At 60.2% G+C, this 42,714-nt stretch carries 38 protein-coding genes; 16 read left to right on the top strand and 22 right to left on the bottom strand.

Going from position 1 to position 42,714, the window contains the following annotated elements; translation table 11 throughout:
- Positions 1–35 precede the first annotated feature (35 nt).
- From secA to RAE09_RS09985, 8 genes are all read right to left on the bottom strand, one after another.
- On the bottom strand, positions 36–2,621 hold the full coding sequence (secA, locus tag RAE09_RS10020; RefSeq protein WP_005322400.1) for a preprotein translocase subunit SecA: 2,586 nt from the start codon (positions 2,619–2,621) through the stop codon (positions 36–38).
- Between the two features lie 225 nt (positions 2,622–2,846).
- Positions 2,847–3,491 carry a ribosome hibernation-promoting factor, HPF/YfiA family gene (gene hpf / locus RAE09_RS10015; protein WP_005322401.1) on the bottom strand — a complete coding sequence of 215 codons (645 nt, stop codon included), beginning with the start codon at positions 3,489–3,491 and terminating at the stop codon, positions 2,847–2,849.
- 144 nt (positions 3,492–3,635) lie between these two features.
- The gene (locus tag RAE09_RS10010) at positions 3,636–4,157 is read right to left on the bottom strand and encodes a ComF family protein (protein WP_316981605.1); all 522 of its coding nucleotides are present in this window, start codon (positions 4,155–4,157) and stop codon (positions 3,636–3,638) included.
- Positions 4,158–4,298: 141 nt separating this feature from the next.
- Entirely contained in the window at positions 4,299–6,032 is a 1,734-nt protein-coding gene (gene lpqB, locus RAE09_RS10005; protein ID WP_316981604.1) for an MtrAB system accessory lipoprotein LpqB, read from the bottom strand.
- A 2-nt stretch (positions 6,033–6,034) separates the two neighbouring features.
- Complete coding sequence (gene mtrB / locus RAE09_RS10000; RefSeq protein WP_394372007.1) at positions 6,035–7,792, bottom strand: MtrAB system histidine kinase MtrB; 1,758 nt, start codon at positions 7,790–7,792, stop codon at positions 6,035–6,037.
- 89 nt (positions 7,793–7,881) lie between these two features.
- Positions 7,882–8,574: an MtrAB system response regulator MtrA gene (mtrA, locus tag RAE09_RS09995; protein ID WP_005322406.1), complete on the bottom strand. Its 693-nt coding sequence runs from the start codon at positions 8,572–8,574 to the stop codon at positions 7,882–7,884.
- A 3-nt stretch (positions 8,575–8,577) separates the two neighbouring features.
- Positions 8,578–9,192, bottom strand: a complete 615-nt coding sequence (locus RAE09_RS09990) for a dTMP kinase (RefSeq protein ID WP_316981602.1) — start codon at positions 9,190–9,192, stop codon at positions 8,578–8,580.
- An 81-nt stretch (positions 9,193–9,273) separates the two neighbouring features.
- Entirely contained in the window at positions 9,274–9,657 is a 384-nt protein-coding gene (locus RAE09_RS09985) for a DUF4259 domain-containing protein (RefSeq protein WP_005326586.1), read from the bottom strand.
- A gap of 216 nt (positions 9,658–9,873) precedes the next feature.
- Between RAE09_RS09985 and RAE09_RS09980 the strand changes: the two genes are divergently transcribed.
- Positions 9,874–10,662: a hypothetical protein gene (locus tag RAE09_RS09980; RefSeq protein WP_316981601.1), complete on the top strand. Its 789-nt coding sequence runs from the start codon at positions 9,874–9,876 to the stop codon at positions 10,660–10,662.
- A 243-nt stretch (positions 10,663–10,905) separates the two neighbouring features.
- Here RAE09_RS09980 and manA read toward each other — a convergent pair whose 3' ends face one another.
- The gene (gene manA / locus RAE09_RS09975) at positions 10,906–12,135 is read right to left on the bottom strand and encodes a mannose-6-phosphate isomerase, class I (RefSeq protein WP_316981600.1); all 1,230 of its coding nucleotides are present in this window, start codon (positions 12,133–12,135) and stop codon (positions 10,906–10,908) included.
- A gap of 6 nt (positions 12,136–12,141) precedes the next feature.
- On the bottom strand, positions 12,142–13,164 hold the full coding sequence (locus RAE09_RS09970; RefSeq protein WP_316981599.1) for a MurR/RpiR family transcriptional regulator: 1,023 nt from the start codon (positions 13,162–13,164) through the stop codon (positions 12,142–12,144).
- 41 nt (positions 13,165–13,205) lie between these two features.
- Between RAE09_RS09970 and cobA the strand changes: the two genes are divergently transcribed.
- Positions 13,206–13,943 (top strand): uroporphyrinogen-III C-methyltransferase, encoded by a 738-nt coding sequence (cobA, locus tag RAE09_RS09965; RefSeq protein ID WP_302259366.1) that lies wholly within the window; start codon positions 13,206–13,208, stop codon positions 13,941–13,943.
- A 106-nt stretch (positions 13,944–14,049) separates the two neighbouring features.
- Here the strand turns inward: cobA and RAE09_RS09960 are convergent, their stop codons facing one another.
- Genes RAE09_RS09960 through RAE09_RS09945 form a run of 4 tightly spaced genes read right to left on the bottom strand, consistent with a single transcriptional unit; the run spans position 14,050 to position 17,715 of the window.
- The gene (locus tag RAE09_RS09960) at positions 14,050–15,099 is read right to left on the bottom strand and encodes a sulfite exporter TauE/SafE family protein (protein WP_302259365.1); all 1,050 of its coding nucleotides are present in this window, start codon (positions 15,097–15,099) and stop codon (positions 14,050–14,052) included.
- Complete coding sequence (locus tag RAE09_RS09955; RefSeq protein ID WP_316981598.1) at positions 15,093–15,779, bottom strand: sirohydrochlorin chelatase; 687 nt, start codon at positions 15,777–15,779, stop codon at positions 15,093–15,095. Before RAE09_RS09955 ends, RAE09_RS09960 begins: the two co-directional genes overlap by 7 nt.
- 11 nt (positions 15,780–15,790) lie before the next feature.
- On the bottom strand, positions 15,791–16,042 hold the full coding sequence (locus RAE09_RS09950; protein WP_316981597.1) for a hypothetical protein: 252 nt from the start codon (positions 16,040–16,042) through the stop codon (positions 15,791–15,793).
- Positions 16,039–17,715, bottom strand: coding sequence for a nitrite/sulfite reductase (locus tag RAE09_RS09945; protein WP_239278735.1), 1,677 nt, complete (start codon positions 17,713–17,715; stop codon positions 16,039–16,041). The genes RAE09_RS09950 and RAE09_RS09945 overlap by 4 nt, the downstream gene beginning before the upstream one ends.
- A 252-nt stretch (positions 17,716–17,967) precedes the next feature.
- Here RAE09_RS09945 and RAE09_RS09940 point away from each other — a divergent pair, with 252 nt between their 5' ends.
- Entirely contained in the window at positions 17,968–19,323 is a 1,356-nt protein-coding gene (locus tag RAE09_RS09940) for an FAD-dependent oxidoreductase (protein ID WP_316981596.1), read from the top strand.
- On the opposite strand, the gene RAE09_RS09935 is transcribed toward RAE09_RS09940, so the two are convergent.
- A complete protein-coding gene (locus RAE09_RS09935; protein ID WP_005326604.1) occupies positions 19,320–20,687 on the bottom strand; it encodes a phosphomannomutase/phosphoglucomutase in 1,368 nt (455 codons plus the stop codon). The two genes, RAE09_RS09940 and RAE09_RS09935, sit on opposite strands and share 4 nt — an antisense overlap.
- Positions 20,688–20,741: 54 nt before the next feature.
- Entirely contained in the window at positions 20,742–21,209 is a 468-nt protein-coding gene (locus tag RAE09_RS09930) for a DUF3499 domain-containing protein (RefSeq protein ID WP_150850639.1), read from the bottom strand.
- Positions 21,210–21,305: 96 nt separating this feature from the next.
- Here RAE09_RS09930 and RAE09_RS09925 point away from each other — a divergent pair, with 96 nt between their 5' ends.
- Positions 21,306–21,776: a metallopeptidase family protein gene (locus RAE09_RS09925; RefSeq protein WP_005322429.1), complete on the top strand. Its 471-nt coding sequence runs from the start codon at positions 21,306–21,308 to the stop codon at positions 21,774–21,776.
- Positions 21,777–21,857: 81 nt separating this feature from the next.
- On the opposite strand, the gene RAE09_RS09920 is transcribed toward RAE09_RS09925, so the two are convergent.
- The 3 genes from RAE09_RS09920 to RAE09_RS09910 all read right to left on the bottom strand — a co-directional run bounded on the left by RAE09_RS09920 (position 21,858) and on the right by RAE09_RS09910 (position 24,767).
- Positions 21,858–22,106, bottom strand: coding sequence for a WhiB family transcriptional regulator (locus tag RAE09_RS09920; RefSeq protein ID WP_005528147.1), 249 nt, complete (start codon positions 22,104–22,106; stop codon positions 21,858–21,860).
- A gap of 565 nt (positions 22,107–22,671) precedes the next feature.
- Complete coding sequence (manB, locus tag RAE09_RS09915) at positions 22,672–23,766, bottom strand: mannose-1-phosphate guanylyltransferase (protein ID WP_250412656.1); 1,095 nt, start codon at positions 23,764–23,766, stop codon at positions 22,672–22,674.
- Positions 23,767–23,867: 101 nt separating this feature from the next.
- On the bottom strand, positions 23,868–24,767 hold the full coding sequence (locus RAE09_RS09910) for a glycosyltransferase family 2 protein (protein WP_316981595.1): 900 nt from the start codon (positions 24,765–24,767) through the stop codon (positions 23,868–23,870).
- A gap of 124 nt (positions 24,768–24,891) precedes the next feature.
- Between RAE09_RS09910 and RAE09_RS09905 the strand changes: the two genes are divergently transcribed.
- The 7 genes from RAE09_RS09905 (at position 24,892) to RAE09_RS09875 (ending at position 32,026) form a co-directional block, all read left to right on the top strand.
- Positions 24,892–26,523: an LCP family protein gene (locus RAE09_RS09905; RefSeq protein WP_316981594.1), complete on the top strand. Its 1,632-nt coding sequence runs from the start codon at positions 24,892–24,894 to the stop codon at positions 26,521–26,523.
- Between the two features lie 25 nt (positions 26,524–26,548).
- Entirely contained in the window at positions 26,549–27,211 is a 663-nt protein-coding gene (locus tag RAE09_RS09900) for a TIGR03089 family protein (protein WP_316981593.1), read from the top strand.
- 45 nt (positions 27,212–27,256) lie between these two features.
- A complete protein-coding gene (locus RAE09_RS09895) occupies positions 27,257–27,994 on the top strand; it encodes a sulfite exporter TauE/SafE family protein (protein WP_150850642.1) in 738 nt (245 codons plus the stop codon).
- 502 nt (positions 27,995–28,496) lie between these two features.
- Positions 28,497–29,888, top strand: coding sequence for a hypothetical protein (locus RAE09_RS09890; RefSeq protein WP_040424833.1), 1,392 nt, complete (start codon positions 28,497–28,499; stop codon positions 29,886–29,888).
- Positions 29,889–30,035: 147 nt separating this feature from the next.
- On the top strand, positions 30,036–30,197 hold the full coding sequence (locus RAE09_RS09885) for a glycine betaine ABC transporter substrate-binding protein (RefSeq protein ID WP_083798048.1): 162 nt from the start codon (positions 30,036–30,038) through the stop codon (positions 30,195–30,197).
- Positions 30,198–30,358: 161 nt separating this feature from the next.
- Positions 30,359–31,678, top strand: a complete 1,320-nt coding sequence (locus RAE09_RS09880) for an amino acid permease (RefSeq protein WP_200436107.1) — start codon at positions 30,359–30,361, stop codon at positions 31,676–31,678.
- A 57-nt stretch (positions 31,679–31,735) separates the two neighbouring features.
- A complete protein-coding gene (locus RAE09_RS09875; RefSeq protein ID WP_234447434.1) occupies positions 31,736–32,026 on the top strand; it encodes a YrhK family protein in 291 nt (96 codons plus the stop codon).
- Between the two features lie 264 nt (positions 32,027–32,290).
- Here RAE09_RS09875 and RAE09_RS09870 read toward each other — a convergent pair whose 3' ends face one another.
- The 3 genes from RAE09_RS09870 to RAE09_RS09860 all read right to left on the bottom strand — a co-directional run bounded on the left by RAE09_RS09870 (position 32,291) and on the right by RAE09_RS09860 (position 37,048).
- Positions 32,291–33,610 carry an MFS transporter gene (locus RAE09_RS09870; protein WP_316981592.1) on the bottom strand — a complete coding sequence of 440 codons (1,320 nt, stop codon included), beginning with the start codon at positions 33,608–33,610 and terminating at the stop codon, positions 32,291–32,293.
- 398 nt (positions 33,611–34,008) lie between these two features.
- On the bottom strand, positions 34,009–35,319 hold the full coding sequence (locus tag RAE09_RS09865; RefSeq protein ID WP_302259336.1) for a threonine/serine exporter family protein: 1,311 nt from the start codon (positions 35,317–35,319) through the stop codon (positions 34,009–34,011).
- A gap of 511 nt (positions 35,320–35,830) precedes the next feature.
- Positions 35,831–37,048 (bottom strand): amidohydrolase, encoded by a 1,218-nt coding sequence (locus RAE09_RS09860; protein WP_316981591.1) that lies wholly within the window; start codon positions 37,046–37,048, stop codon positions 35,831–35,833.
- A gap of 259 nt (positions 37,049–37,307) precedes the next feature.
- Between RAE09_RS09860 and RAE09_RS09855 the strand changes: the two genes are divergently transcribed.
- The 5 genes from RAE09_RS09855 to RAE09_RS09835 all read left to right on the top strand — a co-directional run bounded on the left by RAE09_RS09855 (position 37,308) and on the right by RAE09_RS09835 (position 42,527).
- The gene (locus tag RAE09_RS09855; protein WP_316981590.1) at positions 37,308–38,288 is read left to right on the top strand and encodes a carbohydrate ABC transporter permease; all 981 of its coding nucleotides are present in this window, start codon (positions 37,308–37,310) and stop codon (positions 38,286–38,288) included.
- A gap of 27 nt (positions 38,289–38,315) precedes the next feature.
- Complete coding sequence (locus tag RAE09_RS09850) at positions 38,316–39,161, top strand: carbohydrate ABC transporter permease (protein WP_050776571.1); 846 nt, start codon at positions 38,316–38,318, stop codon at positions 39,159–39,161.
- An 81-nt stretch (positions 39,162–39,242) separates the two neighbouring features.
- Entirely contained in the window at positions 39,243–40,565 is a 1,323-nt protein-coding gene (locus RAE09_RS09845) for an ABC transporter substrate-binding protein (protein WP_005322457.1), read from the top strand.
- Positions 40,566–40,611: 46 nt separating this feature from the next.
- Positions 40,612–41,733 carry an ABC transporter ATP-binding protein gene (locus RAE09_RS09840; RefSeq protein WP_005322458.1) on the top strand — a complete coding sequence of 374 codons (1,122 nt, stop codon included), beginning with the start codon at positions 40,612–40,614 and terminating at the stop codon, positions 41,731–41,733.
- Positions 41,734–41,909: 176 nt separating this feature from the next.
- Complete coding sequence (locus RAE09_RS09835) at positions 41,910–42,527, top strand: zinc metalloprotease (RefSeq protein WP_316981589.1); 618 nt, start codon at positions 41,910–41,912, stop codon at positions 42,525–42,527.
- Positions 42,528–42,714: the final 187 nt, after the last annotated feature.

The raw sequence follows: 42,714 nt of genomic DNA, 5'->3' as shown, positions 1-42,714 counted from the left end.
GGGTTGGGGCGGGATTGGACGAAGGGCGCCGAGGCCTAGGCCTCTACGGTGCCCTCACCGTTGCCGGAAGCGGTAGCAGCGGATTCGCCGGCCTGCTCCTCTTCCTGCTGCTTGAACTGCTTGCGCAGCATAAACAGCTGGCGGACGGTCTCTTCCTTCACGCCATCGTTCATGGCGTTGAACATCTCGCCGCCCTCCTTCTGGTACTCCACCAGCGGATCGCGCTGCGCCATCGCGCGCAGGCCGATGCCCTCCTTGAGGTAGTCCATCTCATAGAGATGCTCGCGCCACTTCTGGTCGATGATAGGCAGGATGACCATGCGCTCGGTATTGCGCATCTGCTGCTCGCCGCCGATGGCGGTCACAGACTCTTCGAGCTTGTCGTACTCATTATTGGCGTCCTGCACCAGGGCGTCGCGAAGCTGCTCAGCAGAGAGCTCGCCTGGGGAACCATACTCGGAGCCTTCCACCAGCTCCTCATGGGAAATGGTGGGGCCGTAGAGGGAATCCAGCGCATTCCACAGCGCGTCCAAATCCCAGTCCTCCACGTAACCGGTGGCGGTAGCGCCAGCGACATACGCGGACACGGTGTCATCGATCATGCCGCGGATATTGTCCTGAATATCTCCGGCATCAAGGATGTCGTGACGGGTAGCGTAGACCACCTTGCGCTGCTCGTTGAGCACCTCGTCGTACTTGAGGACGTTTTTGCGCATCTCAAAGTTCTGGTTCTCCACCTGCGCCTGGGCACCCTTGATGGAGTTGGAAACCATCTTGGCCTCGATGGGGACATCGTCCGGCACGTTGAGGCGGTTCATCATGTTTTCCATGGACTGGCCCACAAAGCGCACCATCAACTCATCGCGCATGGACAGGTAGAAGCGGGTCTCACCCGGGTCACCCTGGCGGCCGGTACGACCACGCAGCTGGTTATCAATGCGGCGGGACTCGTGACGCTCAGTGCCCAGCACGTAGAGGCCACCGGCCTCGCGCACCTGGTCACCCAGCTTCTTGGAGCGCTCCCTCTCGGAATCGATTTCTGCTTCCCAGGCCTCCTGGTACTTCTCTTCATCCTCGAATGGGTCTAGGCCGCGCTCGCGCAGCTTCTCATCGAGGATGACCTCGGGGTTGCCACCGAGCACGATATCGGTACCACGGCCGGCCATGTTGGTAGCCACGGTGACGGTGCCGGGGCGTCCCGCACGGGCGATGATCTGGCCCTCTTCCTCGTGGTGCTTAGCGTTAAGCACGTTGTGCTTGATGCCGCGCTTAGACAGCAGCTGGGACAGGTACTCGGAGCGCTCCACGGAGGTGGTACCGACCAGAACCGGCTGGCCGGACTCGACGTGCTCGGCAATATCGTCCACTACGGCAGCGAACTTAGCTTCCTGCGTCTTGTAGATGCGGTCAGAGTGGTCGGCACGCTGATTCGGCTTATTGGTAGGAATCGGCACCACATCCAAGTCATAGATGGAGTGCAGCTCGGCGGCCTCGGTTTCTGCCGTACCGGTCATGCCGGAGATCTTCTCGTACAGGCGGAAGTAGTTCTGCAGGGTAACGGTAGCCAGGGTCTGGTTCTCGTTCTTGATCTCCACCTGCTCCTTGGCCTCAATGGCCTGGTGCATGCCCTCGTTGTAGCGGCGGCCGGCCAGCACGCGGCCTGTGAAGCCGTCCACGATCATGACTTCACCATTGCGGACGATGTAGTCCTTATCGCGGGTGAAAAGCTCCTTAGCCTTCAAGGCATTGTTCAGGTAGGACACCAGCTGGGAGTGCTCGGGGGCGTAGAGGTTATCGATGCCGAGCTGATCCTCGACGTATTCCACGCCCTCTTCCAGCACGCCGATGGTGCGCTTCTTGTGGTCCACCTCGTAGTGGATACCCTCGCGCATGCGCGGGGCCAGCTGCGCGAAGACGCTGTAGAACTGGGAGGAACCATCTACCGGGCCGGAGATGATGAGCGGGGTACGGGCTTCATCGATAAGAATCGAGTCGACCTCGTCCACGATGCAGAAGTTGTGGCCGCGCTGCACCACATCATTGAGGGAGCGGACCATGTTATCGCGCAGGTAGTCAAAGCCCAGCTCGTTATTGGTGCCGTAGGTAATGTCGCAATCGTAGGCGGCCTTGCGCTCTGGCGGGCGCATCTCGGACAGGATGACGCCCACGGACAGGCCGAGCCAGCGGTGGACACGGCCCATCATCTCGGCGTCGCGCTTTGCCAGGTAATCGTTAACGGTCACGATGTGGACGCCCTTGCCGTCAAGGGCATTGAGGTAGGCCGGCAGCAGCGAGGTCAGGGTCTTGCCCTCACCGGTGCGCATCTCGGCGACGTTGCCGAAGTGCAGGGCCGCACCGCCCATGATCTGCACGCGGTAGTGCTTCTGATCGAGGACGCGCCAGGCAGCCTCACGGACGGTGGCAAAGGCCTCGAGCAAGATGTCATTCATCTCTTCGCCGTCTCGCAGGCGAGTCTTGAACTCGTCGGTCTTCGCCTTAAGCTCGTCGTCCGAAAGCTCCGCGTACTTATCCTCAAGGGCAATTACATCGTCTGCCATTTTGCCCAGGCGCTTGACCGTACGGCCCTCGCCCGCGCGCAGCAGCTTGGAAAGTCCAAACACGGTTAGTTAGTCCTTCTAGTCGCGACAATAAAGTTAACTCGTCGCTATTGTACTCACTCGCTTTCACAAAGCATCTCCCGCCTAGCACAAAGGGCAGGCGGACAGCCTCCGTTCAGCCTGTATATCCCCCGCAACCTGCTTGCCGACGCCCCCTCCCCTAACCACACATTCGACCCCGCTGCATACTCGCAGCAGGGTCGTTAGCTAAGAGATGTATGAGCTCCTTTAAGCTTCAGCGTCTTCCGACAGGGAGATAATGCCGTAGTCGTAGGCGTGGCGGCGGTAGACCACGGACGGCTTATTGTTCTCCTCGTTGACAAAGAGGAAGAAGTCGTGGCCCACCAGCTCCATCTCGCTCAAGGCATCATCCACGCTCATCGGGGTAGCCGGGTGCTCCTTGGTACGCACGATCTGGCCGGGGCGAACGTCCTCCACGGTCTCAGCATAGGGGTCAACGTAGCGCTCTTCCTTGGCGCGCTCCGCTTCAGCTTGGGCCACCATCTCAGCGGCAATCTCGCCGGTACCCTTTTGTGCACGGTGACCGCCCTTGACGTTTTCGCGGCGCACCTTCACCTTGCGCAGGGAACGCTCCATCTTGCCCAAGGCGGTTTCGAGCGCTGCGTAGAAGGAATCTTCCTTGGCTTCAGCGCGGGCGATATGTCCCTTGCCCGTAGCGGTGATCTGAAGACGCTCCGCTTCGGAGTCACGGCGCGGGTTTGGTTCGTGCTGCAGCTCCACGTGGAAGAAGGTCAGGGTGGGGTCAAGGCGTTCAATCTTGGCCAGCTTGTCATTAACTCGCTCTTGGAAGTGCTCGGGGACCTCGACGTTGCGGCCCGTAATCGTTACCTGAGCTTTGTTTGGCTGGGACATTGAGATGCCTCCCTTGAGTAGTGGGGACTAGAATCAATCACAGTAACTATCTCTCTGTGACACTCCTCATGGTAGCACTGGTTATGACCTTTGCGGGAAATTTTTAAGCAACTCCCCTACCTCGAGGGTGGGCGCCACCCCTATCTAGGCATCCGCAAAGACCAATGCCCCGCAGACTTCCACACCCGCGGCCTGCAGGGCGGCGATGCTCGCGGCGAGGGTGGCACCGGTGGTAATGACGTCGTCGGCAAGCAATGCAGGGCTCTGCGCAATTGGGGCGCGCACGCGGACTCGGCCCTGCAGGTTTGCCCACCTATCCTGGGCATTGAGCTCGGACTGGTCCGCGGTGGACTGGCCCATTGTGAGCGCCGCGCACACGCCCACGCGCTGGTGCTGCGCCGCGGCGTGACACACAGCGGACACCGGATCGCCGCCGCGTGCCCGCGCCGAACGCGGCCGAGTAGGCGCGGGAACGAGGGTGTACTCGCGCGGGATATCGCCGCGGGCGCTCAAATGAGCCAGCCCGGCCGCGAAGACGGCCCCCACATACTCGCGCACCGGCCGATTGCCACGCTCCTTCATGCCAATGATGATGCGGCGGCGAATATCGGAATAGGGGCCGAGAGCATAGACAGGCGCGCCCAGCAGCCGGGGCCGTGCCACCATGTAGGGCGGCTGCCGCAGGTGATCGCGGCACGGTGGGCACAAGACCTCACCCGGCGCGCCGCACCCAGCGCACGCACGCGGAAAAATAAGCTCCCCCAAGCCCATAATCGCCTCTCCCCAGCCGCGCAGGCCCTCTGGCGGCTAATTAGAAACGATAGGGGAAGAACGCCGACCCTGCAGGCCGGAGACCTCGCGCCAGTTGGTTTCGTCCATCACGGTGGAAGGAAGCTCCAGCATGGCGTGCGAATCAGTAATAAAGAGCTTGGTAGGCGAGGTTGCCACGGCCACCACGGGGGCGGTGATATTGCCGGTGGGCATGGTCGAGGCTGAGGAACCATCCTGCTCGATGCGCCATACGGGCGACTGGCTCGAGGAAGTACCCACGATAAGCGAGCCATCCGCATTCCAGTCCAGCGATAGTGCCGAGCCAGATACTTCGGGGCCTACCTCGCGGGCATTGACGATGCGCTTATCGCCGCTGCTGGATTGGGCAACGGCCGCAATGTACACGTGGCCATCAATAATCATGGCCACGCGCGCACCGCTATGGGACAAGCGGATAACGGAGATTTCGCCCTCAATATCGTCGATGCTGCGGGCATCCACCTCGGATTCGGAGATGCGGCCCGTGGTCTTGGAGCGCACCACGCGCACGATGCGATCGCCATCGACCACGGTCCAGGCGGCTTGCCCGTTGTACTCGAAGGTCGGCCGTGCCAGCGTGGGTCCGTCCACCGAATCCTGCAGCTGGCCGTCAAGCTCGCCTATCTGCAGCGAGAAGTCATTATTGGATTTGCGGCGCACTGCCGCAACGAGGCCGCTATCGGCAACATCGACGGATTGCACGTCACCGCTGCTGCCCAGCGTGGATTTCACGTGCTCGGCCACACCATCGTCTACCTCGAGCAGGTTGCCCTCATTGAGGGCGTAGAGCTTAGACAAAGAGGTGCTGCTTTCCTCCGGGTTATAGTCCGCGAAGTCATCCACGCTCAGGCTATCCATACCCTCCACCAGGTCACCGCCATCGGCCTTGACCTTAAAGGGGCCGGTATGGCCGGCTTCCGTGAGCGTCCACACTAGCTGGGCTGCAAAGAGGGTGCGATCTTGGGCGTCTAGGTCAGCAAGGCCCTCGAATTGGTAGCCCTGTTCGCGGTCATAGCCGGCGAAAGTGACATTCTCCCCCGCTGCCCGCCGGGTAGCGGGCGCAATGCTAGCTGAAGGTCCCTCCATCAACAGCGTAAGGAGCGTCGACTCCGATTGTTCGCCGCCCTTATACAGCCAGCGGCGGTCTGGAACCAGCACATCGTTGCTCTGCTTAAAGAAGTACAGCGATTGCGGGGTGTAGTGATTGCGCATTTCATTGCGCTCCATTACTACCCCTGCCGGCAAGCCATCGACGCGCCACCTATCGTCTTGCATCTTCATGTAGATGACGGCCTCGTAGCCCTCATTTTCCGGCACGTACGCACCGCCGGATTTCAGGCGGCCGATGATGGTGCCGCGCACCGTGAAGGCGCGCTCATTATCCCTCGAGCTTTGCTTACTAGCGGGCGCGGTAACGATGTCCAAGCTATCGACCACCATCACATCGCCGCTGGCGTCCCAGGCTTCCCGGGCGTTATCCGTCAAAAAGCCGCGCGCGACCTCATGGTCGTTTCCCGGCACGGCGGAAGCCTGGTAGAAATCGCGCAACGTCAAGTCCGGGTCATCGCCGGGTTGCGGTGCAATGACTTCTTCCGGGCCATCCGGTTGCTGCTGGTAGGTACCGACTACTTGCGGACCGGTGTTATTCGGCAGGGTGGAACAGCCGCTGACAAAAAGCACGGCCGCTGCGGTGCCGACAACTGCGGTCTTGCGATACTTCGCTCTCAACACGCTTATTTCCTCCTACCCTCAAAGTCCGGGGCCTTATAGGCGCGCCTGTCCGGGGTGGCCGCGCCGCGGTTAAGCTCACGTTCCGAAGGCCAGAGGATGCCATCGCCCTCCGTCTCGCCATCGGTGCCTTTTTCGCTCTTGTCGACGTGCGGTGAGCTCATGCCCGAGGAAATGGCCGGCGTTGCAGCGGCAGGCCCTGCATCCGGTGCGGCGGCGCCAGTATCCTGTGCTTCTGAAGTTTCAACTTCGGGTTCTGCCAGCTCACTACCATCCGCAGTGCTGGTGACGGGTGCGCCGGGAATCTCCACAGCGATGGGAGCCTCACCCACCTCGGTATTCGGGGTGCGCGGAATAATGAGGCGGAAGCGAGAACCAAATCCCTCGTAGCCGGTGGCATCTAGCGTGCCGCCGTGCAAGACGGCATCCTCGCGGGCGATAGCCAAGCCCAAACCGGTGCCGCCAGAATGGCGTTTGCGGGAAGAATCCGCACGCCAGAAGCGGTTGAATACCAGCTCTTCCTGGCCAGGTTTTAAGCCCACGCCGTGGTCCGTAACGGTAACGCCCACCGCAGTGTCTGTGGCTGCGACGTCAACCGCCACCAGATTGCCCTCCGAGTGATCAATGGCATTGGCCAGAAGGTTGCGCAAGATGCGCTCAAGGCGGCGGGAATCGGCCTCGACTCCGATGCGCTCCTCCGGCAGGTTGAGCTGGACCTCCACGTCGAGCTCGCGGGCTAAATGCTCCACCTGTCCGTAGGCCGCCTCCACACACGAGCGCAGATCAATGGCTGCCGTAGACAAATCCGCCACACCAGCATCGTGGCGAGAAATCTCCAGCAAGTCCGCGAGCAATTCCTCGAAGCGGTCGAGCTCGCTCGACATGAGGCGGGAAGCGCGCTGGGCACCGTGCGGCAGGCTATCGCTTTCCGCCTCAATCATGTCCGCGGCCATGCGCACGGTGGTCAATGGGGTGCGCAGCTCATGGGAGACGTCAGAAGTAAACTGCCGCTGCAAATCGCCGTACTCCTCCAGCTGTGCAATTTGGGAGGAAAGCTTATCGGCCATGTTATTGAAGGACGCGGCCAAGCGACCCATCTCATCATCGCTATCGACGGCCATGCGCTCCTTCAAATGACCCGCCGCCAAGCGCTGCGCAATGCGCGAGGCCGAGCGAATTGGCGTAATTACCTGCTGGGTAGCTAGCCAGGCAATGCCCACCAGCAGCACCACGACGACCACACCGGCCGCCGAAAGCAGACCGCGCATCAACGCCATGGTGGATTCTTCCGATTCCATGGACAACGCCAGGTAGACCTGCGTACGGGGAATATCGGTATCGGTAGGCGTGCCTACGAGCAAGGCGTTGTAGTGATCACCATTTTCGCGTGGAGCCGGGAAATACTGCTGCGCAATCTGGCCTTGATCCACCATCTCCCGCAGCTGATCCGGCACGGGGAAGTCCTCGGGCGAAGTGGTAACAGAGCCATCCTGGTTTTCCACCACGATGACTGGTTCATAGACCGCCTGGGCATCGCCCTGTTGGGCGGAGAGCTGGCCCAACGCAGCACGCGCAGAGTTGATGCGTACCTGGACGGAGTTAGCGGAACTGGTGGCATCGATCTGCTGTTCCACGGCCGTGCGGGCGCGCTCCAGCTCCTGCTGGGCTACGTCCTCTTTTTGGCTGACCAGGCGCTGGGTAAGCACGGACACCAGCGCGTAGGCCAAGATGATCATGACCACCGAGGAGGCGACCAAGATCATGCCAATGACGCGCGCCTGCAAAGAGGTGCGCCACGTTGTAATGAAGGCGTCTCGAATGCGCCTTAGACGCTCAATGATGCCGATGGTCCTTACTCCCCGGCGCCGGCCTTGCCGGTCTTATACCCCACGCCGCGCACGGTCAGCACGATCTGCGGGTCTTCCGGATCGTGCTCGATCTTGGCGCGCAGGCGCTGGACGTGCACATTTACCAAGCGGGTATCAGAAGCATTGCGATAGCCCCACACGGATTCCAACAGCGATTCACGCGTGTGTACCTGGCCGGGGCGGCGCGCCATCTCCAGCAGCAGGTCAAACTCCAGCGGGGTCAGGTTCAGCTCGGTACCATCGGTGCGGCGCACGGTATGTTCCGGCACATCAATGACAAGGTCCGCAACCTCCAGGATTTCAGATTCCGCAGAATCGGTGCGACGCAGGCGCGCACGGATGCGAGCGATGAGTTCCTTGGGCTTGAATGGCTTGGTGATGTAATCATCCGCGCCGGATTCAAGGCCGAGTACCACATCAACCGTATCGGTCTTGGCGGTCAGCATAACGATGGGCACAGAGGATTCACGGCGGATGGCACGGCAAATATCTACGCCGTTCATGCCCGGAAGCATGAGGTCCAACAGGATGAGGTCCGGCTCGTGCTGCTCAAAGGCAGGCACGGCGTCATTGCCGTCCATGACCGGAATGGGCTTGAGTCCCTCGGACTCGAGCACTATGGTCAGCATCTCTGAGATAGCCGGATCGTCATCGACAACCAAAATCTTGGGCGCCACGTTTTATTCTCCTACAAGGTCTTTTATCGCTGAAATAATAATATCCGCATCGGCGGTAGCGATCCAGCGTCCACCCCAGCCCGCATCTGCTAGGCGCCGGTAGGCCGCGGCGGTGCGTTCTTGCAACCCGCCATCGCGTTCGTAGCGGTCGCGTTCCCGGCTGGCGTCCGCGTGGGCTCGTGCCTGCGCTCTTTCCGACGCCACCTCTACCGCCGTATCCAAATACACCTGCAGGTCCGCCTGCGGCAGGCTGAGGGTGCCAAATTCCAGATCGTGCACCCACTCCATCACCGCATCGTCTTCGAGCCGCGCCGCCGAATACGCCGCATTGGAGGCCACGTAACGATCCAGGAGCACCACAGTGTCGGATTCCTTGGCGCGCTGCAGCTGGTCCTTAACCCCATAGCGATCCAACGCGAATAGCGTCGCCATGGCATATGCCGAATCCGTGAGGTCGCCCATTTTTCCATAGAGTGCCTTCTGCGCTAGCTGCGCGTGAATCGAGTCTGCATAGCGCGGAAAGGCGATAACCTCCACGGGCCGGTCCAACGACTCCTTGAGTGCGGAGACCAACGTATTTTTACCGGCACCGTCGATGCCTTCGATGCTAATCAGCATAGGTGTGGGCTATCTTCCCTTCTGTTATTTCACCCGCGGGGCCGCTCTCGCGCGGCCGCTGCCGCGGGCAGCAGGTTCGGCTTAGGACAGGGCCTCAATGAATGGTTCGAGGTCATATTCTTCCTCGACGTTTTCGAGCACCTCGAGCGCATTTTCCGTCAAGGTCTCGCTGCCAGAGCCCACCAGTTCCCTAATATAGGGGTAGTCTTCGACAACTTCGCCCGCGCTAAACGGCGCACCAGCCCAAATGGCAGCAATGGTGGCCGCCGCTTGAGCATTCTGCTCTTCTTCTTCGCTGAGTTTTGGCTTGCTGTGTGCGACCTCGCAGGCATCCTCGACGGCGCGAATTACCCCTTCTTCATCGAGGTTTGCCATCTCATCCAAGAAATCGATGTTGAGGTCCGTGCTGAAAATATTTTCGTCCCAAGTACTCACTTTTGACTCCTTCGGTGCTTTCAGCGCCATTTATACACGCTTTCTTGATGAAAGAAAGCAGACGATGAAAAGGTTTGCATGGCCTTCTACGCCCGTGAACTGCCTTTTTGTTTACTTATCACAGAAACGCGACGCCGTCGCAATGTTTCCTAAACATGATAGCCTCGTTACCAACTTGTTACCGGGGCACTGTATCGCCCTCCCCCTTGGGCTGAAACCGCCCGCCTCATAGAAAGGACAGCCACGATGAAGCCAGATTCGCGCCGCGTCTACGTGTTCATTGTGGCCGGACTGATCGCCGCGGTCGTCGTCGGAGTCGCCGTCTGGCGCATGAGCTCGCCGAGCGCCAACTATTCCAATGCCGCGGATCAGTCCGCGACCACCTCCGTCTCCCCGACCCACACCGCAGCCGAGGAGACCACCACTTCTTCCACGGACCATTCCCCCTCGAAGAAGCACTCCTCGCGCACCACGAGTTCTACCGCCTCGTCCGGCGATGCCAAGCACCAGCAGCCGCACAACAACGATCCGTTTCTCGCCCCTAATGCGGTAGTGCGCCCACAGGCAGCAACCCAGCCCACCAAGGTCTACCGTCCAGAAAACATCTCCCCGCAGGGCACCGCCTCGCAGGGCAATACCACCACCCAAGGTGGTCAAGGTACCGGCCAGGGCAATCAGCGTCTGACACCCGATTACCCGAGCAACCAGAACGGCTCGCAGTCTACTGGCGCTCCACAGAACAACCAGGGCGGCACCACCCCGCCGGCCACCTCTGGTCCGTCCACTCCACAGCCCTCACCTGAGGCACCTGCCGCGCAAGATAACTCGGGCAAGGCTTCCGACGCACCGGCCCAGGAACCAGCTGGTACGGAGCGACCCGAGGCCGAGAAGGCGGAGCAGGAACAGCTCACCGGCCATGCCGCTGCAGAGCGACCCTCCGCCGATCAGAACCAGGAGCCTACCGACTTGGTGCCAACTAAGCAGGCACCGGCCACGGCCCAGCAGGCTCCGAGGGAAGCGACGCCTTCGCGCTAATCCGGAGCCGGTTCTCGGCGTAGACGAACAAAAACAAGCACGTTACCTCGATCCTGAAGGCAGAAATCGGGGAAACGTGCTTGTTTTGCATGCGCAGGAATGCGGCAATTGCGACGCAGCCACGATGTGCGCCAAGAATTGGGCGGAGCAAGCCACAACGCGGCCGTAGTGAAGACGGAAAAGCACGCTTCGCCTGAAACCGGAGAACGGCGGCGAAGCGTGCTTGTGTGGGCTAAACGCGGACTAGGCGCGGGCGACGAAGAGGTCGGCGGCGTCGGATGCCGCAGTAGCGGTAACGAGCCTCTCGGAGGCTGGCAGCCAGACGGCCTGGCCTGGGGTCGCGGTGAGGGTCTTGCCCGCAGCATCGGTAAAGGTTACGGAACCTGCGGTGCACAGGGCGATGGTCGGGCCATCGTAATCGAGATCCACAGAAGACGAATCGGTGAGCTCCACGCGGTCAAGCAGGAATTCCTCGATGGGTACCGGGTAGGACCATGCGGCGGCATCGTGCACGTTGCCCTGGGCGGACTTATCTTGTTGTTGCACTCGCGGCTCGTCGGCAGCGGCGTAAGTCAAGACCTTGACCAGCTCTGGAACGTCCACGAACTTAGGAGTCAGGCCACCGCGCAACACGTTATCGGAATTAGCCATGATCTCCACGCCGAGGCCGGAGACATAGGCGTGGAGCTGGCCGGCATCCAAGTAGACGGCCTCGCCGGGCGAGAGCTCGATGTGGTTGAGTAGCAAGGCGCCCAGCACACCAATATCGCCTGGGTAGCGCTGGTTAAGATCCAGCACCGTGGACATGACGCGGGACTTCCAATCGGCCGGGTCGGCGGCGATCAGGCGCTCGCCGGCGGCCACAATGGCGGAAATGAGCTCCTTGCGCTTGGCAGACGGAATGGTAATCCACGTGGTGAAAAGGACGCGCAGGTTGGCGGACTCGGTGGTTGCCGAGGGGTCGTCGTCAAGCATGGCAACGTAGTGATCCAGCTCAGGGCACTCGAGGGCGGCAAAAAGCTCGCGGGTGCGCGCCAAGGGGCGGAAGCCGGCCATGGCATAGAAATCCGTGAGCGCGACGATGAGCTCGGGCTTGTGGTTATCGTCCTTGTAATTGCGATTGGACGCGGTGAGCTCGATACCGGCGGCGTTTTCGCGGGCAAAGCCCTCTTCCGCCTGCGTCTTTGACGGGTGAGCCTGCAAGGACAGCGGCTCCTCGGCCGCAAGCACCTTGAGCAGGAAGGGCAGGCGCTCGCCGTACTCGGCAGATACGCGGCTGCCTAGCTGCCCTGCCGGATCCTCTGCAATGACCTCGTTGAGCAGGCGGCCATCCACCGTGGAAGGGTCGCCGGGGTGGGCACCGAACCACAGCTCGGCGACGGGCTTATCAGCATCGGGCTGCCCCTTGAGGTGTGGGATGAGGGTACGCGAGCCCCAGGAATAGTTGCGGGTAGCGCTGTGCAACAGCTGCATGTGTTTCTATCCTTTAGAAATCTCGTAGGCGGTCGCGGCAAAACTCCGCGTAATAAGCTGCAGTGAGCGGGCAAGATGCCCCAGGCCCGGTTCCGGGTCGATGCTGCGGACTGCAAGCGAGTTGGGCAGGTTCGCCTCTTCCTGCCCCCAGAAAATCACCTTCAAGGGTACCAAAGCGCCCCCGGCACCATCGCCATCAATGAAGGGGTCATAGAAGAGATCAGTGGCCGGGGAACTATCGGAGTCGCGGTCGAGCGCGCGGCGCAATTCGGCTGGGTCCACATATGCGCTCGGCAGGCCGTGTACGGCCCAGATGGTCGCGGCCATGCGGGCCACGAGGGCGTCGAGCTGCACGTGCTCGCGACGCTCGGAATAGGAATACGGGTCGAACACGCAGGAATGGATGACGCGGGCGCCGTCAATAAACTCGCGCAATTGGCGGCCCGGATTGGTAGTGGCATCGCGCTCGGGAGAAAGCTGTGCAAGCTCGCGGTCCACAGCCGCAGCGAGGTCCTCGAGGGTCTCCTTCACCGCGGTCGGCCCCTGATAGAGCAGGCAGCACAGCGCATGCAGGGCGGCAATGCTGCGCGCGGGCGAGCTACCCTCGGCCGTCGGCAGGCAAGGTGCGACGAGCGTATCCTCCGAGCAGTCCTCCACCAGCGGGCCCTTGGCCGGCCCGATGAGCACGGTGGTGGCACCGCGCTGGCTGGCAGTAATGAGGGCGCGCGACGCCCAGTCGCATTCGCCAGGCTCGCCGACGACCACGACCAGGTCCAGCGCCCCCACGTAGCGCGGGAGCGATTCGGTCACCACAATCGGGATCCGCAGCGGCTCGGCTAAGCCAACGCCTAGGTGGGCAGCTTGGCGGGCAATCGCGTCGGTGGGAATAATGACAAGCGAGCGGGGATTGAGCCCGCTGAGCGCCTCGCCCCAGCGCTCCACTTCTCCGGCCACAAGGCGGATTTGGGCGCCTTCGTGCGCGACATCAAAAAAGCGCACGGTTTCGGCATCGTAATTACCGGTATCCATGTGGCCCAAGCATAGTCGGGCGCCCACTAAGATGAAGTCCTATGACTTCCGCACAGATTCATCCCGTAACCCTGATTGGCGGCGGCCCCGGCGCGTGGGACCTTATTACCGTGCGCGGCATGCGCGCCCTGCAGGATGCAGAGGTTATTCTTGCCGATCACCTGGGACCTACGGCGCAGCTCGATAAGCTGTGTGATATTTCTTCCAAAGAGCTTATTGACGTCTCTAAGCTCCCCTATAAGAAGTCAATCTCGCAGGAAAAGATCAACGAGCTACTCATCGAACACGCCCGTGCCGGCCGCAAGGTGGCCCGCCTTAAGGGGGGCGATCCCTTCGTCTTTGGGCGCGGCTTTGAAGAGGTGCAAGCGCTGGCGGAAGCGTCCATTCCCACCACGGTCATTCCGGGCGTGACCTCAGCCATTTCCGTTCCTGCGGTCGTCGGCATCCCGGTAACCCAGCGCGGCATTGTCCACGGATTCACGGTGGTTTCCGGCCACCTGCCGCCCGGCCATGAGAAGTCCTTGGTCGACTGGGCAGCGCTCGCCCGCTCCGGCGCCACGCTCGCAGTCATTATGGGTGTGAAGAATGCCCCGGCGATTGCCACTGCGCTTATCGACGCCTCCCTCTCCCCCTCCACTCCTTGCGCCATCATCCAAGAGGGCACGCTTTCTACCGAGCGCGCCTATCGCTGCACCTTGGGTACCTTGGCGCAGACGATGGCCGAGCATGAGATTTCCGCGCCGGCGGTCTACGTCATCGGCGAGGTGGCCGGGCTCTAGCACCCCTCGAGGCCTTCAGGAACCGCGAGGCCAACTTGCGGCCGCGCTCTACCCCACCGCAGTTAGGGTTTGGCCCGTATCGTGGCTAAAGGTCGCGGCAGAAGGGCTACGCGCGGTCAGCGGCGGGGCTTTCGGGCGCCTTATCCTGCACGATGGTTACGGCAGACCTGCGCGAACCGTGGACGCGGTGGGCGGCAGCGACACGCTCCGGATAGTCCGGGGCATGGAAATCAGCATGGGCAGCTTCCTCGGCGTTTTCGGCTTCCAATTCCGCCGCACGCGCGCGCCTGGTGCGCAGCGCGCCACGGACGGTGGCGGCTACACCAGCTACGACCACGACTGCGATGGCAACCGGAGTAACTGCTGCAGGAACTGCCCAGCCAAAGTACGTCTCGGCAGCGCCGATGACCTTGCTGATATTCAGGCCCACGATGGCCGTGCCCACCAGTCCGCCGAGCAGAACCGGGTTGATGCGAGAGATAAGCCACGCGGCAATGGGCGCGGTGATAGCGCCACCGATGAGCAGGGCAACGACTGCGGCCAAGTTGGCGACGATATCGTGCCAGAGACCGACGATAAAGCCTGCGGTGGCGCCGAAGGTCACCAGGAACTCAGCGGCGTTGACCGTACCCACGATGCGGCGCGGCTGCTCGCGGCCGATGGCCATGAGCGTGGAAGTCGACACCGGGCCCCAACCGCCGCCACCGGTGGAATCGACGAATCCGCCCACAAGGCCCAGTCCGGCCAGAAACGGCGTGGAGTGAGTGCGCTTATAGGCGGAGCCACGGCGGCGTGGTTGGGAGAAACGCCAAATGAGGTTGGCGCCGATGCCCACCAGGATGAGTGCGGTCACCGGCGCGGCCGCCGCGGTGGAGATATTCGACAACAACGTAGCGCCCAAAAAGGCGGCGATCCCGCCCGGCACGCCGAGACGGACCACGGTTTTCCAATCCACGTTGCCAAAGCGCGCGTGGCTCAATCCGGAGATGGCCGTGGTACCAAGCTCAGCGGTATGGACGACGGCCGACGCCTGCGCGGGACCGAGGCCTGCCAGCAACAACATCGTGGTAGACGTGACGCCGAAGCCCATGCCGATGCCACCGTCCACGAGGTTGGCGGCCGCACCGGCGAGCGCGATGAGGATGAGGGTTAGCATGGCGCGAACACCTCCTGTGCGGCTCGGCGGGCGTGGCGAAAGCGATCTGCGACGAGGCCCGCGAGGTCGGTGCCTAGCGGACGGTCGACGGTCGCGGGAACGCCCGCCAGCCGGTCAAGGAGCAGGCCCTCGGTCACGAAGAGCGGAATCACGCGCACGCGAGAGGGGTCTTGATGCTCGCGGCACAGGGACACGATCCCTTCGCGACCACCGCGGGTGGCAAATTCCACCGCCGTGGGCACGCCGGTGAGCGCGAAGGTGCGGTGGGCGAGCTCACGGATGGCATCGTTGGCCGCGGTATCGGAGGAACCGACGGAGTAAATGACCACATGGGCATCGTCAGGCCGGGTACGGGAGGCGAGCACGCGGGCGAGGTCCTCGCCGGTGCCGAGCCCAGGGGCAAGGTGGAGGGAAAGGTGGGAGGTTTGGGCGGCGTCGGCAAGCGCGCGTGGGACGTCCACGCGTTGGTGGTAGCCCTGGGTAAAAAGCAGCGGAACCACAACGGCCTCGGTCTCCCCTAGCTGGGCGAGCTCGAGCGCGGCCGTGGTGAGGTCGGGCTCGTTGAATTCCAGGTGCGCCGCGCGGGCTGGGCGCAGACCCGTGGCCTGGGTCAGGCGCTCAATGCCGGCCGCGGCGCCCGGGTGCCGCGAACCGTGGGACAGGGTAATAAGTGCGGGCATGGGGCGCATCCTTAAGCCTGCGGTGCCGTGGAGTGTCCGCGGCGGGCAAGCGAGCGCTTCAATGCCTCGTTGGAGGACACGGCCGGTGCGGGGGCTACCGGGGAATCGTCTTGGCCGTGAAAGCGCACGGAGAAAATCCGCAGGCACTCCTGGCACTTCCAGGCAAAGTCATCTTCCTCATCCGGGAAGAGGTCAGTGCCGGCGCAATACGGGCAGAAGCTGGGATGGTTGCGGTTAGGGTTGGGCTGGCGGCGAAAATTCACTGCAAGTCCTCCTCCTTGGCACGCAAGACCCAGTGGCGGAATTGCTCGCCGTCCTCGCGCTGCTCCTTGTATTTATTGACCAAACGAATGACGTACTCGGGCACCTCATCGGCCACGACCTTATGGCCGCGCAGCTTACGGCCCCAGTCCGGCGACAGGCCAAGGGCGCCACCTAGGTGAACCTGGAAGCCCTCCACGCGGTTGCCCTCGGAATCGGTAACAATCTGGCCCTTCAGGCCGATGTCCGATACCTGCGAACGCGCACAGGCGTTGGGGCAGCCATTGAGCGCGATGGAAATCGGCACGTCCAGATCGCCCAAGGTGTCTTCCAAAATGTCTACCAACTCGATGGCGCGGGCCTTCGTAGTCACGTGCGCGAGCTTGCAGAACTCCAGGCCGGTGCAGGAAATGACGCCGCGGCGGAATTCGGACGGCTGGGAGTATAGACCGGTCTCATCGAGCGCGCGGGAGAGCGCCGGAATGTCTTCTTCCTCCACATCGAGGAAGAGCAATTCCTTCATCGGAGTGGTGCGGATGCGGCTGATACCGAACTTCTCGGCCACGTCCGCGATGGCGATGAGCTGCTCGCCGGTGGCGTGGCCCACGGTGGGTTTTACGCCGACGTAGAACTTGCCATCCTTCTGGCGGTGCACGCCAAGATGATCGCGGGAGCCAGGCTCGACCTCCAGAGGGATGCCATCCAGCAGCGGCTTGTCTAGGTATTCTTCCTCCAGCACTTGGCGGAACTTTTCGATGCCCCACTTGGCTACCAAGAATTTCAGGCGGGCACGGTTGCGATTGCGGCGGAAGCCGTAGTCACGGAAGATGCCGACCACGCCGGCCCAGACCTCAGGCACGCGCTCTAGGGGAACCCAGGCGCCGAGGGACTGCGAGAGCATCGGGTTGGTGGACAGGCCGCCGCCGACGAAGCAATCGAATCCCGGGCCGTATTCGGGGTGGTTCACACCCACGAAGGCAACGTCTTGAATCTCGTGCGTAACGTCCTGGCGGGAGTTGCCGGAGATAGCGGTCTTGAATTTGCGCGGCAGGTTATGGAATTCCTCGCGCGGCAGGTAGTTATTCTTGATTTCTTCGATGGCTGGGGTGGCATCGATAATCTCGTCCTCGGCCACGCCGGCAACCGGAGAGCCCAAAATGACGCGCGGCACGTCGCCGCAGCCCATGAGCGTGCTCAAACCTACCGACTCGAGCTTGTCCCAAATGGTGGGCACATCCTCGATTTGAATCCAGTGCAGCTGGATATTCTGGCGGTCCGTAAAGTCCGCCGTGGAGCGGGCATAATCGCGCGAGATCTCACCGACAGCGCGCAGTTTGGCGGGATCGGCACGGCCACCGTCGAAGCGCACGCGCATCATGAAGTACTCGTCTTGCAGCTCGGCGTTGGACAGCTTGGAGGTCATCTCGCCGCCCAAGTTCTGGTTGCGCTGAGTATAAAGGCCCAGCCACTTGAAGCGAGGGGCTAGGTCATCGGCCGGGATAGAGGAAAATCCCTGCTTGGAGTAGATATCGATGACGCGCTGCTTGGCAGAAAGCCCGCCGTCTTCCTGCTTAATTACCTCATCGTTATTGAGGGGCTCGGTGCCGTCAATCTTCCATTGGCCTTCGGGCTTTTTGGCGCGGGGTGTGCGCTTGGTATTAGTCGCGGTGGTCATGGTGTAGATCTCAACCTGCCTTTCCTAAGTATTGGAAGACAACCTACCCGTCTAAAATGAGCAGACAAAGCGGTCTTTTTTATTTTCAAGTCAAAAATCGCCCTGAACTGGCCAGAAGGGAGAATATTTTTAGAATCTAATTCAACTCCTTGCCGCAAACTAGACTAAACGGTTCAATTGCCAGAAAGATAAGCCACAAAAATGAACCTAGCGGTCTAGATCCCGCGATTAAGAGAAAGGCATTCACACAGCATGAATCAGCCCTTGAAGGTAGCCGTCATCGGCGCAGGTCCGGCCGGCATCTATGCCTCCGATATCTTGGTAAAAAAGACCGGCGGCGAGGTACAGATTGACCTCATCGAACAGATGCCCGCGCCCTTCGGCCTCATCCGCTACGGCGTAGCGCCGGACCACCCGCGCATTAAGGGCATTATCAAGTCCCTGCACCGCGTGCTCGATACCGAGCAGATTCGCCTGTTGACCAACGTGCACATCGGGCGTGACATCACCGTCGACGAACTGCAGCAGCACTACGATGCCGTGGTCTTTGCCACCGGCGCCGTGGGCGACCGCCACCGCGATATCCCTGGCGCGGACTTGGACGGCGTGCATGGCGCCGGCGAGTTCGTCGGCTTCTACGATGGCAACCCGCACTTTGAGCGCGACTGGGATCTCTCCGCCAAGGAGGTGGCAGTCATTGGCGTAGGCAATGTGGGCCTTGACGTCTCCCGCATCTTGGCCAAGACCGGCGATGAGCTCAAGGTCACCGAGATCCCCGATAATGTCTACGAGTCCCTAGCCAAGAACCAGGCTGAGACCGTGCGCGTCTTCGGCCGCCGCGGCCCGGCGCAGGCCAAGTTCACCCCGCAGGAGCTCAAGGAACTGGACCATTCCGAGTCCATTAATGTTGTGGTCTCCCCCGAGGACATCGACTATGACGAGGCCTCGCTGGCCGCGCGCCAGGAGAGCAAGTCCACCGACTTGGTGTGCCAGGTGCTCGAGCAGTATGCCATCCGCGATCCCAAGGAGGCGCCGCACACGCTGCAGATCCACCTCTTTGAGCAGCCGGTAGAGATTTTGGGCGAGGACGGCAAGGTCAGCGGAATCAAGACCGAGCGCACCGCTCTCAATGGCGATGGCAGCGTGCACGGCACCGGCAAATTCACCGAATGGCCGGTGCAGGCGGTCTACTTCGCCACCGGTTACCGCTCCGATGCGGTCGATGGCGTGCCATTTAATCAGGACAAGAACGTCATCAATAACGATGGCGGCCATGTTATCGATGCGGCCGGCGCGGTAGTGCCGGGCCTCTACACCACCGGGTGGATTAAGCGCGGCCCAGTGGGCCTGATTGGCAATACCAAGTCCGATGCCACGGAGACGATTGGCATGCTGCTTGCCGACGCCGCTTCTGGCACCCTCCCCTCCCCCTCCAGCGCCGCGGATATCACCGAAGTCTTTGCCGAGCGCGGTATCGATTATCTGACGTGGCAGGATTGGCAGCGCTTGGACGCGGCCGAGCGCGCCCTAGGCGAGCGCGAGGGCCGCGAGCGTAAGAAGTTTGTGGAGTGGGAGGACATGGTCTCCCACTCGCGCGCCGAAAATTAGCGGCGAATGATGGCAAGGACCTCGTCGACGATGGACTGCACCTCGTCGGTGGTCTTTGCCTCTACGTTAAGGCGCAGCAGCGGCTCCGTATTGGACGCGCGCACGTTGAACCATGCCTCGGTTCCCTTGAGCTCGACGGTCACGCCATCGAGTTCATCGACGGACTCAATCTTATCCGCCAGCTCATCCAGTACTGCCTGGGTAGCGGCCTTCTGGTCCTCCACGGTGGAGTTAATCTCGCCGGAGGCCTCGTAGCGGGAGTATTCCGCCATGAGCTCGCTCAGCGGCTTGTCGGACTGGCCCAGTGCGGCCAGCACGTGCATCGCAGCAAGCATGCCGGAATCAGCGTTCCAGAATTCCTGGAAGTAGTAGTGCGCGGAGTGCTCGCCACCGAAGGCAGCCTTGTGCTCGGCCATCTGCGCCTTGATGAAGGAGTGGCCCACACGGGTGCGCACCGGGGTACCGCCCTTTTCCTTAATGAGCTCCGGCACGGTCTTGGAGGTAATCAGGTTGTGGATGATGGTAGCGCCGGGGAACTTCTCCAGGTAACGCTCAGCCACCAGCGCACAGATGGCAGAAGGAGAAACCGGCTGGCCCTTTTCATCCACCACGAAGCAGCGGTCCGCATCGCCGTCGAAGGCCAAGCCAATATCGGCCTTCTGATCCACGGTGAACTTCTGCAGGTCTACGAGGTTCTTCGGGTCCAAGGGGTTAGCCTCGTGGTTCGGGAAAGTGCCATCGAGCTCGAAGTACAAATCGCGGACGTCGAAAGGCAAGCCATTGAAGACGGCCGGCACGGTGTGGCCACCCATGCCATTGGCGGCATCGACAGCTACGACGAGCGGTTTGGAATCCTCTAGCGGTACCAGCTTGCGCAGGAAGTCGGCGTAGCCGGCCAGAATCTCCTGTTCGGCAATTGCGCCCTCGGTGCCGGTGAACTCCGGGGTGCCGTCGATAAGCATCTGCTTAATCTGCTCCAAGCCGGTCTCCTGACCCACCGGTACCGCGCCGGCGCGGCAGAGCTTAATGCCGTTGTACTTGGCTGGGTTGTGGGAGGCGGTAAACATAGCGCCAGCACACTCCAAGGAGCCGGCGGCGTAGTAGAGCTCGTCGGTAGAGGTTAGCCCCAGCAAGGTCACGTTGAGGCCCTGGGAGGTCACACCCTCAGCAAAAGCGCGCGCCAGAGACGGCGAGGACGGGCGCATATCGTGGCCGACTGCTACGGTATTTTCGCCTTCTTCCCGCAAGATGGCGGCAAACGCGGCGCCCGTATCGCGCACGAAGTTCTCATCGATATCTTCGCCCACCACGCCACGGACGTCATAGGCCTTAATTACTGCATCAAGATGCTCACGAGTTCGCATAACCTGCAATAGTACCCCCGCCGACTGGGAAACTACCGCACCACGGGGTTCGTGTCAGTCCTGTTCCGGTTCCGCGGGCGTCGTTTCATCGGGCACGACCGAAAGGTGCGCGCGGCGCGCCTTTTTGGCATAAGCCACGCGACGGGTGCGAAAGACCGGGTGATTCGAATTGGCAGGATCCGCTCCATCAAAGGTCGCGGAATAGTCGATAGGGTCTGCACCGGATCCGGCGCTGCGGTCATCGACCAAGCCGGTGGTCACGCGGCCGTCTTCCTTGACCGCCTCTGCCAGGGCCATCAGGTCATCTTCCTCATCCAGCTCGATGCGGTCCACACGCACCAGCTCCCAACCCACTGGGGCGGAGATGCGATCGCGGTGGGTGGCGCACAGATCCCAGCTATGTGGGTTCTCCTCTTCCGCCAGCGGCCCAACGACGGCCGTCTGGTCCGCGTAAGCGTAGGTCAATGTCGCCACGGCGGGGCGGCCGCAGCCTGGGCGGGAGCAATGGCGAGAAATAGTCACAGCGCATAAGTCTAAACCCTTAGTTGAGATTTAGATAGTCTTCGCCCCGGCGTGGCTCCGCTAAAACCAGCCCGCCAGGACCCTAGAATCAAGGTCATGACCGCCGCTCGCCCGCATATCCGCCCCGCCCGCGACCGCCACGGCCACGGCATGCGCGGACCTCTCCTCCCCCAGCAGACCCCGCGCTACCGCAGCGCGCGCGAGCACTTCGACATGGCCGTATTGGAGGCCTATGCCCCCATCCAAAACGCCTTCGCGCCACAATTGCGGGGCCTCGACTTGGCTGTAGACACCATCCCGCGCATGCGGCTTTCGCCCGATATGACCGTGCTACCGGATGAGATTATCGCCGATGGTCCAGTTCCCCTCGGCCGCGTGGTTCCCGCCGGCGTAGATTCCGAGGGCCAGCCCACCCGCGCACGCTTGGTCATTTTCCGCATGCCCATCGAGCAACGCGCCTCCACCCCGTCCGAGCGCTCCGAGCTCCTGGGTACCGTTATCACCGCGCTGGTGGCCAACTACCTCAACTTGGACCCCGAAGAAGTGGACCCGCGCTATAGCTGGTAGCCCCGGTAAATTTCGCGGCGCAGCAGAAAAGCCCCTGGCCGCACATTGCGTGCTAGCCAGGGGCCTTACTGGACACCTTAATTATCCAATCTCGCGTTTGAGGCGGCGGCGCTCACGGTCAGATAGCCCGCCCCAAATACCGAAGCGCTCATCGTGCTCCAGCGCGTACTCCAAGCATTCATCGCGCACCGCGCAGGCCTGGCAAATGCGCTTGGCCTCACGGGTAGAGCCTCCCTTTTCAGGGAAGAATGCTTCAGGGTCGGTCTGCGCGCACAGCGCCTGGTCCTGCCACTCCTGCTCGACGGCACCGAAGAGTTCATCGAGCGACATCTCTGCAGCAGCACCGCCACGGAGAATGGCGTTGTTATTAGCCATTTTGTCCACGCCTTTTCCTTTCTCCGAGGTTGGGTAATTCTCATCAGTGCGACCGACTGTACACCACATTCCCCTTGGGTAACCCCGCCGGGATGGTGTGGAAGTAACGGCGCCGGCCGCTGTTTCTTTCACTGATGTAATTTCACACCGGATCACTAAATATCGTCAACCCGAATTGGCGGCTTCTTCGCGCTTTCCGGCAAAAACGCAGCACACGATCCCCATCCGTCACATCCGTAACAACTGATCCCCTGTGGGGGTATAGGTAGGGGGTACTACATGTAGTGGTACCCCGTTTTTCTGTCAACAATTTTCAGGAAATCCCGGCGTGTCGCGCGCACAACCCCGCAAAGAAGGGATCCATGCGCTTCACATCTATGAAGATTCCGCACCATGTCGGCCGGTTCGGCTAGGCGCAGCGACTGGCCCCATAAAAGAAAGGCCGAACCGAGGCTCAATCTTCCTCAGTTCGGCCTATCCCATCTGGACCTAGTGCAGTGCCCAGACCACTGCACAAGCGTTAAGCATCGGAGCTAAAACGCACGCCGGCATCGGGGATGGAAACGCCAGGGAAGACACGCATGCCGTCGAGAAGCTCGCAGCGTGCACCGATGTGGGCGCCTTCACCAATGACGCAGTTCTCAATGACCGCGTTGGCGCCAATGTGGGCACCGGAGGCAATGATCGAGTTGTGGATGATGGCGCCTGGCTCAATGCGCACGCCGTCGAAGACAACGGTGCCCTCCAGGCGGGAGCCCGCGCCCACCTCGGAGCCACGGCCCACGGCAGTACCGGACAGCAGCAGCACGCCCCCGGCGATGCCGGCGGAGGGATCCACCAAGGATTCACCGGTCTTGCCCTCAATCAGCGGGGACGGCGCGATGCCGCGTACCAAGTCGGAGGAACCGCGGGTGAAGTCATCCGGGCGGCCCATATCGCGCCAGTAGGAGTTGTCTACGTGGCCGACGACCAGGCGGCCTTCTGCTAGGAGCCCTGGGAAGGTTTCGCGTTCCACGGAAACAACGCGGTTGGCCGGAATGGACTCGATGACCGAGCGCTTGAATACATAGCAACCGGCGTTGATCTGGTTGGTGGGCGGATCCTCGGTCTTTTCTAGGAACGCAGTAACACGGCCGTTGGAGTCGGTCGGCACGCAACCAAACGCACGCGGGTCGGCCACGTTGAGCAGGTGCATCGTGACATCGGCATCCTTGTCATGGTGCGTGGTGAGGATGCCTTCCAGATCCATGCCGGAGAGCACATCGCCATTGAAGACCATGACCGTGTCATTGCGCAGTTTGTCGTAGACGTTGCGGATGCCGCCGCCGGTGCCCAGCGCAGTCTCTTCCACTACGTACTCGATCTCCAGGCCCAGCTCGGAGCCATCACCGAAGTACTCCTCAAAGACCTCGGCCTTATAGGAGGTAGACATGACGACGTGCTCAATGCCGGCGGCCTTGATGCGGGCGAGCAGGTGCTGCAGGAACGGGTAATTTGCCGTCGGCAGCATCGGCTTCGGCGTACCGATGGTTAGAGGGCGCAGGCGGGTGCCGCGGCCGCCGACGAGAATCACTGCATCCGTGCTGGCACCGTGGGTGGTGGCTGCTTCAGTCATAGTCTTCCTTATGTATGCGGACAGTTTTATTCTGTGATTTTCTGAGGGACAGTGTAGAGCGTAGGGAGCGCAATCCAGGTCAACGGCACGCGCACTGGACGTTAAGAACGTGCCGAGGCTGAGGCAATCAGCCCGCGGACTCGCAGTCCCAGCCACAACGCGCCACGCAGCGGGGCCTGCCACCATGCGGGGTGGCGGTCTGCTTGGAAGCGATAGGCGGAGTTGTGGTGGGCGCGCAGCATCGCTCCGGCGTGCGCTTGGGTGGAATGCCCCTTAGCGTGGCTGATGACGGCCTCTGGGCAAAAGATGTTCTGGTAGCCGGCGCGCGTGAAGCGATCTCCTAGATCCACATCTTCGAGGTACATGAAATAGCGCTCATCAAACCCGCCAATGGCCTCGAAGGCCTCCCATCGCACAAGAAGGCAGGAGCCGGATAACCATCCGGCTGGGCGCTGGGCGGTCATATCGGATTCATCGCGGTAGGCGCGCGACCATGGATTGGACGGCCAGATCGAAGAAAAGAGTGCGTGCCCAATGCCGGTAGCCACGGTGGGCACGGCGCGGGCCGAGGGATAATTGCTACCATCCGGTTCCACGATGCGCGGGCCCACGGCCGCAGCATCCGGCCACTGGCGGGCGCACTCGATGAGCTGGTCAATAGATCCCGGGGTAAAGGTGACATCGGGATTAGAGATAAGGAAAAATTCCTCATCCACGCCACCGTGCTCGCGGGCGAAGCGGGCACCCGCGTTCATGCCAGCGCCGTAGCCGATATTTCCGCCGGTATCGAGAAAGTCCACCCCGGCGCGTTCGCGGGCCGCGGCCTCGGGCACGCCGTCGATGGAGCCATTATCCGCAAGCACGACCTTGGTGCCGCGGGCGCAGGCGCCCGGCAGGGAGTCCAAAAAACTACCGAGGTATTCACCGGGACTATAGGTCACGGTGATCACGGCCAGCGGGGATTGATTTGGTGTAGTCACAATGGCCCCGAGCTTAGTCACAGGCGCTCCTCGCACTGGGCAGGGACACTGCCCGAACACGCGAAATCGGACGCGGATCACTAATTTTTGCCCGTTCTGCCCTAAACTGTCTCCAGATCCCCACCAATCTAGAAAGCCTCCACTTGTGACTTCTGAGAACACTCGCCGGGCGCGCACCATCCAGCCGGCGCCCTCTGCCGCTAGTGCGGTAAAGCAAAAAGGTTCCACGGCCATTAAGGCGATCGTGGCACTCCTGTCTGCCTTGATCCTGGTCGTATCTGGCGTGGGTTATGCCACCGTGGGTCGGCTGGATAATGGCATGTCTTCGGCCACGGACTTGTCCCTGGACGGCCAAGGCTTGTCCGGTGACTCGCTCGATGGCGCGGTGGATATCTTGCTGGTGGGCAAGGATTCGCGTACCGATGCCAAGGGCGACCCCCTCTCTGAGAAGGAATTGGCGGACTTGCACGCCGGCGTGGCCGATGGTGAGGAAAATACCGACACCATGATGCTCATCCGCGTTCCGGAGGACGGTTCCCGCGCTACCGCCGTATCCATTCCGCGCGATACCTATGTCAAGGATCCGGACTACGGCAATATGAAGATGAATGCCGTCTTCGCCTCCCACAAGAACGCCAAGGTGGAAGAGCTGGAGCAGGAGAATGCCGAGGCCGAGGCCAAGGGCAAAAAGAAGCCGCACTCGGATAAGGACATCGAAAAGCAGGGCGTCGAAGCCGGGCGCGAAGGATTGCTGGCGATGGTGCGCACTCTGACTGGTGTGTCCATCGATCACTACGCCGAGGTAGGCCTGTTGGGCTTTACCCTGCTAACCGACGCCGTCGATGGCGTAGATGTCTGCCTCAACGATGACGTTGATGATGACATGTCGGGCGCTAAGTTCAGCAAGGGCAAGCAGACCCTCGACGGCGCCAAGGCGCTAGCCTTCGTGCGCCAGCGCTATAACCTCCCGCGCGGCGACCTCGACCGCATCGTGCGCCAGCAGGCCTACATGGCGTCCCTGGTCAATAAGATCCTGGACAATGACACCCTGGCTAATCCTTCCAAGCTGTCTAAGATTGCCAAGGCCGTGGAGCGCTCCGTAGTCATCGATGATGGCTGGGACATCATGGGCTTTGTCACCCAGCTCGCAGGCCTGGCCGGCGGCAATGTCACCTTCACCACTATCCCGGTGACCTCCATCGACGGCCAGGGCGATTATGGCGAATCCATCGTCACCATCGATGCCGCCGAGGTCCACCGCTTCATGGATGACCTGGCCAAGCCCCACGATGAAGCCACCGATGAGTCCAAGGCCGAAGATAAGGACAAGCAAGAAAAGGCGGACAAGGACAAGGACGTCGATCCGAATATCAATATTCACGTCCTCAACGCCGGCAATATTGATGGCTTGGCATCAGGCATCGGCTCTTGGCTGGAAGGCAAGGGCTACACGGTGGAGCGCTCCGCGAACGCACAGCCGGGCATCTACAGCGAGTCGCAGGTCGTCGCCGCCGATCCGACGAGCGAGGATGCTAAGGCCCTGGCCAAGAAGCTGGGCGGGTTGCCGGTGGCAGAGAATCCGCAGCTCGACGATGACACCCTCATCGTGGTTGCTACCGATGATTACCAGGGACCTTCCGATAAGGAAGCCAGCGACGAGCAGCCGGAAGAAGACACCTCCAGCCAGCCGGTTGGCACCCCGGGCAATGATTTCGGTACCGCCAAGGTTTCCCCGGAGATTGACGCTGGTGGCGACGGCCCGCGCTGCGTGAACTAGCACTTCTCCCCTACGATGGGCGGGTATGGAACTACTCGCCCATCTTTTGCGTGCCGACGCCGCCTCCCCGCGGCTAACCGTATATAACGAGTCCACCGGTGCGCGCATGGATTTTTCCGCGCAAACGCTCGACAATTGGGTAGCCAAGATCGCCAATATGTTGGAAGAAGAGCTCGACCTAGAGGCGGATTCCACCATCGCTATCGATCTCCCTTCCTCGTGGCAGGCGGCTGTTGTGGCCTTGGGCGCGCTCGCCGCCGGCCCTTCCTATAGCTTTGGCGAGTCTGCCGCGCTTGCCGACGTCGTCTTTACCTCCCCCTCCCGCTACGCGGCCGCCCACGAGCGCCAGCCCCAGGCCGACATCGTGCTCATTAGCGAGGACCCCTTTGGCCGCGGCGTCGTCGAGTCCGGCGGGGAGCTGCCCACCGGCGCCATCGATTTTGGACCCACCGTGCGCTTCTACGGTGATCAGTACTTCGGCGAAACCCAACCACTGCCCCAGCTTGTCGATGCCCCCGCATCTGCCGAGCGCCTGCTTTCTACCGGCTGGTCCGATAATGAGTCTTTCTCCCGCGCCGTACTCGAGCCCCTAGCCGCTGGCGGTTCCGCGGTTATCGTTGCCGGCATGTGCCCGGCCGAGCGCTTGGAGGAAATCGCCGCCAATGAGAAGGCCACCGCCCGCCTCTAATAGTTTCAGAATGCAGACTGGGCCCAGATACACTTAGCCCTCGTTATGTTTCTGGGAATCTCTGTAGACGCATGGTCCTCTATCTTCATCGGCGTCCTCATCCTCGCTGGCACCATTACTCAGGGCACCATCGGTTTTGGCTTAGGCACCATTGCCACGCCCATCATCGCGCTCATTCGTCCTGAGCTCGTGCCCACGCTCATTCTGTTGCTCGCGCTGTGCATTTCCAGCTATACGCTCGCGCGCACCTACCGCGAGACGTCCTGGCGCGTTGTGGGCATTTCCTCCCTCGCCCGCATTCCCGGTTCCCTGGTGGGCGCTTGGGCGATAGCCAGCCTCTCCCCTGATGGGCTGTCCATCTTTATCGGTTGCGCCGTACTCCTTGCTATGACGCTATCCAGCTTGGGATGGAGCCCTCGCCCCACCACCGCCAATACGCTCATCGCTGGCGTAGCCTCCGGCATCCTGGGCACCTCGACCTCCATCGGCGGCCCGCCCATGGCGCTGATCATGAAGCGTTTTGATCCCAACCGCACACGCGGCACCTTAGCGGGCACCTTTGTCCTCGGTACCTTAATTTCTCTTATAATTCTGACGTTCAATGGGCAGATCAGCGGCACCCAGGTCACCACCGCGGCGGCCTATTTCCCCCTAGTCGTCGTTGGGCTCATTGCCGCCAACTACCTCAATCGATTTATAGATAGGCAGCTCCTCAACCGCATCGTCATCATCGTTGCCTTCTGTGCGGCCCTCATGCTGATTGTCGAATCAGCCCTACTCTAGCCCCACGCGCCACCCCTCAGCAGAAGGCCCCAACAGGTTCCTGTTGCGAAACGCACCAACCTCTGTCATGTAAACGCCTATAACTTATGTCACGTAACATTCATGACAAAGCATTTTATAACCTTTCCCCACCCGCTTAAATGCAGCGTATGACGCATATTGTGACGTGTCCACAACCTTTTAACGGGACCCCAAACCCCTTCCAGGGGCCGCCAAATCACCCCCACATAGGGGCCCACTCCCTTCGTGTCGATTCTCGATTGTATAGACAATCATCCATCAATATTTTTGCACGTACTATCAGCCGCTTAGCGGGAACAAACACCAATAAACAGGTTGGTCTATATAAAAAATACCCACCCGCCGGGGTGGCAAATATATAGACATCTAAGAGATGAATTAATTCTGAGCCTGTTTTAGCGTTTTCTTAGCGCAACATTGAGAGTTGCTGGATTTCATTCATAAGTTCATTCATTTTCTACCTACCTAGGAGAAGTTCTATATGTCGATTCGTCGTCGCATGACCGGCCTGACCGCCGGCCTCATCGTCGCCGGCACCGCATTCGCGGCACCGCTGGCTGGCGCAGCTACCCAGACCGAGTCCTACCCGGAGACCCCGGCCCTGAACCCGGACCTGCCAATCATCCACACCACCCACGGTTCCGACCACATGAAGGCGAACGTCCTGAACCCTCGCCCGGTATGTAACCCGTGGGAGGACCACCGCACCGTGGTCTACAAGGTCTCCGATCGCTTCCTGCCGGCCGGCACCATCTCCACCACCAACCAGACCAAGAAGGACATCCCGCTGCAGCAGGATCTGTCCAAGTCTCAGTCCATCTCCCTTTCCGTCAACGGTGACCGCACCGAGACCACGTCCATGAACCTGGGCGGCAAGGGCTCCAAGAAGGGCGCTGAAGGCTCCTTCGGCATCTCTCACGAGATCGCCACCAAGATTGGTGCTAGCGCTTCCTACTCCCTGTCTTGGGATGCTGGCCAGTCCATCGGACCTTACGACGTTCCGCCAAACCACACCGGTGAAGCTACCTACGGCTTCCGCGTGCTGAACATGACCGGCACCCAGCAGTACTGCAAGCCAAACGGCACCTGGTCCACCCCGACCGCATGGAACGCAATGCAGCCGGTAAAGAACGAGGTTCGCGTCAAGCTGTACGATAAGCTTTCTGACTCCTACGCTCCTAACAAGGACGCTCAGAACACCACCGATGTCAACGACCCGAAGGTTGTTGAAGAGGACAAGAACCTCGAGGCTGACGCAGAGGTCGTCAAGGAGTCCGAGGGCAACGCCAAGGAAGCAACCGAGAAGGTCTCCGAGGCAGAGGGCAAGAACGAAGAGGCTGCTGACAAGAAGAAGCAGGAAGAGGTTGATGCCAAGGAGGACAAGAAGGACTCCAAGCACAAGCTCGACCTCGAGCCTTACCTGACCGTTTCCGGCGCTAAGCACGCTGGCTTCGCAGGCACCGTTGCTCTGCGCGCTAAGAACGTTGGCTCCGAGCGCTACTACGGCGAGTTCCCAGCTACCCAGTTCCGCGTTGACGTGAAGACCGCTAAGGGCCCGAAGGGCGTTGACCGCCTCATCACCCCGCGTTCCTCCAACGGCGCTCACATCCGTGACCTGGGCTTCAACGAGAAGACCTCCACCCGCTCCTTCGAGGTAACCCTGGCTAACCCGATTAACGCTGGCGAAGAGGCTCGCATCGCAAACCTGGACTTCGGCGATGGCAACACCAAGGAAGGCCGCATCATCAACAACATCGAGGTAACCCAGACCTCCCGCATCAAGGGTGATGACTCCAAGCACAACGACCAGAACGTTGACTCCCGCGAGCACACCATGAAGGACACCGGCAAGAAGGCTGAGGGCCTGTTCTAAGAACTCCCCACTTCTGTCCTAGGGACACAGTTTCCTAGCCAGTCACTTCAAAAGGCCGCTGCACCATCAAACGGTGCAGCGGCCTTCCTTCATGTTCCCCCTCCCCATACACGTCATCACTCCGCTCCAGATGCTCCCACCGAGGCCCTGGACGAGCACCCAGAAATTGCAGAGCTCTTCGCTCCCCTTTCGCAGCTGCTTACCGACGAAAAGATGCAGGCACTTAACGCCCGCGTCGACGTCGATGGCGAGGACTACACCACCGTGGCGCTCGACTTCCTGAAGGAAGAAAACCTGATCGCGGACTAGCTGCGGCACCTTAGCAAGATTCCCAAAGACCGCTGCACCACCCTTGGTGCGGCGGTCTTTTGCATTTATTTAACTTAGATCACAAATTTGCTTTCGTTCGACAAAACCTTCAGATAGATTGTTTATGTTAGCTCATTCACAAGTACTGAAGGATGAATTCTATGTCTCACACGACTGCGAATGCGCCTGCTTCACCGGCGAGTTCACCCGCTACCGGCGGCGCAGACACCCCCAACAGCAGCCAGGTGACCACCAATAAGGCCGTCAATAGCCAGTGGACAATCACGCTCTTCGGCACTGCCGTGGGCGCAGGTATCCTCTTCTTGCCGATTTCTGCCGGCAGCTTCGGCTTCATCCCGCTGCTGGTGGCTACCCTGCTCATCTTCCCGATGACCTACCTGGCCCACCGCGCGTTCTCCTGGATCATTAGCTACTCGCCGCTACACGGCGAAGATGTCCTCGCTGTACTCACCCACTTCTTCGGCCGCGGCAACGGCATCATCCTCGCCATCATCTACTGGTTCACCATCTTCCCGGTGGTACTTATCTACGGCGTATCGATTACGAATACGGTCGATAGCTTCATCGTCAACCAGCTGGGTGGCCCGGAAATCTCCCGCTACATCCTGGCGCCGCTGTGCGTGGGCCTCATGACGCTCGCACTAGCTTTTGGCAACGCCATCATGCTCAAGATTGCACAGTTCGTGGTCTACCCACTCATCGTGGCGCTCGCAGCAGTATCGCTCTACCTCATCCCGCAATGGGACTTGGGTTCCTTCATGGAAGCCGGCGATCACAGCGCCGGCGGTGTGCTCAAGGCCATCATCCTCATCCTTCCAGTCTTGGTCTTCTCCTTCTCCTTCGTTGCCGCCATCTCCCAATTCTCCCTGGGTATGGAAAAAGAATACGGCGATGACCACCACGCCCAGTCCGATAAGATCATCCGCAATGCAGCCATCCTGCTGACCATTTTCACCATGTTCTTCGTCTGGTCCTGCGCCCTGGCCATGGGCGCGGACGGCATGCAGGAGGCTAATGACAAGAACCTGCCGGTACTCTCCTACTTCGCCAACGAAACCGGCACCCCGTTTATGGCCTACATGGCGCCCATTGTCGTGATCTGTGCGGTGGCGTCCTCCTACTTCGGCCACGCCCTTGGCACCATCGAGGGCACCCAGTACCTTTTCAACCTGGCCGCGCCTAAGGCCACGAAGAAGATGTCTACGCGCACGCTCGACCTGTGGACCTACCTCTTCATCTTTGTCGCGACCTCTCTGGTGGGCATTTTCAACCCCTCCATCCTGGATATGATTTCCGTCGTGGGCGGCGTCTTCTTCGCCTTCATGACCTACCTGCTGCCCATCTGGGTCATCTACCGCGTGGAGGCACTGGCGCGCTTCCGCAGCAACAAGACCAACTATTTCGTGGCGATCATGGGGCTTATCGTACTCTTCGCCACCATCTGGGGAATGTTCCAATAATCCCACAAAAACATGGTTCAACAAGGCCTTTTCCTCTCTGGCAGGGTGGGAGACATCATGTCAGAACAGGAAAAGGATCCCGACCTAAAGATTAAGCTCGGGCAGAACAACGAAATCAAAATTAAAAACAAATACGAGACGTTTTCCATCGCCAATGACATCGCCATCTCCGTGGTCTTCATCCTTGGCTCGGTGCTAACACTTGCCGGCATGTCAATGGTCGCCACCGTCTTCTACCTTCTCGGCAGCCTGGGCATGGCAGCCCGCCCGGCCATCCGCTTGAAGCGACGTACACACCTGCAGCGCATTGGGGCAGATGCCAATACCGCCGAAAGCTACGACTACTAGGCGCAATGGGTAGACGCGGCTAACAGTAAACTTTCAGCAACTGGCAGCGACCTATCAGGCGCAATCCATCGCAGTAGCAGCCCCGTACCCCATACTTAAATCATGCGTTTGAGAGAGCGCATACGAGAGAGATAGAGAGAACCCCTCAGTTTCCAGAGGGCGGCTTTAAGCCGATACATGGAAACACCTTGTAGAGAGACGCCTGCGGCCCTCGGAACCATTTAGGTTCCGAGGGCCGCAGGCGTTTTGGACTACCGCAAGGTACTACTCGTGCAACTTATTCTTCTTTGAGGCGAAGAGAACCGCGATGCCGGTCACCAGTGCTGCGGCCACCAAGTAGAAAGCGGGGGCGAGCTGCAGACCAGTGACGTCGATAAGCCAGGTGGCAATCATCGGTGCGGTACCACCGAATACGGCGTTGGCGGTATTAAACGTCAGCGCGAAGCCAGACAGCCGCACATGCGTGGGGAATTGCTCGGAAAGGAAGGAGGGCAGGACGCCGTCGTTAAGCGCCAGCACCCCACCCAGGCAGACCTGGATGATAATGACGAGGAAGAGCCCGGCGCCATCGAGAAGCATGAAGGCCGGAATGATGGTCGCGCCCATGAAGGCGGCCGCGCACAGCATCGTCGTGCGGCGACCAAGACGATCCGAAAGCATGCCGGTGAGCAAGGCAAAGCCCACATAGAATGCGGACGCCACCGAGGACGCAATAAACGCCGGCGTCGCGGCCATGCCCAGCTCCTCCGACAGGTAAGTGGGCAGGTAGGTCAAAATGACGTAGAAGCCAATGGCGTTGAGCACCGCGCCCGCAAAGGCAATGGCCAGGGCTTTGGGGTACTTCAGAACCTCGCGCAGCGGGGACTCCTCTGGCTCGTCCTGGTCCTCAAAGTGGGAGGACTCTTCCGTGTTGCGGCGAATCCACAGGCCGTATAGACCCAAAGGCAGCGCAATCAGGAATGGCACGCGCCAGCCCCAGGAATCCAGGGCGGCATCATCAAGCACACCCGTCAGCAATGCCGCAATGAGCGAGCCCAAGAGCAAGCCCGAGGCCGTCGCGGACGGCACCACCGCCGAATAGATGCCACGCTTGCCGGCCGGGGCAATCTCAGCCAGGTGCGTGGCCGCGCCCGCATACTCACCGGCTGCGGAAAAGCCCTGCACCATGCGACACAGCAATAGCAAGATGGAGGCGGCAAAGCCGATGGTGGCATAGCCCGGCAGGAAACCAATGCACGCTGTTGCCACCGACATCATCACAATAGACACCGTCAGTGTATGGATGCGCCCGTATTTATCACCAAAGTGGCCCCACACGATGCCACCCACCGGCCGCACCAGGAACGACAGCGCGAAGAGCGCAAACGTCATAATCAGCGCGCGGCGTCCTTCCATCTCTGGAAAGAACACCCGGGAGATAATCGCGGACATGTAAATATAGGCCGCATAGTCGAACCACTCGATGAAGGTGCCAATAAACGCCGCCTTAATGGCCGAGCGATGTTGGTGCCTGGTTTCCTCCGTATCCTCGACCTGCGCCGCCGCGGCGTCACTGGCTGGGGGTTGGGCTGTGAGAGGAGACATGCTCCTCACCTCGATTCTGTAGCTCTACAAGCAGGTGAAACGGCGCAGCCTGACTGCGCACATATCTTCCACCCTACAGAAACACACTATGTTCTACGTCACTTGCGCGCTTCAATGTTGCACACCTCTACCACTGCCCCGCTTTCCGACGCCCTCCCCACCCAATTCCCAGCCACTAACAGCAACCCAACAGCCGGACCCCATGGCCGCTACAGCCCAGTGCCCCATACTGAGATTGTGCGTTTGAGAGAGCGCATATGAGAGAGATAGAGAGAACCCCTGGCAGTTTCCACAGGGCGGCAGATGCCGATACATGGAAACGACATGAGAGACGCCTGTGGCCCCCAGCTCCGAAAGGAACCGGGGCCACAGGCGTTTCCCTAGCTAAAGTCTCGGCATCATGCGGAAGAAGGCCGTTGCGGAAGCTTTTTATCAAAATCAATGAGGCGGCCCAAGGCCCAATCCTTATCAGTAAGCAGGCGAGAAAAGACCAAACCGGCACCAATAGATCCAACTACCATCATTCCGGTCGCGACATTGGCCAATGCTTGATCCATTTGACCATCATTCAAATAAAACACCGCCCGGAACATTGTCACCCCTGGGATCATAATCACCGCGGCCGGAACGGTGGTTGTGATACGAGGAAGACGCGCCCTTTTGGAAGCTACTGCCCCCAGCAACCCGATGAGCAATCCACCCACAAAGGCTGCAAAGAAAATGGTTGTTCCCGCGTGAATTAGAATCAAACGAAGCTCATTTGCCACGGTTCCAACACACGCCGCTACTAAGACCATGCGGCGGGAAGAGTTAAAAAGAAAAGCAAACCCAGCAATGCCCAGAAAACTTGCCAGCGGCGCCAACAGAAACCATTGCATATCCTGTGCAGGTGCAGGCGGGTCGGGGCTAAGTTTAGTCAGCCAGCTAACCATAGAGACCGTGAAAGCGGCCGTAAATATAACGGTAAAAGCATACCCCAGCCTGACAATACCCGCATCAAGATCAAATCGCGCTATGTCAATCAAAGCAGAGAAAAGTGGAAACCCGGGAATCAGGAATAAAACGGCCGCCACAAAACCCGAGGACAGTTCACTCGGTTCCACCGAGCCTATAGCCCCGAAAAATTCCGTCAACAAGAAGAAAACTATGCTTGCCGTCGCACCACCAGCAATCACTCCTCCAATTTGATGAACGTGACGGTGGAGAACTGTATAACGAACAAACTGGCCGGCAAACGCCGCCAAAGCAACCAACCCCACTGCTTCCAGCGGGAAAAAATTAAGATACGCAAACGCCGCACATGCGATCGCGGCAGCGAAAGAAAGAGTTAGACCGCCCCAGCGCTTTTTGACATTATGCTCAATAGTATCCAGCATCGCCGCTAATTCCTGAGCGGTGATCCCTGCGTAGAGGCGATTGTGGGTTAAATCTTCCAAAGCTTCAATCCGAGAGGCATCAACTGCAGGCGAATGTTGCCGAGCAATGACCGTCCGGAAGTATTCGCCGCGGTGAAACGTACAGGTAATCTGCGTCAGACCCACTGTGGCATCTAGATGGTCAAACCCCAATGCTCGCGCACTCCGTTTCATCCCTCTAAGTACGCGATAACCAGAGGTGCCGGCACCCATTAGGAGCATTCCCACCCGCAATACAACGTCCGCCTCGACGCCCATTTGCCGATGCATCTCTGGATCAAATTGTTGTGCCATATCTCCTCCTCTGACATTGCTCTTGGCGCACAATTAAAGACTTATCGACCCCAACCCGATAGCGCGCTTGTAGCATTCCTAGAATCTTACGCAAAAGAAGCCTCTTGTGAATCATGTTCAGCAATCCAAAAGCCTCCACCTTTATACCCGTAAGCTGATTGAGCCATTTTTACCCTCCGCCAAATGATTGCCACAATATTCACAGACAAATACCAGACCTATGGCAGCCTAGCGCGTTATCTTTAATTTACGTGTTCGAGAGAACGCAAGAGAGATAGAGAGAACCAGTTCCAGCGCCCTGTGGCCCCAAGCGAGGCCCGGGCGTTGGAGTTGTTTTAGGGGTCTGCAGGTTGGGGCGTGGAGGAAGGAGAAGACGTCGGAAAGCGGTGCATGCCTCAGATTCGCGGTTATTGATCCTGCGGACTACTCCCCCGCCACCTCATACAGCGCGCATGCCAAAAGGAATGGCCGCACGCACCATGGGACCGTGCGGCCGAATGCTGCGTATCGGTTAGCTGTTTCCTAGGTAGCTCATCGCAGCAGCGATAAGGGCTTCTGTGCCGGTACGCAGGGTGGGCTGAAGCAGCGGGGCGAAGTGTGGGCTGTGGTTGGGGACGTCTTTTTCTTCTTCGCGGCCGGAAAATACCCAGAAACAGTAGGGAACGCCGAAGGCGCGGGCGATGGTGGAAAAGTCTTCAGAGGCCGTGAGGGGCTCAGCGTCGAGAACACGGTCGGGGCCGAAGTGGGACGTGAAGGCTTCCTTAAGGCGTGCCGTGATGGCCGCATCGTTGCTGGTAAGCGGATAGGAATCGTGGTAGGTGAACTCAGCGGGGTGCGGACTGCCGGCGGCCTGACACTCGGCAGTGACGATGCGCTCGATGGCGCCGGTGATTTTATCGCGCACCTGCTCGCTATAGGCGCGCACATTGATCTTCAGGTTGGCTTCGAAGGGGATAATATTGGCCTTCGAGCCGGCGTTGATAGCGCCGACGGTCAGCACGCCGAACTCGGAGGGGTTGAGTTCGCGGGAGATGACCGTCTGTAAGCGCATGACAATCGAGCTGGCCAGTACAACGGGATCGACGCTGAGGTGCGGCATGGAGCCGTGCGAACCCTGACCATAAACCTTGACGTCCATGCTGACCGCGGTGGACATGAATGGGCCGGAGGCCAGCGCCACGGTGCCGGCGGGAAAGTTGCTGGCAAAGACGTGCTGGCCAAGTACTACGTCGGGCGTGGCGACCTTGTCCACAAGTCCGTCATCCACCACGGACTGGGCACCGGCGGCAATCTCCTCGCCCGGTTGGAAAATGAGCTGTAGGGTGCCGGACCACTGGTCGGTGGCCTGCGCCATGAGCGCGCCCATGCCCAGCAGGCTGGCGACATGGGAATCGTGACCGCAGGCGTGCATGACGGGGACCGTGTTTCCTTCCTGGTCAACGGCGGTATCGGTGGAGGCATAATCCAGGCCGGTGGCCTCCTTAACTGGTAGGCCATCGAAATCCGCGCGCAGCATGACGGTTGGCCCGGCACCGTTTTCTAAAACACCGACCACCCCGCCGCCTACTTCAATGTGGTGGAAGCCGAGATCGGCAAGCTTGTCCTTGATGATGCCCAGCGTGCGCTCTTCCTGCATGGATAGCTCCGGGTGCTGGTGCAGATCCTTATACAGCGGCTCCTGCCAGGCTTTGACGGAGTCATAGTTGCTGCAAACGGTACGGACAGACATGCTTCCTCCTAGTGGGGTCGCGGTGGATTGTAGGGGCCAGTGTAGTGGGGTGGGAGGAAGGTGGGCGTCGGCAAGCGGGGCTTCTTTGTAATGCCGGACAAAGTTAGGCGGTGGAGCGACCAGCGCCATAGGGGGCTGCGCTGCGGCTTTATAGAATCTTTGATGACGCGTCTACCTTTAACTCATTGGCCTTTTATTATTCATCAATTGTTTGTTTTCTGTGTAGCTGGGCGTCACCTGCCCGCCCTAGATTGACCGAGTGACTTTTCAGGAAGACTCTTCCGGTGCCGGTGGCGCCGGCACTACAACCGCATCTCCCGCACGCGCGGAAAGCCCCGGTGATTCCGCGGCGCTTGTCCGCAAGGCCAAGCGCAACCGCCATAAAGAATGGTTGCTGGCCGCGGCGCTCTTAGCGCCGAACCTTATCTTGCTGGCCGTCTTTACCTACCGGCCGCTGCTGGACAATATCCGCCTTTCCTTTTTCAATTGGAATATCTCCAGCCCCAACTCCACCTTCGTGGGCATGGATAACTATGTGGAGTGGTTTAGCCGCGATGACACGAAGACCATCGTGCTCAACACCCTGGTCTTTACCTTCTTTGCGGTGATTGGCTCCATGGTTATCGGCCTAGCGCTGGCCTTGCTGCTGAACCAAAACATTAAGGGCCGCAACTTTGCGCGCTCGGTGGTCTTTGCCCCCTATGCCATCTCCGGCGCGGCCATTGGCATTGCCTTCCAATTCGTCTTCGACCCTAACTTTGGCCTTATCCAGGAAATCCTGGGCTGGTTCGGCGTGGACTCCCCCAACTTCTACGCCGTACCGGGCTGGGCCATGTTCATGGTGACCTTCACCTTTGTGTGGAAAAACCTGGGTTATACCTTCGTCATCTACTTGGCGGCGCTGCAGGGCCTGGACAAGGAATTGGATGAAGCTGCCGCTATCGACGGCACCGGCCGCTGGCGCAAATTCTGGCGCGTGACCATGCCGCAGCTGCGCAATACCACCTTCTTCCTGTCCATTACGGTGCTGCTTAATTCCGTGCAGGTCTTCGACATCATCAACGTCATGACCCGCGGCGGCCCGCAGGGCAATGGCACGCAGACGCTGGTCTTTCAGATCTACAACGAGACCTTCGTCAACTTCCGCGCCGGCTACGGTGCGACTGCCGCCACCATCTTGTTCCTCATCCTGCTCATCATCACCCTGATCCAGGTCCGCATCATGGATAAGCGAGGTTAACCCAACATGGCTACTTCTACCCTTCACATGGTCACGGATGAATCTCCCACCGCCCGCCGCGCGAAGCTCATCGGCGGCTACCTGGGCATCCTAGCGGTCCTGCTGCTCATTGGCCTGCCGCTGTTTTGGATCCTGATGACCTCGTTTAAGGCCAAGGGCGATATTTATACCGACCCGGTCAATTGGCTTCCGCCGGTGTGGGAGACCGAGAACTACTCCGATGCCACCACCCGTGTGCCGTTCTGGACCTACCTGCGCAACTCGGTGTTCATTACCGCGGTGCTGTCCATCATCAAGATTGTGCTGGGTGTCATCTCCGCCTATGCGCTGGCTATCCTGCGCTTCCCGGGTCGCCACCTGGTATTCCTGCTGGTCATTTCCTCGCTCATGGTGCCGAGTGAAATCACCGTCATTTCCAACTACGCCCTGGTCAATTCCTTGGGCTGGCGCAATACCTTCGTGGGCATCATCGTGCCGCTAGCCGGCGTGGCCTTCGGTACCTTCTTGATGCGCAACCACTTCCTGTCCCTGCCCTATGAGCTGGTGGAAGCCGCCCGCATGGACGGCGCCGGCCCCATCCGCTTGCTGACCAAGGTGCTGTTACCGGTTTCGTGGCCCACGCTGACTGCATTTTCCGTCATCACCATGGTCAATGAATGGAATACCTACCTGTGGCCCTTCCTCATGGCGGATACGGAGGACGTCGCCCCGCTGCAGGTGGGCCTGACCATGCTGCAAAACAACGATGGCGTGACCAACTGGGGTCCGGTAATGGCCGCCACCATCCTCACCATCATCCCGATGGTCATCATCTTCCTAGCCTTGCAAAAGTACATGATTCAAGGCCTCACCACTGGCGCCGTGAAGGGTTAGAAGGCTTCTTCCCCACCCACGCTCGCCGTTTCCGCTTGCTTTATTTTCCACCCCTTAACCACGCTTTTTAAGGAGAACTACATGCTACGCCGCAAATTCCTCGCCCTGGCCTCCACGGCCGCTTCTGCTACCGCACTTGCCGCTTGTGCCGGCACCTCGTCCACCAACCCGCAGGGTGGCAACGACAAGGGCGGCGACGGTGAAGTCACCGAGCTGACCTGGTGGTCCAACCACCCGGGCACCTCCAAGGACATTGAAAAGGAGATCATCTCCCGCTTTGAAAAGGAGAACCCGGACATCAAGGTCAACCTCGTTGATGCTGGCAAGAACTACGAAGAAGCAGCACAGAAGTTCAACGCTGCGCTCACCGGCCAGGACCTGCCGGACATCGTGGTGCTGTCTGACGTCTGGTGGTACAACTTCGCCATCAACGGCCAGATTGCCAACGTGGACGACCTTGCCAAGGAAGCAGACATCGACCTGTCCACCTACGTGCAGCCGCTCTACGAGGACTACAACTACGACGGCGGCCACTTTGCCCTCCCCTTCGCTCGTTCTACGCCGCTGTTCTTCTACAACAAGGACGCGTGGAAGAAGGCTGGGCTGCCGGACCGCGGTCCCAAGTCCTGGGATGAGATGGATGAGTGGTCCAAGAAGCTGGCTGAGGCCGATTCCAAGATGAAGCCCTTTGGCTGGGGCGATGCCGTGGATTACCTGGGTTGGATCTTCCAGGGCCCACTGTGGTCCAAGGGCGGCGCTTACTCCGATGACTGGGATCTGAAGTTCACCGATGACAAGACCATCAAGGCCGTCGAGTGGCTCAAGGACATCACCGATGAGAAGAAGGGCTACTCCTACGTGGGCAATGACATGGCCATGGAGTTCGGCACCGGCCGCGCCGCCGCCACCGTCCTGTCCACCGGTGACCTGGCGGGTCTGACCGATACCGCCAAGTTCGAGCTCGGCACCGCCTTCTTGCCTAACCCGACTGGCGACGGCGCCTGCCCCACCGGTGGTGCCGGCCTTGCCATCCCGGCTGGCATCAGCAAGAACCGCCAGCTGGCTGCTATCAAGCTCATTGACTTCATCACCAATGAGGAAAACACCTGCTACTGGTCCCAGAACGTGGGCTACATGCCGGTGCGCTCCACCGCGGTAGACAACGAGGACCAGAAGAAGTTCATGGAAGAAAACCCGAACTTCGAAACGGCTATCAAGCAGCTGCCAGAAACTCGCCCGCAGGACAATGCCCGCGTATTCCTGCCCGGCGCGGACCAGGAAATCGGCGGCGCCTTCGAAAAGATCGTCACCAACCGCGATGACGTCACCAAGGTGCTGACCGATCTACAAAAGACCCTGCAGTCCATCTACGACAACCAGGTTAAGACCGTCATCAATAAGTAGGCTCTCGCAGCCACTCCCCTTCCCCACTAGTTTCTGAAAGGTAACCATGGCTACTGTCACCTTCGATGGCGCAAGCCGCATCTACTCTAAGGACGCGGAACGCCCCGCCGTTGACCGCCTCAACCTGGATATTGCCGATGGCGAATTCTTGGTCCTCGTTGGCCCATCCGGGTGCGGCAAGTCCACCAGCCTGCGCATGCTGGCAGGTCTCGAGCCCACCGACCGCGGCTCCATCCGCATCGGCGGCAGGGACGTCACCGGGGTTAGCCCATCGGACCGCGACGTGGCCATGGTCTTTCAGAACTATGCCCTCTACCCCAATATGTCCGTGGCGCAGAATATGTCCTTCGCGCTAGAAAACCGCAAGGTTCCGAAGAACGAGATTAAGTCCCGCGTGCACGAGGCCGCGAAGATCCTGCAGATGGAAGACCTGTTGGACCGCAAGCCGGCTAATCTTTCCGGTGGCCAGCGCCAGCGCGTGGCCATGGGACGCGCCATCGTCCGCGAACCGGCCGTATTCTGCATGGACGAGCCGCTGTCCAACCTGGATGCTAAGCTGCGCGTTTCCACCCGCGCGCAGATTTCTAACCTGCAGCGCCGCCTTGGTACCACCACCGTATATGTCACCCACGACCAAACCGAGGCGATGACCATGGGTGACCGCGTCGCCGTCCTCAATGCCGGCGTCTTACAGCAGGTGGATACCACCCGCACCATTTATGACCGCCCGCAGAACGTCTTCGTCGCCGGTTTCATCGGATCCCCGGCGATGAATATCTACGACCTCACCCATAACTCTTCCGAGCTCACCATCGGCTCTACCCGCATCAATCTGGCCAACTACAATTTTGAGGGCGTGGAGACCGTTACCGTGGGCGTCCGGCCCGAGGACTGGCAGCTCAGCGATACCGGCAACGGCGGGGCAAAGTTCACCGTCGCGCACGTCGAGGAGCTGGGCAACCAGACCTATGTCTATGGCGAGCTTAACGACGCCGCCGGCAACAGCTCCGCCGACGGCGTCCTCAAGTCCTCGACCCGGATGGGCGGCCAGACCGGCATCCTGGTCGATGCCCGCGGCCGCTATGCAGTGGGCGATACTTTCTACGTTTCCCCCGACCCAGACCGCGTGCATTTGTTTAGCACCACCACTGGGGAGCGATTGAACTAGAAGGCTGCAAAGAGGCAGTAAGCTCCCCAGTTTCTTATTTTTCCCTTTGCAGACAATAAGAAACTGATATATGCTCGCACGCATAAGAGACCCGCACAATGCCGTTTACCACGGATATTGCTGGAAAATACACACTCTGTGAACCTTAAAATCAACCGAAAGGTAACTCACTGCCTATGCCTTCTTTCAAGAAGCTTTCTGCCGCCACCCTGGCCGCTTCCGCCATCCTCGGCACCGTCGCCGCACCGGCCGCTAGCGCCAAGAGCGATCCGGTTCGCTCCCTCATCTCCCCGGGCACCTGCAAGACCATCACCAAGCTGGCCAACGATGGCAAGCCGGTCCCGGATCCATCCATCCTCCACGACGAGGACTCTGTAAAGCCGTACTTCCAGGACGGCGTGCTGGAGTACAAGGTGGTCGACGGCTTCCCGTACCGCAAGCAGCTGGATGCCGCGGTTGCCGAGTGGAACAAGGCCCTCAAGGGCAAGGCCTCCCTGAAGGAAGTTAAGCCTTCTGAGGCTGACGATGACACCGTCGCCATCATCTTCAAGCCTGACCCAAATGGCTACGTCCAGGGCGCCGCCTACCCGGATCACAAGATGGTCTTCATCAAGATTCCTAATGCCCAGTACCCAGAGGCAGTCCAGGGCACCATCGCCCACGAGCTGGGCCACATGATGGGCGCGGGCCACTCCTGCGCCGGCGCGCTCATGGCCGGCGCTAACCAGAACCCCATCTCCTACCACGTGACCCCGCTGGATGCGGCGGCTGTCATCCAAGGCCAGTTCGACTAAACTGCCTGCACCCTCCCCTAGGTTCCTGCACCGGCGCCTAGGGGATTTTTATATACCCAGCCCCATCTTGAGTTCAGAGGGTCGTTGCAACACTTTCCCTTAGGAGGGTGTTGTTGTGTCTGGGGTTGTTGGCCCGTTTCATTCGTTGTCTGAATCGGATCGTCGTGGCTTAGTTGCCTTGGTTGGC

Source organism: Corynebacterium tuberculostearicum, from assembly GCF_032821615.1.
Lineage (GTDB): Bacteria > Actinomycetota > Actinomycetes > Mycobacteriales > Mycobacteriaceae > Corynebacterium > Corynebacterium tuberculostearicum_H.
Note: the sequence above shows the minus strand (reverse complement) of the source record. Positions and strands in the feature narration are given on the sequence as shown.

Coding starts and splice junctions, on each gene's coding strand:
- hpf (WP_005322401.1), bottom strand. CDS start 3,491: ATGTCCCAGCCAAACAAAGCTCAGGTAACGATTACGGGCCGCAACGTC.
- RAE09_RS10010 (WP_316981605.1), bottom strand. CDS start 4,157: ATGGTGGCACGGCCCCGGCTGCTGGGCGCGCCTGTCTATGCTCTCGGC.
- mtrB (WP_394372007.1), bottom strand. CDS start 7,792: ATGATCTTGGTCGCCTCCTCGGTGGTCATGATCATCTTGGCCTACGCG.
- RAE09_RS09990 (WP_316981602.1), bottom strand. CDS start 9,192: ATGCTGATTAGCATCGAAGGCATCGACGGTGCCGGTAAAAATACGTTG.
- RAE09_RS09985 (WP_005326586.1), bottom strand. CDS start 9,657: ATGGCGCTGAAAGCACCGAAGGAGTCAAAAGTGAGTACTTGGGACGAA.
- RAE09_RS09980 (WP_316981601.1), top strand. CDS start 9,874: ATGAAGCCAGATTCGCGCCGCGTCTACGTGTTCATTGTGGCCGGACTG.
- manA (WP_316981600.1), bottom strand. CDS start 12,135: ATGCAGCTGTTGCACAGCGCTACCCGCAACTATTCCTGGGGCTCGCGT.
- RAE09_RS09970 (WP_316981599.1), bottom strand. CDS start 13,164: ATGGATACCGGTAATTACGATGCCGAAACCGTGCGCTTTTTTGATGTC.
- cobA (WP_302259366.1), top strand. CDS start 13,206: ATGACTTCCGCACAGATTCATCCCGTAACCCTGATTGGCGGCGGCCCC.
- RAE09_RS09960 (WP_302259365.1), bottom strand. CDS start 15,099: ATGCTAACCCTCATCCTCATCGCGCTCGCCGGTGCGGCCGCCAACCTC.
- RAE09_RS09955 (WP_316981598.1), bottom strand. CDS start 15,779: ATGCCCGCACTTATTACCCTGTCCCACGGTTCGCGGCACCCGGGCGCC.
- RAE09_RS09945 (WP_239278735.1), bottom strand. CDS start 17,715: ATGACCACCGCGACTAATACCAAGCGCACACCCCGCGCCAAAAAGCCC.
- RAE09_RS09940 (WP_316981596.1), top strand. CDS start 17,968: ATGAATCAGCCCTTGAAGGTAGCCGTCATCGGCGCAGGTCCGGCCGGC.
- RAE09_RS09935 (WP_005326604.1), bottom strand. CDS start 20,687: ATGCGAACTCGTGAGCATCTTGATGCAGTAATTAAGGCCTATGACGTC.
- RAE09_RS09925 (WP_005322429.1), top strand. CDS start 21,306: ATGACCGCCGCTCGCCCGCATATCCGCCCCGCCCGCGACCGCCACGGC.
- RAE09_RS09920 (WP_005528147.1), bottom strand. CDS start 22,106: ATGTCGCTCGATGAACTCTTCGGTGCCGTCGAGCAGGAGTGGCAGGAC.
- manB (WP_250412656.1), bottom strand. CDS start 23,766: ATGACTGAAGCAGCCACCACCCACGGTGCCAGCACGGATGCAGTGATT.
- RAE09_RS09900 (WP_316981593.1), top strand. CDS start 26,549: ATGGAACTACTCGCCCATCTTTTGCGTGCCGACGCCGCCTCCCCGCGG.
- RAE09_RS09895 (WP_150850642.1), top strand. CDS start 27,257: ATGTTTCTGGGAATCTCTGTAGACGCATGGTCCTCTATCTTCATCGGC.
- RAE09_RS09890 (WP_040424833.1), top strand. CDS start 28,497: ATGTCGATTCGTCGTCGCATGACCGGCCTGACCGCCGGCCTCATCGTC.
- RAE09_RS09880 (WP_200436107.1), top strand. CDS start 30,359: ATGTCTCACACGACTGCGAATGCGCCTGCTTCACCGGCGAGTTCACCC.
- RAE09_RS09875 (WP_234447434.1), top strand. CDS start 31,736: ATGTCAGAACAGGAAAAGGATCCCGACCTAAAGATTAAGCTCGGGCAG.
- RAE09_RS09870 (WP_316981592.1), bottom strand. CDS start 33,610: ATGTCTCCTCTCACAGCCCAACCCCCAGCCAGTGACGCCGCGGCGGCG.
- RAE09_RS09865 (WP_302259336.1), bottom strand. CDS start 35,319: ATGGCACAACAATTTGATCCAGAGATGCATCGGCAAATGGGCGTCGAG.
- RAE09_RS09860 (WP_316981591.1), bottom strand. CDS start 37,048: ATGTCTGTCCGTACCGTTTGCAGCAACTATGACTCCGTCAAAGCCTGG.
- RAE09_RS09850 (WP_050776571.1), top strand. CDS start 38,316: ATGGTCACGGATGAATCTCCCACCGCCCGCCGCGCGAAGCTCATCGGC.
- RAE09_RS09845 (WP_005322457.1), top strand. CDS start 39,243: ATGCTACGCCGCAAATTCCTCGCCCTGGCCTCCACGGCCGCTTCTGCT.
- RAE09_RS09840 (WP_005322458.1), top strand. CDS start 40,612: ATGGCTACTGTCACCTTCGATGGCGCAAGCCGCATCTACTCTAAGGAC.
- RAE09_RS09835 (WP_316981589.1), top strand. CDS start 41,910: ATGCCTTCTTTCAAGAAGCTTTCTGCCGCCACCCTGGCCGCTTCCGCC.